The organism is Porphyromonas catoniae ATCC 51270 (assembly GCF_000565015.1).
GTDB lineage: Bacteria > Bacteroidota > Bacteroidia > Bacteroidales > Porphyromonadaceae > Porphyromonas > Porphyromonas catoniae.
This window is the reverse complement of the sequence record NZ_JDFF01000008.1, coordinates 114196-159724: the sequence shown is the minus strand read 5'-3', so window position 1 is coordinate 159724 and position 45529 is coordinate 114196. Positions and strand designations below refer to the sequence as shown.

38 protein-coding genes and 1 rRNA gene are annotated in these 45529 nt (G+C 52.5%); 24 read left to right on the top strand and 15 right to left on the bottom strand.

Annotated features, from left to right (window positions below):
- The 4 genes from HMPREF0636_RS01775 to pfkA form a co-directional block, all read right to left on the bottom strand.
- Nucleotides 1-298: ribosomal RNA gene (locus HMPREF0636_RS01775) — 23S ribosomal RNA — on the bottom strand; the annotation flags it as partial.
- A gap of 602 nt (nt 299-900) precedes the next feature.
- The gene (gene rpmH, locus HMPREF0636_RS01770) at nt 901-1047 is read right to left on the bottom strand and encodes a 50S ribosomal protein L34 (protein WP_005468272.1); all 147 of its coding nucleotides are present in this window, start codon (nt 1045-1047) and stop codon (nt 901-903) included.
- A 71-nt stretch (nt 1048-1118) separates the two neighbouring features.
- The gene (mutY, locus tag HMPREF0636_RS01765; protein ID WP_044168054.1) at nt 1119-2207 is read right to left on the bottom strand and encodes an A/G-specific adenine glycosylase; all 1089 of its coding nucleotides are present in this window, start codon (nt 2205-2207) and stop codon (nt 1119-1121) included.
- Nucleotides 2182-3162: a 6-phosphofructokinase gene (pfkA, locus tag HMPREF0636_RS01760; RefSeq protein ID WP_044168053.1), complete on the bottom strand. Its 981-nt coding sequence runs from the start codon at nt 3160-3162 to the stop codon at nt 2182-2184. Before pfkA ends, mutY begins: the two co-directional genes overlap by 26 nt.
- Nucleotides 3163-3834: 672 nt before the next feature.
- Here pfkA and HMPREF0636_RS01755 point away from each other — a divergent pair.
- The 13 genes from HMPREF0636_RS01755 (at nt 3835) to lptB (ending at nt 17734) form a co-directional block, all read left to right on the top strand.
- Nucleotides 3835-5187, top strand: coding sequence for a Na(+)-translocating NADH-quinone reductase subunit A (locus HMPREF0636_RS01755; RefSeq protein ID WP_044168051.1), 1353 nt, complete (start codon nt 3835-3837; stop codon nt 5185-5187).
- A 33-nt stretch (nt 5188-5220) separates the two neighbouring features.
- A complete protein-coding gene (locus HMPREF0636_RS01750; RefSeq protein WP_005468263.1) occupies nt 5221-6432 on the top strand; it encodes an NADH:ubiquinone reductase (Na(+)-transporting) subunit B in 1212 nt (403 codons plus the stop codon).
- Between the two features lie 16 nt (nt 6433-6448).
- The gene (gene nqrC, locus HMPREF0636_RS01745; protein ID WP_005468262.1) at nt 6449-7183 is read left to right on the top strand and encodes an NADH:ubiquinone reductase (Na(+)-transporting) subunit C; all 735 of its coding nucleotides are present in this window, start codon (nt 6449-6451) and stop codon (nt 7181-7183) included.
- A gap of 2 nt (nt 7184-7185) precedes the next feature.
- A complete protein-coding gene (gene nqrD / locus HMPREF0636_RS01740; RefSeq protein ID WP_005468261.1) occupies nt 7186-7827 on the top strand; it encodes an NADH:ubiquinone reductase (Na(+)-transporting) subunit D in 642 nt (213 codons plus the stop codon).
- 29 nt (nt 7828-7856) lie between these two features.
- Nucleotides 7857-8555: an NADH:ubiquinone reductase (Na(+)-transporting) subunit E gene (gene nqrE, locus HMPREF0636_RS01735; RefSeq protein WP_005468260.1), complete on the top strand. Its 699-nt coding sequence runs from the start codon at nt 7857-7859 to the stop codon at nt 8553-8555.
- A 24-nt stretch (nt 8556-8579) separates the two neighbouring features.
- On the top strand, nt 8580-9821 hold the full coding sequence (gene nqrF / locus HMPREF0636_RS01730) for an NADH:ubiquinone reductase (Na(+)-transporting) subunit F (protein WP_044168050.1): 1242 nt from the start codon (nt 8580-8582) through the stop codon (nt 9819-9821).
- A gap of 745 nt (nt 9822-10566) precedes the next feature.
- Entirely contained in the window at nt 10567-11712 is a 1146-nt protein-coding gene (locus tag HMPREF0636_RS01725) for a hypothetical protein (RefSeq protein WP_044168048.1), read from the top strand.
- Between the two features lie 28 nt (nt 11713-11740).
- A complete protein-coding gene (locus HMPREF0636_RS01720; protein ID WP_044168046.1) occupies nt 11741-12454 on the top strand; it encodes an SAM-dependent methyltransferase in 714 nt (237 codons plus the stop codon).
- Between the two features lie 17 nt (nt 12455-12471).
- Nucleotides 12472-13884: a methyltransferase RsmF C-terminal domain-like protein gene (locus tag HMPREF0636_RS01715; protein ID WP_044168045.1), complete on the top strand. Its 1413-nt coding sequence runs from the start codon at nt 12472-12474 to the stop codon at nt 13882-13884.
- Complete coding sequence (locus tag HMPREF0636_RS01710) at nt 13881-14690, top strand: tRNA1(Val) (adenine(37)-N6)-methyltransferase (protein WP_052328696.1); 810 nt, start codon at nt 13881-13883, stop codon at nt 14688-14690. The genes HMPREF0636_RS01715 and HMPREF0636_RS01710 overlap by 4 nt, the downstream gene beginning before the upstream one ends.
- A 47-nt stretch (nt 14691-14737) precedes the next feature.
- Complete coding sequence (locus tag HMPREF0636_RS01705) at nt 14738-15553, top strand: hypothetical protein (RefSeq protein ID WP_052328695.1); 816 nt, start codon at nt 14738-14740, stop codon at nt 15551-15553.
- Nucleotides 15554-16135: 582 nt separating this feature from the next.
- Nucleotides 16136-16963 (top strand): enoyl-ACP reductase FabI, encoded by an 828-nt coding sequence (locus HMPREF0636_RS01700; RefSeq protein WP_005468248.1) that lies wholly within the window; start codon nt 16136-16138, stop codon nt 16961-16963.
- A 27-nt stretch (nt 16964-16990) separates the two neighbouring features.
- On the top strand, nt 16991-17734 hold the full coding sequence (gene lptB / locus HMPREF0636_RS01695; RefSeq protein ID WP_005468246.1) for an LPS export ABC transporter ATP-binding protein: 744 nt from the start codon (nt 16991-16993) through the stop codon (nt 17732-17734).
- Between the two features lie 433 nt (nt 17735-18167).
- On the opposite strand, the gene HMPREF0636_RS01690 is transcribed toward lptB, so the two are convergent.
- The 6 genes from HMPREF0636_RS01690 to HMPREF0636_RS01665 all read right to left on the bottom strand — a co-directional run bounded on the left by HMPREF0636_RS01690 (nt 18168) and on the right by HMPREF0636_RS01665 (nt 25373).
- On the bottom strand, nt 18168-21278 hold the full coding sequence (locus HMPREF0636_RS01690) for a TonB-dependent receptor (protein WP_044168044.1): 3111 nt from the start codon (nt 21276-21278) through the stop codon (nt 18168-18170).
- A 264-nt stretch (nt 21279-21542) separates the two neighbouring features.
- On the bottom strand, nt 21543-22112 hold the full coding sequence (locus HMPREF0636_RS01685) for a 30S ribosomal protein S16 (RefSeq protein WP_005468242.1): 570 nt from the start codon (nt 22110-22112) through the stop codon (nt 21543-21545).
- 376 nt (nt 22113-22488) lie between these two features.
- Complete coding sequence (gene secG / locus HMPREF0636_RS01680; protein ID WP_005468238.1) at nt 22489-22881, bottom strand: preprotein translocase subunit SecG; 393 nt, start codon at nt 22879-22881, stop codon at nt 22489-22491.
- An 8-nt stretch (nt 22882-22889) separates the two neighbouring features.
- Complete coding sequence (locus HMPREF0636_RS01675) at nt 22890-23555, bottom strand: DUF8458 domain-containing protein (protein ID WP_044168041.1); 666 nt, start codon at nt 23553-23555, stop codon at nt 22890-22892.
- A 2-nt stretch (nt 23556-23557) separates the two neighbouring features.
- A complete protein-coding gene (gene lptE / locus HMPREF0636_RS01670) occupies nt 23558-24082 on the bottom strand; it encodes an LPS assembly lipoprotein LptE (protein WP_044168039.1) in 525 nt (174 codons plus the stop codon).
- Nucleotides 24063-25373, bottom strand: a complete 1311-nt coding sequence (locus HMPREF0636_RS01665; protein WP_044168038.1) for a sigma-54 interaction domain-containing protein — start codon at nt 25371-25373, stop codon at nt 24063-24065. Before HMPREF0636_RS01665 ends, lptE begins: the two co-directional genes overlap by 20 nt.
- 1097 nt (nt 25374-26470) lie before the next feature.
- Here HMPREF0636_RS01665 and dnaA point away from each other — a divergent pair.
- Nucleotides 26471-27850, top strand: a complete 1380-nt coding sequence (dnaA, locus tag HMPREF0636_RS01660) for a chromosomal replication initiator protein DnaA (protein WP_155807265.1) — start codon at nt 26471-26473, stop codon at nt 27848-27850.
- A gap of 275 nt (nt 27851-28125) precedes the next feature.
- Here the strand turns inward: dnaA and HMPREF0636_RS01655 are convergent, their stop codons facing one another.
- From HMPREF0636_RS01655 to HMPREF0636_RS01640, 4 genes are all read right to left on the bottom strand, one after another.
- A complete protein-coding gene (locus tag HMPREF0636_RS01655) occupies nt 28126-29268 on the bottom strand; it encodes a glycosyltransferase family 4 protein (RefSeq protein ID WP_005468229.1) in 1143 nt (380 codons plus the stop codon).
- Between the two features lie 35 nt (nt 29269-29303).
- Nucleotides 29304-30569: an MFS transporter gene (locus HMPREF0636_RS01650; protein WP_044168036.1), complete on the bottom strand. Its 1266-nt coding sequence runs from the start codon at nt 30567-30569 to the stop codon at nt 29304-29306.
- Between the two features lie 99 nt (nt 30570-30668).
- On the bottom strand, nt 30669-32084 hold the full coding sequence (locus HMPREF0636_RS01645; protein WP_044168035.1) for a DUF4270 family protein: 1416 nt from the start codon (nt 32082-32084) through the stop codon (nt 30669-30671).
- On the bottom strand, nt 32081-32887 hold the full coding sequence (locus HMPREF0636_RS01640; RefSeq protein ID WP_044168034.1) for a glycogen/starch synthase: 807 nt from the start codon (nt 32885-32887) through the stop codon (nt 32081-32083). The genes HMPREF0636_RS01645 and HMPREF0636_RS01640 overlap by 4 nt, the downstream gene beginning before the upstream one ends.
- A 164-nt stretch (nt 32888-33051) precedes the next feature.
- On the opposite strand from HMPREF0636_RS01640, the gene HMPREF0636_RS08415 reads away from it, so the two are divergent.
- From HMPREF0636_RS08415 to HMPREF0636_RS01620, 5 genes are all read left to right on the top strand, one after another.
- Nucleotides 33052-33249 carry a hypothetical protein gene (locus HMPREF0636_RS08415; protein WP_155807264.1) on the top strand — a complete coding sequence of 66 codons (198 nt, stop codon included), beginning with the start codon at nt 33052-33054 and terminating at the stop codon, nt 33247-33249.
- Between the two features lie 510 nt (nt 33250-33759).
- On the top strand, nt 33760-36168 hold the full coding sequence (locus tag HMPREF0636_RS01635) for a TonB-dependent receptor (RefSeq protein WP_044168032.1): 2409 nt from the start codon (nt 33760-33762) through the stop codon (nt 36166-36168).
- Between the two features lie 9 nt (nt 36169-36177).
- Nucleotides 36178-37638 carry a hypothetical protein gene (locus HMPREF0636_RS01630; RefSeq protein WP_044168029.1) on the top strand — a complete coding sequence of 487 codons (1461 nt, stop codon included), beginning with the start codon at nt 36178-36180 and terminating at the stop codon, nt 37636-37638.
- Nucleotides 37639-37665: 27 nt separating this feature from the next.
- Nucleotides 37666-39072: a hypothetical protein gene (locus tag HMPREF0636_RS01625; RefSeq protein ID WP_044168028.1), complete on the top strand. Its 1407-nt coding sequence runs from the start codon at nt 37666-37668 to the stop codon at nt 39070-39072.
- 43 nt (nt 39073-39115) lie between these two features.
- Nucleotides 39116-40222 (top strand): DUF4876 domain-containing protein, encoded by a 1107-nt coding sequence (locus HMPREF0636_RS01620; protein WP_044168026.1) that lies wholly within the window; start codon nt 39116-39118, stop codon nt 40220-40222.
- Between the two features lie 556 nt (nt 40223-40778).
- Here the strand turns inward: HMPREF0636_RS01620 and HMPREF0636_RS01615 are convergent.
- Entirely contained in the window at nt 40779-41654 is an 876-nt protein-coding gene (locus HMPREF0636_RS01615; RefSeq protein ID WP_044168023.1) for an NAD(+)/NADH kinase, read from the bottom strand.
- 115 nt (nt 41655-41769) lie between these two features.
- On the opposite strand from HMPREF0636_RS01615, the gene HMPREF0636_RS01610 reads away from it, so the two are divergent.
- From HMPREF0636_RS01610 to HMPREF0636_RS01590, 5 genes are all read left to right on the top strand, one after another.
- Nucleotides 41770-42492: a pyridoxine 5'-phosphate synthase gene (locus HMPREF0636_RS01610; RefSeq protein ID WP_044168096.1), complete on the top strand. Its 723-nt coding sequence runs from the start codon at nt 41770-41772 to the stop codon at nt 42490-42492.
- A 70-nt stretch (nt 42493-42562) separates the two neighbouring features.
- A complete protein-coding gene (locus HMPREF0636_RS01605) occupies nt 42563-43228 on the top strand; it encodes a MotA/TolQ/ExbB proton channel family protein (RefSeq protein WP_044168094.1) in 666 nt (221 codons plus the stop codon).
- Nucleotides 43229-43250: 22 nt separating this feature from the next.
- Nucleotides 43251-43691, top strand: a complete 441-nt coding sequence (locus tag HMPREF0636_RS01600; RefSeq protein WP_005468212.1) for an ExbD/TolR family protein — start codon at nt 43251-43253, stop codon at nt 43689-43691.
- Nucleotides 43688-44530, top strand: a complete 843-nt coding sequence (locus HMPREF0636_RS01595; protein WP_044168022.1) for an energy transducer TonB family protein — start codon at nt 43688-43690, stop codon at nt 44528-44530. Before HMPREF0636_RS01600 ends, HMPREF0636_RS01595 begins: the two co-directional genes overlap by 4 nt.
- 76 nt (nt 44531-44606) lie before the next feature.
- Nucleotides 44607-45164 carry a DJ-1 family glyoxalase III gene (locus HMPREF0636_RS01590; protein ID WP_044168019.1) on the top strand — a complete coding sequence of 186 codons (558 nt, stop codon included), beginning with the start codon at nt 44607-44609 and terminating at the stop codon, nt 45162-45164.
- The last annotated feature ends 365 nt before the right edge of the window (nt 45165-45529 follow it).

Sequence of the window (45529 nt, the reverse complement as noted above, 5' to 3'; positions counted from 1 at the left end):
GGAGTCCTACAACCCCTGCGTTGCCGAAACAATGCAGGTTTGGGCTAGTCCCCGTTCGCTCGCCACTACTAAGGGAATCACTTTTGTTTTCTTCTCCTATGGGTACTTAGATGTTTCAGTTCCCCACGTTCGCTCACTGCTCTGCAGTGTGACATGTCTTCAACATGCCGGGTTGCCCCATTCGGAAATCTACGGATCAATTTGTATGTGCCAATCCCCGTAGCTTATCGCAGCTTATCACGTCCTTCGTCGCCTCCGAGAGCCTAGGCATCCACCGTCTGCCCTTTCCTGTTTTTGCGCCTAACGTATATTAATATTGCTATCAACACACGCAGGTTGTATACTAACTTATTTTGTTTGCTCTACGTTGTTTTCTCGTTTGTTTTTATCAAGTATGTCAATGATCGCTTTAGCATAACCTCCCAGGTCTCCCCAGAAAGATACTTCACAAATCTAATTTATTCCCAAGAGGCGCTTCCCTCTTTTGCGGTTGCAAAGGTAATGCTTTTTATTCTTCAATTCCAAATATAATTCCAAATTTATACCCATCTATAAAACGAAACCCAATAACATCAGCCTTAAATTCAATGACTTACAAGAAGGAAAATTGGGCATAAAAAAGAACCTCCTTCACTCCTCAACAGCAAAGTCTCCATCAAGGTGATGACAACAAACAGAACCATTACCACCCAAAATTATCGAAAACACCGATGAGACTAGTAGAGCTTTCGCCCATTAACCGCCACATACTATATCTAGAACTCCCACACACTATAATATAGGTAGGAGGCAAAACTAAAGCCAATGGGAGAAGCTCGGCGAAGAAAAAGCGAATAGGTCGTCAGTCGGGATGCCGACTAACGACCTATTACGTTTTGGAGATATAGAAAGAGGGGAAGGCTAGTACTCGTCTGAGACACTGAGCTTAGCACGACCCTTGGCACGACGTGCAGCTAGCACACGGCGACCATTAGCAGAGGCCATACGAGCACGGAAACCATGCTTATTCTTTCTCTTTCTGTTCGATGGTTGGAACGTTCTTTTCATCTTTGCTATCTATCTATTTTTATTCGTACGATGCTTATGTAACGCAAATTGAGCCACAAAGGTAGCGAATTTTATCTAATCTTCTCCAGCAACCTTTGAATGAGGACAGGGAAGGCATAGGCAGACTGCTCCTCCTCGGGGATTACCTGATAGACAGGAGAGCCAATGAGACCTTCACACTCCAGCAGGAATAGCGAAGCATAAATCTGTCTATGGGAAAGGCGGTGCGCATGAGTAGCGAGAGGTATTGGGTGAAAGCGAGGAGAGCGAAGCGATGCCGTAAGCTGAGCAAAGCTCTCCGATTCCGTAAGACCCTCTATACTAAGTGGAGTCTCCCCCGACTCAATAAGTGGATACTCATACAGTCCATGCCAAATATCTCTACCCTCACGCCTACGGATCAAGCACTTTCGCCCTTCACCATCCTCTATCCGCACGAGGAAGTAGTACATATACCGAGGGAGTACCTTAATCTTACCCTGCTTGATCGGAAGTCGCTCCTCGAGACCTAGGCGGTGAGCTTCACAGTACTCCACGACGGGACACTCGGCACAGCGTGGTCGACGAGGCAGGCAGACGAGTGCGCCCAGCTCGATGAGAGCTTGGTTGTGACGGCTGGGGTGTTTGCGGTCAAGCAACGCCTCAGCTAGCTCCCAATACTTCTTTTGCCCCGATGTTGTATCAATCGGCTCTGTTAAGGCAAAGAGGCGACTAAGCACACGGTACACATTCCCATCCACAGTCGGATAAGGGAGATCATAGGCAAAGGAAAGGATGGCTCCACGGGTATAAGGGCCTACGCCCGGAAGCCTGCTTAGCCCCTCTGGTGTACGAGGCAATTCACCCCCGAACTCGGAGACAATAATCTGTGCCGCTCGTCTTAGGTTACGCCCTCGGGAATAATACCCTAGCCCCTGCCAGAGTAGTAGCACCTCATCCTCCGAAGCATTAGCCAAATCCTCTACCCTTGGGAAGGCCTCAGTGAAACGATGATAATAAGCAGTGCCCTGATCTACCCTCGTCTGCTGTAAGATAACCTCAGAGAGGAGGACATGATAGGCAGAGACCTCCTGTCGCCAAGGCAAAGGCCGCTGGTAAACGTCATACCACGCCCCAAGCCGTGTCTGGATGGCCTTATATAGAGAGGATACGGAGGGCATCTACTAGATCCTCATCGATGGGCTTATTCTTCTTGATCGCCTTAGAGAAGGGCACGTAGACGAGGGCGTCATTGACGATCCCAATCATCACATTTCGTTGCCCCTCGAGCAGGGCTTCTATTGCTGCCACCCCCATACGACTAGCAAGGATACGATCTTGCGCACTAGGAGAGCCCCCACGCTGTATGTGTCCTAGGATAACCACCCGCACGTCAAACTGCGGGTATTCCTTCTCCACACGTTCGGCGACCTTCATCGCGCCCCCGGTACTCTCACTCTCCGATACCAATACAATACTGCTGTTTTTTGTCTTACGGAAGCCATTCTCGATCGTTTCGGCAAGTTGATCCTTCTCAAAAGCATACTCAGGAATAATAGCTGCTTCGGCTCCAGAGGCTATCGCCCCATTAAGCGCAAGGAACCCCGCCTCACGACCCATTACTTCAACAAAGAAGAGGCGCTCATGCGAAGAGGCCGTATCTCGTATCTTATCCACTGCGGAGACAATGGTATTGAGGGCGGTATCGTAGCCAATGGTCAGATCTGTACCATAGAGGTCATTGTCAATTGTGCCAGGCAGGCCAACGATGGGGATGTCATACTCCTCTGCGAACTCCCTTGCTCCAGATAGCGACCCATCCCCTCCAATGACAACGAGGGCATCGATCCCATGGGCACGCATGGTCTCATGCGCTAATGCTCGCCCCTCCACCGTACAAAACTCTGGGCAACGAGCTGTCTTTAGGATTGTCCCTCCTCGCTGGATGATATTGCTCACATGCTGCGTCTCAAAGTCCTCAATCTCACCCGTAATCAGGCCCTTGTAGCCTCGGTAAATCCCCTTGACACGTATGCCGTGGTAGATCGCCGTGCGTGTGACGGATCGTATCGCAGCGTTCATCCCTGGGGCATCTCCACCTGAGGTCAATACCCCGATGCACTTTATTGTTGCCATATTTTCTTCTCTATTCTTGAAATCTATGCCATGTTTTATGCCTGCAAAGATAAGTTAATCCCTTCGGCTCATCTCTTACCACCGCTCTATCCCAAGCATCAGAATCCCCCTATAACCAAAGCCTCATTCGAAGAGAATAATCCGATGGATAACCGCCAGCTGTTCGCTCGCCGTGGAAGGAGCAGACAGCACCTTGCTAGGAACACAATCCTCCAATCCCCACATTGTTCACCCCACACTCTTGGGTGACACTCTGCCTACCCCCACGCCCCCCCCTTCACCAACGACTCCTCACACCCCTCATAGAGGTATCGGGGGAAACCCTCCTGAGGTATCCCCGTAACCTATCATGAGGTATCGAGGCTACCTCTTGGGAGGTTACGGGTGTACCTATCTGGTGGTAGCAAGAATGTGTTATCGAGGAGACCAAAGCACCTAAATCTATACATCAAGGAAAAGGCGAAAAGAGAGAAGCGAGATCCTTAACAGCACCTTCGCCCTTCTCCCCTCTGGACTCATCTTTAAAGCCAAACTTAGCCTCCTCCTTCTGACTACCACAACCCTCCCCCGAACACGACAGATTATATATACCTTATTATAGGTAGAGTATGGCAAAGATTATGTACTTTTGTACCCACATAATTTAAATAAACATATCATCAATCACGTGTTATGCCGAACATTATCACGATAAAGAAAGGACTGACGCTGAATCTGAAGGGAAAGGCTGAGGAGGTAGAGCTTGCAGCCGCTGCAAGAGGCACTTCCTATGCCCTCTCTCCTGATGATTACATCGGGTTCGTCCCTAAAGTGATCGTTCAGCCTGGAGATCGGGTACAGGCAGGGGATGCCCTCATGTACCACAAGCAGATCCCCGAGCTAAAATTAACCTCCCCCGTCAGTGGTGAGGTGGTCGCTGTCCACCGCGGTGCCAAGCGTAAGGTGCTTAGCGTAGAGGTGAAGCCTGATGCAACGATCGAATACAAGCACTTCGCTACCGAAGGGCTCAAGGGGATGGAGCGTGCTGAGGTACTTGCCCTCCTGCTGGAGAGCGGGATGTTCAGCTTCTTCAAGCAGCGCCCCTACGACCGTCTGGCCAACCCCAATGCCGAGCCTAGGGATATCTTCGTCACGGCGAACCTTACCGCCCCCCTAGCCCCCAAGTTCAGCTACCTAGTGCATGGCCGTGAGGATGAGCTACAGCTCGCCCTAGATGCCCTCACCAAGCTGACCTCAGGCAAGGTCTACGTGGGTGTAGGCGCAGGTGAGCTAACAGGTCTACAGGGTGTAGAGCGTGTCGAGGTACGTGGGCCACACCCCGCAGGCCTCGTCGGTGTACTGATCAACCACACCGCCCCCATCAACAAGGAAGAGACCGTCTGGACCCTCAAGGCTACCGACCTACTCGTCATCGGTCGCTTCCTCAAGACCGGTAAGGTAGACTACAGCCGTACGATCGCCCTCACGGGCTCGGAGGCCAAGGAAACAGGCTACGTAAAGGTCCTACCCGGAGCACGCTTCGAGGAGGCTCTAGCAGGTCGCCTAGGCAAGAAGGGTGCGCACGAACGCATCATCGAGGGCGACGTCTTCACGGGTGTCAAGGTCGATGAGGAGCACGAGCGCATGAGCCTCGGCATAGACCAGATCACCATCATCCCCGAGGGTGATGATGTCCACGAGCTCTTCGGCTGGGCACTGCCTCGCCTGAAGGAGTACAGCCGCAGCCGCAGCTACTTCTCCTGGCTCATGCCCAAGAAGGAGTATACACTGGATGCGCGTGTCAAGGGTGGTCGTCGTGCGATGATCATGAGTGGCGAGTACGACCGTGTATTTCCAATGGACATCTATCCAGAGTTCCTCCTCAAGAGCATCATCGCCTTTAACATCAACGATATGGAGGCACGTGGTATCTATGAGGTAGCCCCAGAAGACTTCTCCGTCTGCGAGTTCGTTGACACCTCTAAGATCCCCCTACAGCAGATCGTACGCCAGGGGCTGGATGAGCTGTATAAGGAGATGAACTAACACGAAAGGTTTCACAATAAACGGACAAAGACCTTGAACGCATTAAGAAAACAAATCGACAAGATAAAGCCCGCCTTCACTAAGGGGGGACGCTTCTCAGCGCTGGAGTCTGTATTCGACGGCTTTGAGACGTTCCTCTTCGTGCCCAATACGACCGCTAAGCGTCGTGGGGCGCATGTGCATGATGCGATCGACAGCAAGCGCACGATGAGCGTAGTGATCTTCGCTCTACTGCCTGCGCTGCTCTTCGGTATGTACAATGTAGGGCTTCAGCACAATACAGCCTTGGGTATAGAGGGTAGCTTCTGGAGCACCTTCTTCTATGGCTTCCTCTCTGTGCTTCCTCAGATCGTGGTCTCCTATGCTGTGGGACTAGGGATCGAGTTCATCATCGCCCAGATCAAGCACGAAGAGATCCAGGAGGGCTTCCTCGTGACGGGTATCCTGATCCCCATGATCATCCCCGTAGAGACACCGCTATGGATGATGGCTATCGCTACGGCCTTCGCTGTGATCTTCGCTAAGGAGGTCTTCGGCGGTACGGGCTACAACGTCTTCAACGTGGCTCTAGTCACACGTGCCTTCCTATTCTTCTCCTATCCCGCAGCTATGTCGGGTGATAAGGTCTGGGTACGCCTCAGCTCTACCTTCGGTCTCGGAGGAGAGGGCGCAGCCGTGGATGGCTTCTCCGGTGCTACACCACTAGGCCAGATCGCTGCTGCCAAGGGGATGCTCCCCGATGTACACAACACCCTAGGTCAGCCTCTGACGGATCTGGATGCCTTCTTCGGCTTCCTCCCAGGCTCTGTCGGAGAGGTCTCTACCCTAGCGATCCTGATCGGTGCCTTCATCCTCATCTTCACGGGGATAGCGAGCTACAAGATCATGGTATCTGGTGTCGTAGGTGCTATCGTGATGGCTCTTGGCTTCAACGCAATCGGTGCAACCGCAGCGATGCAGATCACCCCACTACAGCACCTGCTCTATGGGGGCTTCGCCTTCGGGATCGTCTTCATGGCTACTGACCCCGTCACAGCCGCTCGTACGGAGACAGGTAAGTGGATCTATGGGTTCCTCATCGGGATCATGGTCGTCTTCATCCGCGTACTCAACGCAGGTTACGCAGAGGGGATGATGCTAGCTATCCTACTGCTGAATACCTTCGCTCCGCTCATCGACTACATCGTGGTAGAGCGCAATACGCAGAAGCGTCTTGCCCGCCTAGCCTCCAAGGCAAAGAACTAATCACAACGCTACGAAGATGAATAGAGATAAGAATTCATACGTGATCATCTACGCAGCTGTGATGGTCATCCTGGCTGCCGTGCTACTGGCAGGTGCCAATATACTACTCAAGCCTTCACAGGAGGAGAATGCCAACATCGACAAGATGGAGCAGATCCTACGTGCACTAGGACAGACCCCCGATAAGGCTAACGTCATCCCGACCTACAAGAGCCTTATCAAGAAGGAGCTGATGGTCAATGCTGATGGGCAGGTCGTCTCCACAGCTGAGGGCGACCAGATCGGACAGAGCGAAGCCTTCAAGGCTAACACCGAGCTCGACTACAAGCTCATCGCCAAGGGCGAGAAGCGCCCCCTACCCGTCTACATAGCTGAGGTAAATGGCAAGACCATCTACGTACTGCCTATGAACGGGGCTGGTCTCTGGAATAAGATCTGGGGCTACATCGCCATCGATGCCGCAGACCACTCCAGCGTCGTAGGTGCAGACTTCGGTAACGCTGGGGAGACCCCAGGGCTAGGTGCTGAGATCTCCACCCCACACTTCGCCGATCAGTTCAAGGGCAAGCAGATCTTCCGTGAAGGTGTCTTCACAGGTATCGCTGTCGTCAAGAGTGGACAGGTCGCCGAGGACAAGGACTACGTCGATGGTATCTCTGGTGGTACCCTCACCAGCAACGGTGTCCACGATATGCTCGCCGCCTCGCTTGCACCCTTTCAGCAGTTTCTCCTAACCTATAACGCCCAGTAGCCATGTCACTCTGGAACAAGAAGAATAAAGAAACACTCGTAGGGCCACTGAGCAAGAACAACCCTATCATGGTGCAGATGCTCGGTATCTGCTCCGCACTAGCGGTCACCTCCAAGCTCGAGCCCTCGATCGTCATGGCTCTCTCCGTGACTGTCGTCGTAGCCTTCTCGAACGTCGTGATCTCGCTACTACGCAAGACGATCCCCAATCGTATCCGTATCATCGTACAGCTCGTCGTCGCCGCTACACTGGTGACCATCGTGAGCGAAGTGCTCAAGGCCTACGCCTATGACGTGAGCAAGCAGCTCTCCGTCTTCGTCGGTCTGATCATCACGAACTGTATCCTCATGGGACGCCTTGAGGCCTTCGCCCTTGGTAACGGCCCCTGGGAGTCCTTCCTCGACGGGATCGGTAATGGTCTAGGCTACGGTGCTGTGCTGGTGGCTGTCGGCTTCTTCCGTGAGCTCTTCGGCTCGGGTACGCTGCTTGGCTATCAGATCATCCCTCAGAGCTTCTACGCTACGGATGGTATCCACGGCTACGTAAACAACGGGCTTATGATCCTCCCCCCGATGGCTCTCATATCTGTCGCCGTACTGATATGGATACACCGCTCCTACAACAAGGAGCTACAGGAAAACTAATCTCCCACGACAAATAGAACTAAGAAAGAATGGATTCATTAGCCTTATTCTTTAGGTCGATCTTTATCGATAACATGATCTTCGCTTACTACCTAGGGATGTGCTCATTCCTAGCAGTATCGAAGAACGTTAAGACGTCATTTGGACTGGGGATAGCAGTAACCTTCATCCTCACCTGCACGCTACCGATCAACTACCTACTCGAGACCAAGGTCTTCAAGCAGGGCGCACTCGAGTGGCTACTAGGTGCGGAGGCTTCGGGGATCGACCTCTCGTTCCTCTCGTTCATCATCTTCATTGCGGTGATCGCTGCCTTCACGCAGCTCGTCGAGATGCTCGTTGAGCGATTCAGCCCCTCCCTCTACGCTTCACTCGGGATCTTCCTCCCACTGATCGCAGTGAACTGCGCCATCCTTGGGGGATCACTCTTCATGCAGCAGCGTGAGTTCCCCGGTATCGGTGAGGCCACAGTCTACGGCTTCGGGTCTGGGATCGGATGGATGCTTGCCATCGTCGGTATGGCCGCCATACGTGAGAAGATCCAGTACTCAGATATCCCCAAGCCCCTACGTGGCCTCGGGATCACCTTCATCATCACGGCGCTGATGGGTATCGCCTTCCTAAGCTTCTCTGGGGTTAAGCTCCAGGCTGCTGACGACAAGGCACAGCAGAGCCAGACAGAGCAAGTAGAGGCTACCCAAGCACCATCAGGGGTAGAGGCGAACTAACATAGATCAGGTATATAAGTCATAATGAACACAACCATTATACTGGTGAGTGTCGGGGTCTTCCTCCTGCTCACACTCCTTCTGGTGGTCATCCTGCTTGTCGCAAAGAGCAAGCTCGTACCCTCTGGAAACGTTAAGCTCACCGTCAATGGCGAGAAGGAACTAGAGGTACCCATCGGCGGTACTCTGCTCAATACCCTACAGGGTCAGAACATCTACCTCTCCTCTGCCTGCGGTGGTAGTGGCTCCTGCGGTCAGTGCCGTTGCCGTGTCGTAGAGGGTGGCGGTGAGATCCTACCTACCGAGACAGGCTTCTTCTCCCGCAAGGAGCAAAAGGAGCACTGGCGCCTCTCCTGTCAGACCAAGGTCAAGGAAGACATGCAGGTCATCGTACCTGAGTCTGTCTTTGGTGTGAAGGAATGGGAATGCGAGGTCATATCGAACCGCAACGTATCGACCTTCATCAAGGAGTTTGTCGTCAAGCTTCCTGAGGGTGAAGTGATGAACTTCAAGAGCGGTAGCTACGCACAGATTACCATCCCTCCCTACGACATCAAGTATGCCGACTACGACATCGACGAGAAGTTCCGTGGGGACTGGGATCACTTCGACATGTGGAGCCTAACCTGCCACAACGACACCGAGACGATCCGTGCCTACTCCATGGCCAACTACCCTGCTGAGGGGAACATCATCACGCTAAACGTACGTATCGCTACGCCTCCTATGGATCGCGCTACGCACAAGTGGCTCCCCGTATCGCCAGGTATCTCCTCCTCATACATCTTCTCCCTCAAGCCAGGTGACAAGGTGCGCATGAGCGGTCCTTACGGAGACTTCCACATTCAGGACACCGACGCTGAGATGCTCTACATCGGTGGTGGTGCTGGTATGGCTCCCCTACGTGCACAGATCCTGCACCTCTTCCGTACCCTACATACGGGTCGTAAGGTCTCCTACTGGTATGGTGCACGAAGCAAGAAGGAGATCTTCTACGAAGAAGACTTCCGCGAGATCGAGAAGCAGTTCCCCAACTTCTCCTTCCATATCGCCCTCTCCGATCCTCAGCCCGAGGACAACTGGACGGGCTACACAGGCTTCATCCATCAGGTCATCCTCGACAACTACCTCAAGGATCACGAAGCTCCCGAAGATATCGAATACTACATGTGCGGTCCTGGCCCTATGGCTAATGCCGTCAAGGTAATGCTCGAGAACCTCGGGGTAGAGCGCAGTCAGCTCTTCTTCGACGACTTCGGAGGCTAGTCCACGCTCCATACTATCAGTCTTACTGATTTTTCACACCAGCCGTGAGCCCTGCTTACGGCTGGTGTGTTTATATTCCCCTAAGCCCTCTCCTATATCTCTTCTTTAGCCTCTGATTCCCATAAGCAAAGGATCTCTCTAGGCGGAGATAGAATGCACCGCTCACTAACTGCACATATTCCTCTGGAGAAAATGGATATAACCTTGCCTCTGTCCGACCTGCTCCATCCCTAAAGCTCCCAAGTAAGGGCAAACCTCAGAGCAAAGGGCTTTTCTAGCTCCTTGCCCTTGTAAGTCCAATCCTTCGTCACAAGAGACAATACCAGCCTCTACCTTCACCCTTCCGACAGGCATCAGCAGAAATGCCGTAATATTCTGTGAAGAAAAGACGATGAGTTACTATAACTCATCCCTCAACGAGTTATGGTAACTCGCGAAGATAAGTTATGGCAACTTTTGGCGACGAGTTATGGTAAGTCGCTTTGGCGAGTTATGGTAAGTCGTTGAAGCAAGTTACCATAACTCTTAGGGACGATTTATAAAACTCTACTATACCACTATAAACAAGTGCATTACAAACACAACCGGAGGAGTGATTAAGGAAGCAAGCATGAAACGAAAATTAACATTCTGGGACAACGGAGACGGTCAGAAGGTCTAAGATTCCTCTCCACCCGCCTTATGTGCTGAGATGAAGATAAATAGAGTGTGAACCTCGTCCTCTAGGGGCATGTTGTATAGACGAATGAGCAAGAAGACAAAGACGTTGCAACAGACCCTACGTAGGCTGAGAGCCTTTCGACTACCCCTCCCTACCGAGCTTTTCACCTTCCCTCTGGGGTTAGCCTTGAGTTGTGTGTACCCACCCTTCGTGGCATGGGGTAGCGTGGTGGTGTGCTTCATTTTGTGTATCCTCCTCATCAGAGCCTTGGGCTGGCTCGCAGTGAATAGATCCGTAGTCGGGCAATCCGTCTTGGTGAGCTTGCTCTGGGGTCTATCCCTACTCGCCCTACCTAGACTATGCCAGCACCCTCTCGGAGTGCAGGGGCTTCTCCTAGTGAGCTACCTCATCAGTAGCCTTGTCCTACTCACCTACCGCTGGTACACACGTCCCAAGGATCTAAACCAGCAATGCTCGTGCATCCGTGGGAAGATACTCCGTGCTGAGCGACTTCGCTTTGAACGTATCCTCTCGGCTTTCTCTATACTTGCATTAGGCTTTATCCTCGTCAATCTAGAGATATGCCCCCTAGAGTGGGCAAGGCTTCGCTCCATCTCCTCGATGCTCATCGCTGCCTTCGCTGGTGGGATCTATACGCTGGAGAGCTTACACCTCATCTGGGTCAATAAACGTCTACAACATGAGGTGTGGATACCCGTAATGAACGACAAGCAACAGATCATCGGACGCGTGCCGATGACGACACCTCGCAGTGGACAGGGACGCCTCCCCGTAGTGCGACTCATCACCACGACCGAGCACATGGTCTATCTCGAGCAAGCAGAGCGCATCACGCTTCCCTCAACTTCGGGTTACGACACACCATTCATCGCCTGGCTCACAGAGGGCTGTCAGCCTGAGCAGGTTGCTCAGGAGTTGATTGACCTTCGCTTTTGTGGCATTCGTAGAGCGCACCCACGCTTTCTCTTGCATTATCACGAGACCTTGGACGGACAGCCCTTGAGCGTTTACCTCTTTAGTGTAGAGATCGAAGACCCAAGACTCTTGCTGATTGATTGCCTCCCTACCAAGGGGAAATGGTGGCCAATCGAACATGTGACCCCTCGGCTTAGCGAGCGTGACTTTGCTCCATACCTACGCTCAGAGCTCCCTTACCTAGAGCAGACAGTCCTTTTGGCTCACCGCCTGCGCTCAAGCAGTCAGCCCTAACCCTCTCTCCATACACGACCTAGACGCTATGGCACAGACCCTCGGCACGCTCTACCTCATCCCCGTACCACTAGCTGAAGTAGATCATTCAACCTGCCTACCTGCGTATAACGCAAGCCTCATCCCCACTATTCATCACTTCATCGTGGAGAATATCCGCTCCGCACGACGCTTCCTCAAGGCTATAGATCGGACGTTGGATATAGACCAGCTGACCTTATACGAACTGAATAAGCACACCGCTCCTGAGGCAATCGCTGACTACCTACTACCCGCACTGAATGGACAGCCTGTGGGGGTAATCTCTGAGGCTGGTTGCCCTGCGGTAGCCGATCCTGGTGCGGATGTCGTGGCACTGGCTCAACGTAAGGGAATCACAGTTATTCCTCTCGTTGGGCCCAGCTCCATACTTATGGCCCTCATGGGCTCGGGCTTTAATGGTCAGAGGTTTGCTTTCCGTGGGTATCTACCGATTGATGAGCGGGAGCGGACAGAGGCTCTACGAGAGATGGAGGGGCGCATCCGTAGCTGTGGAGAGACACAGATCTTCATCGAGACACCTTACCGCAACGTGCAACTCGTTGAGCAACTTATCCGCCACTGCTCGGGCAACACAATGCTATGTATTGCCTCTGCCCTTACGTCACCCGAGGCTGTCCTTCAGACCAAAAGCCTCTCGGCATGGCGAGGAAACATCCCCAACATCCATAAGATTCCGACGATCTTCCTACTGGGAAGGTAATAGGCTCGCTTACCACTATGCCTCAGCTTGACCCTATTAAACCTGCCTTCTGCAAATCGATTACATCGCTTCTGCCTGATGAAGCAGAGGCTCTCCTTGCCTCTCTAGAGACTGAGCCTATCGTCTCGGTACGCTTCAATCGTCGTAAGCCGTGTGAGACCTTTGTTCCTTTCCACTGTCGTGGGCTCGTCCCTTGGTCAAATGGACTGGGTCATTACCTCAGCGAGCGGCCAAGCTTCACGGCAGATCCTCTCTGGCACTCTGGGGGGTATTATGTACAGGAAGCCTCATCAATGCTCCTTAGCCATATCGCACCTTACCTCGGCGAGGAGCCACTCAAAGCCCTTGACCTCTGTGCTGCCCCTGGGGGGAAGAGTACCCTACTGCTGGATCTACTCCCGCCAGAGAGTGCGCTGGTGAGCAACGAAATCATTCGCTCACGAGCTCAGGTGCTGGCCGAAAATCTCCTGAAGTGGGGCGCAGCAACATTTCTTGTTACCTCGACAGAGCCACGTACGCTAGGTAAACTCAAGCAAACCTTCGACCTTATCCTCGTCGATGCACCATGCTCGGGCGAAGGGATGTTTCGTAAGGATAACGAGGCTCGCACCCAGTGGTCTGAGGAGCTGGTTAGGCAGTGTGCGGAGCGTCAGCGTAGCATCTTAGAGGATATTTGGCCTGCACTTCGCCCCGGAGGTCTACTCGTCTACAGCACCTGCACATTCAATAGGCTAGAGAACGAGGATATGGTACAATTCATCCTCGATGAGCTAGGTGCAGAGGCTCTTCCCTTGGGTGATTTACCACCAGCCGTTACCCCGTCGGCACTTGTGGACTTCCCTTGTTATCGAATGATGCCCCACCGTACGGAGGGAGAGGGACTTTTCCTAGCTCTACTGCGAAAGCGTGGAGAAAACGAACCCTCTATATACCGCAAAGCCTCCAAGGGAAAGCCCCAGACCCCCACTCAGCCACCACAAGAGGTCTCCGCATGGCTTTGCCCCGAGAAGCGAGAGCACCTTGTGTGGCAGCGCCCCAGCGAAGATTTAATCGTGGCAATGCCTCCTCGGGTAGCACAGCTAGCCGATGAACTAAAGAGCTACAAAATACCCATCCTCACAGCTGGCGTGCAGGTTGCCGAGGCGAAGGGGCGTGACTTCCTACCCCATCCAGCCCTCGCCCTCAGTGAATACCGATCACCTGATGCCTTCCCCTCGGTTGAACTCTCCCATGAGGAAGCGATCCGCTACCTCGCACGTGAGGCGATCTCCCTACCCGAAGCCACACCACGAGGGTGGGTACTCGTCCACTATAAAGGGCTAGCCCTTGGCTTCATGAAGCACCTAGGCACACGCTCAAATAATCTATATCCTCAGGCTTGGCGCATACGTCACCCAGAGCAGATACGCTCCCTGATCGAGGCGAAATGACCGACAATATCTTTCGGCTCAAACCCTTTACCATCCGCCACGGAGAGGCTGCACAGAAGGTAGGGACGGATGCCTTACTACTTGGGGCATGGCCTTTCGCTACACTTCCTTCACCTCCCTTGCATCTCCTAGATGTTGGTACAGGTACGGGGATTATCGCCCTTATGCTGGCCGAGCGTTTCCCCTCTGCAAACATTGAGGCATGGGAAGTAGATAATGCTGCCTGCCGTGATGCAGCGGCGAATATCGAGGCCTCACCCTACACAAATCGCCTTACCCTACACGAAGTGAACTACCTCGATGCCGTCAAAGCCTTTGCCTCGTCTGCGCACACGGGCTTCGACCTCATTGTATCCAATCCGCCCTACTTCATCGAGGACGTTCCCTCACCCCACGAACAGCGTCAGCTGGCTCGTCACACAGAGGCCGATGGGCTTTCCCCTGAGACGCTCCTACGTCATGCCTCTGGGCTGCTTAGTCCCTCTGGGTCACTGGCTCTCATTACTCCATCAGCTCTCCTACCCTCCATGCGCAGGATAGCTACGGAGTCTCTACTCAGGCTCTCGGAACTCGCCTACATCTACTCCTCTCCCAATCGCCTCATCCGGACGATTACCCTCTGGCGTAAGCTCTCGCTCTGCGAGCCCTATATCCCTACGCACACCTCACACTTCACGCTCCTCGATAGAAAGGGAAAGCCCTCCGAAGCCTATCGGTCACTCCTCTCAGCCTTCCTCTTAGACAGCGGAGAGGAAGCTGAGGCAGGGGGTAAAACACAGGGCACTACACACGAAGAAGCTCTTTGAGACAACAATTAATCAAGCAACAAAATAGAAGAAACAAACTACGACAAATGAAGCAAATACGCCTACTCTGTACCTTGCTACTACTTACTGTAGCACTTCCCCTCTCAGCACAAAAGCCACGCTTCGAGCCTACGCCCGAGAACTCCCTCCTTGACGGGAAGACAATCGTCAAGACCAACGTACTAGGCATTCTATTCGGTAGCTATTCGCTCGTGGGAGAGCGACTACTCACACCGGGGCTCAGTGCATCGCTAGACCTCAATGCACGCTTTGCTACTAACGGGTCTGACATCGTCACACCATCCAATAGTTACCGCTCTAGGATGGCATTCTGGAATGCTGGCTCAGGCTTCTCCTACTTTGCTGTTACCCCCGAGATTCGCTGGTACCTAAACGGTGGGATGGGACATGGCTTCTATCTGGCGCCCTACTATCGGTTCCAACGCTCGAAGTATACCGATATGTCAAGAGACTTTTTGCTCGAGGACAACACAGGAAAAATCGTGTACGGAGCAATTGCCTATACCGAATATGCCTCCTCTCACTCTGTGGGACTAGGTCTCGGAGCACAATGGCTACTCGGACGAAACAAAAACATCGTCCTTGACTGGTACATCGCAGGTCTTGGCCGAGGTGTTGCATACAATACGGTGGAGGGGAAGTTCCACTTCTCTGATGGGAAAGCCCATGTAACGAGCGTTAATGATGATGCTCTTCGGCAGAGCATTACCGAGAGCTCAGGTACAAACACAAAGGATGCGAAGGTTAGCTTTGATCGTGAGAAGCAGACCTTCCACATCTCAGGGCTTCGCACCAGAGCACTCTCTATTCGAGGAGGATTGTCTGTTGGCTTCCGTTTTTAATCCTCTGGGAAACAACACCTTCTAAGGTCACGAAACCCAACCCCAGCGACTTACCATAACTCGTCAAAGCGAGTTACTATAACTCTCTTCAGCGAGTTACCACAACTCTTCTCAACGACTTACCATAACTCGCTTTGACGAGTTATGGTAAGTCGTTATCTCTTATCCTCGCACCTTGCTCATCTAGCTCATTCATAGCTGCTTGGGGAAACCACCCAAGACTTCTTTTTCTCTCACCTCTTGCTCCCGTTAAGCACCTTTACAACGCACACAAAAGAGATCTAGCCACACAGCACGCCCTCTTCACCAAATCCATCAATAAAACGAAGTAGAGACGCAACGGCCACACCCCACAGCCAAAGGTGAGCCTATCCCTCAATCGGAGATTCAGAGTACTACACTTTAGGTGTCAAGAGAAACACAACATTTGTAAACGCCCCATAGAGCCTGACGCCTCAACTATATACCTCGCCTCTCGATATATTCCCCACGAAAAGCAAGGCAAAGATGAGGAAGCTTTGCACAAAAGCTGTATCTTTGTGCTTATAGTTTAATTTACTTAACAGAAAGAACATTTGCCTTATGAGCTATAATCTCTTAGCAGGAAAGAAGGGAATCATCTTCGGTGCCCTCAACGAACAGTCAATCGCGTGGCGTGTGGCAGAGCGTGCCGTAGAGGAAGGCGCCGAGATCATACTCACCAACACGGCTGTAGCCGTACGTATGGGTCAGCTAAACGAGCTAGGTGAAAAGCTCGGCGCAAAGGTCGTCCCTGCCGATGCTACCAAGGAGGAGGAACTCGAAGTAGTCTTCCAAGAAGCCATCAAGACCTTCGGCAAGGTAGACTTCGTACTGCACTCCATCGGTATGAGCCCCAACGTGCGCAAGGGTCGCTCCTACGATGACCTCGACTACAAGATGCTCCAAACAACGCTCGACATCTCCGCCGTCTCCTTCCACAAGATGCTCCAGGTCGCAAAGCGACTTGACGCCATCGCAGAGGGAGGCTCTGTGGTCGCCCTTACCTACATCGCAGCACAGCGCACCTTCGTGGGCTACGGCGACATGGCAGATGCCAAGAGCCTACTGGAGTCCATCGCTCGTAGCTTCGGCTATATCTATGGTCGTGAGAAGGGCGTACGTATCAATACCGTATCGCAGTCTCCCACAGTTACGACAGCAGGTAGTGGCGTGAAGGGTATGTCCGATCTACTGGACTTCGCAGAGGACCTCTCCCCACTCGGGAATGCCGATGCCAACGACTGCGCAGACTACTGCATCACGCTCTTCAGCGACCTGACACGCAAGATCACGATGCAGAACCTCTTCAACGACGGTGGCTTCAGCTCCATGGGTATGAGCCTCGATGCAATCGAGGTCTTCTCAAAGGGTCGCGACGCTCATAAGTAACCCCGCTCTATCTTCGCTCTCTCCAGCATGATACTTCGCACGGAGAACCTTGTTAAGCGTTACCGCTCCCGCACGGTCGTTAGTCACGTCTCAATCCATGTCGGACAAGGGGAGATCGTCGGCCTCCTTGGCCCTAACGGTGCAGGGAAGACAACCACCTTCTACATGACGGTGGGACTCGTAGTGCCGAACGAAGGACGTATCTTCCTCGATGATGAGGATATCACGAAATTCCCGGTCTACAAGCGTGCTCGTGCAGGCATTGGCTACCTCGCACAAGAGGCCTCCATCTACCGAAAGATGAGTGTGGAGGACAATATCCTCTCGGTGCTAGAGCTAACAAACCGCACAAAGGAGGAGCAAGAGGCTCGACTCGAAGAGCTCATCGGAGAGTTTCGCCTCGAGAAGGTAAGGACAAACCAAGGTAATCGGCTCTCCGGAGGCGAACGCCGTCGTGCTGAGATAGCTCGCTGTCTGGCCATCGACCCAAAGTTCATCATGCTCGATGAACCATTCGCTGGTGTAGACCCTATCGCCGTCCAAGATATCCAGGCGATCGTGGCACAGCTAAGGAAGAAGAACATCGGCATCCTCATCACTGACCACAACGTGTATGAGACGCTGAGCATCACCGACCGAGCCTACCTCCTCTTCGAGGGGAAGGTGCTCTTCGAAGGTACTGCTGAGCAGCTAGCGGAGAACGAAATCGTCCGTGAGAAGTACCTCGGTAAGGACTTCCAGCTCCGTCGCCGTAACTTCGATCACCTCTAGCTAGTACACTCCGACACCTCTAGCCAGGATACCCCAAAAGTAATGTCCCCACTTCCGCTCGCCCAGCGAGTAGAAGTGGGGACGTCTCATTTCTATAGCCTTTGATTTTTCTCCTCATAAAGCCTCTATATGCGATTGTAGCAAGCCTCAATACAGCATTCTACCAAAGCCTCAATACGACATTCGAGGATACACCTTCGTCAGTGCCGGTCAGCTCCTTCCTTCACGAATAGGTTTAACACCCACCTTTTCGCATGACAAAAGGCTCAGAAGGGGCAAAAAGCCCAGATAGGATTGTGGAAGGAAAGAGTCGTTGGGATAATAGCCTCTCGGGAAACAAGTAAATAAAGACAGCGGTACGGAGGTCAGGCAGACCTTCGTACCGCTGTTGTAAGAAATCATCTAACCTGCCTCAGGACAGGCTAGAGTGTGGCTAGAATGTGTACTTAATGCCCACCTGCGCTCTCCAGCGAGAGTTGATGTCGGAATAAGTCCAGGGGTGCTTGTTTGCCACTGAGAAGGTATGGGTACCATCGTTCTCACGCTTGAGAGGCGTGATGCTTGAGTACTCAACAGTTGGCACCATACCCCAACCACGATTCAGTAGGTTACCGACGTTGATGATATCGGCATTGAGCTGGAGCGTGTGACGGCGTCCCCCTACGTTGAGGAAGAAGTCCTGTGCGAAGTGGAGGTCAAACTTATGGAAGAAAGGAGCCATCAGTGCATTACGAGGAATTACCTTACCACGATAGGCTGCTAGATCCTTATGATCCTCGAGGAACTGCTCGTAAGTAACCTTAGAGTCTGGCTTGCTCGTTGCCGACTCGGGGAGATAGAGGAGGTCATTACGCTCGCCATCACCATTGACGTCGGAGGAGTAGAGGACAGAGTAGCGAGGACCAGACTGACCATTATAAACCAGACCAATCGTCGTAGCAAAGTTCTTGGCATACTCGACTCGGTAGTTCAGCTGTCCGACGATACGATGACGCATATCGAAGTTCGAGTAGTAAAGCTCATCCCCATTGATGTCGTAGGAGTAGTTATACTTCCAGTTTGACACAGCCTGTGAGGAAAGACCATCGTTAGCAGCCTTAGATTCGCCGAAGGTGTAAGCAATAGAAGCATCCAGACCAAAGCCGAAGTCCTTGCTCAGCGTACCGGTGATATTGTAGCTGTATCCCTTGCTTGAGTTGGACAGATAGATGAGGTTGGAGTACTTATTTTTCTCGAGACGACTGTAGACGGGGCGCTTGACACCATTACCATGGTCTAGCTCGCCAGTAGCTCTGAGGCCAATGTCCTCATAACGGACGTTGTTCAGCGTCTTCGTATACATAGCCTCAACAGAAGCCTTAATGCCCCAAGGTAGACGAGCTTCGAAGGCTAGGTTAGATCTCCACACCTGAGGATAGACAAAGTCCTTACCCACCATGTTGATCTCGCTCGAGCCTGGGTGCAGATTTGCCTGTCCTATTGCCGAGTTAGGATCGGAGGTAAAGCGAACGTTGTCCTGAGCATCCTTCTTGTTACGATAGGTACGTGCGTACTCGATACCGCTATTAGAGAAGCTATTGGAGATCCAGACAAAAGGCACACGTCCCGTGAAGATACCCGTACCCCCACGCACGACATAGAGGTTGTCGTCGTCAATGGTATAACGGAAGCCAAAGCGTGGAGAGAAGAGAGGCTTGAGGGGTGGGAGGTAATCATTCGTCACCCCACGTTCCTTAGCAATCGCAGAGTTATTAAACGCTGAATTAGCCGTAGGACGATCGATGAAGAAGGGCATATCTATGCGTAGCCCGTAGGTGAGGCGTAGCTTGCTACCCACCTTCCATTCATCCTGTGCATAGAAGCCTAGTTGACCTGCACGGAATGAAGGAGCCCAACGAGAATCGTTCGTCACAGCTGTGTTGACAGAGGAGATCTGGAAGACCTGTGGCCCCACCTCACCTGCTTCACCAATCGAGAGGAAGTCTTGCAGGCCAAGGAGGTTGTTCTTTTCATCTCTATTGCGGTAGTCGTAGTTACCATATAGGTTGGCGATGAATAGATTTCGCATGCGGAAGAGCTCATTGTGCGTACCAAAGGTGATTGTATGGTCACCGAGGCTCAAGCTCAGGTTGTTCGTCAGCGAATAAATATCCTGATCTAGCTCGTTGGCTGGCGTGTATTGGTCTACCCCTGCCTGTATCTGTCTGCTCTTACCTAGATCTATAGAGATGAATGGGAAAGGCTTTCCATTGAAGGAACGCTTGTCTCGAATACCGCTATAGCTCACACGTAGTTCGTTAGCAAGCGTCGAGGAGAGCTTTGAGTTTAGCTCAGCTACAATCGTATTGGTCACGCTACGCTTGAAGTGCCCAGTATTGTAGAACTTCAGCCTATTCGGTGTATTGCTGAAGATATAGGGCTTGTCATCAATATGGCTATAACGCAGAGTCAGGTGATGTGCTTGGCTGATATTCCAGTCCAGACGGATAAGCCCCTTGTAGGTATGGCTAGGTACGTCACGAGAAGTATATCCACCAGCATCGTAGCCAAGAGACTTGAGCTTCTGCTCTACCTGATCAGCCTCAGCCTTGGTGATATTGGAGTTGCTCTCCCCTGGGATGTAGTTCGATGGATACACTTGCTGGACATACTCCCCGTTGGCGAAGAGGAAGAGCTTATCCTTGATAATAGGGCCACCGAAGGTAAAGCCCACCGTATTCTCAAACTGCTTGTCGAGCTTCTTACGGTTCTTGACATCCTTACCTGGAGTCGTGCCGAAGAAGTCTTGGTTGTAGTAGTAATCGTAGACCGAGCCATGGAAGGTATTTGTCCCAGACTTCGTAATAGCGTTCATACCACCGCCCGTGAAGCCCGACTGACGGACATCAAAGGGGGCGATCACCACCTGGAGTGCATCGATTGCTTCGAGAGAGATAGCATTCTTCCCCGAGGTACCGAGACCAAAGACGTCGTTGTTCACTGCTCCATCAATCTGGAAGCTATTGAAACGGCTGTTGGCTCCTGCGAAAGAACCACTACCATTGGACTGGGGAGTGAGCTTGGCGATGTCATAGATACTACGAGACACGGTAGGCACACGCTCGATGTTGCGACGAGAGAAGCTCGAGCCGGCACCTGTCTTCTGAAGGTTAAAGTTACTTCCCTTTTGCCCCGTGATGACCACATCCTTGATTTGTGTAGCGCCGTCCTTCAGAGTGATCTTGAAGTTCTCCGTTTCACCGAGGGAGAGGTTAATATTGCTCAGGGTAAGGGATTCGTAGCCGACGTACGAGATCGTAAGGGTGTAAGGACCACCAGGTCGCATCCCAGTGATACTGAAGTTCCCCTTTGCATTCGTTACAGCCCCATAGGTCGTCCCTGAGGGGAGGTGCTTGGCAAGTACTGTCGCACCGATAAGGCTCTCTTTAGACGATTGGTCGGTAATCGTACCACTAACTGCTGAGGTAGTCACCTGCGCCCAAAGCGAAGGCGAAGCAAGGCCGATTAGGACAAAAGCGAAGAGACGGAGTAGATACGTCTTCATGTGTGTAAGTTGTGTTTGTATTATACTATCCAGATTTGTGTGGGAGGGAGAGACAGGCACATGCTAGGGCTGTGATGTGTTTGTTTGCCTACTTTGCCTGAGGGAATCCTGCTCATGGTCGCTGGGCGAGAGCAAGGGTTTTTACGTGTTTACATAAAGAGCAACGGGTACCTATACTTCACCTTCCCTAAGGGAAGCATGAAGGGACAGGTACCCGTTATGATTGATCGAAGACATCTCTATTATTTCAAGAGAAGAGATCGACTAAGCTTCTGCTGGGGTCTCTTCTTGTGCTGGAGTTTCTTCTACTTGTTCCGCAGGAGCAGCTTCTACTACTTCTTCAGGAGCTTCAGCAGCAGCCTTAGCTTCAGCTTCAGCCTGCTTCTTGGCAGCGACCTCTGCAGCCTTGGCCTTGTTAGCAGCCTGCTCAGCCTCGAGGGCAGCCTTAGCTTCGCTAGCCTTCTTCTTTGCCAGAGACTCTCTGAGGCTACCTAGCTCACCATCCTTCTTAGCCTTCCATGCCTCGAACTTGGCTTCAGCCGTAGCTTCATCAAAAGCCCCCTTCTTGACACCAGCCAGGAGGTGCTTCTTCAGCAGTACACCTTCGTGAGACAGGATGCTGCGAGCGGTATCGCTAGGCTGAGCACCCGTATTCAACCAATACAGCGCACGATCGAAGTCCAAGTCTACTGTGGCAGGGTCGGTATTGGGATTGTATGTACCGATCTTCTCAATAAACTTGCCATCTCGTGGCGCTCTACTGTCTGCGACTACGATCTTGTAGAAGGGATAAGCCTTCCGACCGTGACGCTGCAATCTAATCTTAGTTGCCATTAAACTTGTAATTAATATTTAGTTCCTTCTGCATCGTTGCATCAGTCGTGCACAAAGATAGCAAAATATACCAAGATAACCACCTATCCCCTCAAAGAGCAGGCACAAACAGGTACCGAGGAAAACCCAAGAGAGGTACTGAGGGAAACAGACAAGAGGTATCGGGGAAAACTCATGGATGGTTATGAGGGCACCTAATATCAACATAAATGGGCATTGATAACAAGGTCTAAACAGAGACAAAAAAGAAGCCCCCACAAGAGTCTAGAGAAACTCTTATGGGGGCTCATTATGAGCTTTACTAAGCCACCCAAAGGTCTTAGCCGAGGAAGGCTGTAAGATCAGCTAGCGGAAGGAGGCTCTTGGAATAAGGAACTTACTCAGCAGGTGTCGCAGGAGCCTGCGTAGCAGGAGTGGGCTCTGCGTTGGGGGCTTGCTGGGTAGGAGCAGGTGCACCTCCACCGAGATTAGGCAGTGCGGTAGGAGCAGAACTCTTGGTTGCATTCTCCTCTAGGGTCTGCTGTGTCCTAGATGCATCACTTGTACCTACACCAATGAATCGTGTAGAGATGATGCACAATACCGCTACGATACCAAAGAGCCACCACGTAGCCTTCTCTAGTACATCCGTCGTCTTACGTACGCCCATTATATTATTTGTGGAGGCGAAGGGAGAGGCTAGACCACCCCCCTTAGACTTCTGTACAATCACCAGTAGCACTAGCACAACGGAGGCTAGCAAAATAAGTGCGGTGAGAAAGTAAAACATATTCCTATTTATTTAGCTATTGTATTATTCTCTATAATGCGCTCTAAGAAGCGAATCTGGTCTGCAAAGAAACGACTTTTCTCTGGATAATTCAAACTAAGAGAGCGGATAATGCGCAGAGCCTTATCATAATGTCCTTGCTGGATATAGATTTTAGACAGTGTCTCCGAGAGCAGGCTATCCTCACCGACTTCCTCCGATTTAGTCGTCTGTGATGCTTCTTGCTCCTTGACCGATTTAGAGGAGAGAAGCTCCTCATCCTTCATATCCACCTGAGCAAAATCCTGCCCCGAAAAGTAATCCCCTACCTCAGCAGGCACCTCTAAGTGCAAGCTCTCAGGCAAATCCTCCCCCGTAGAGCGAACACCCTCTAGGAAGCTATCGATAAGGGAAAAAGTATCCTCCTCAGACTCCGCCTCCTCGCCAGGAGTAAAATGCTCTTTTTGTGCCTCAACAAGACGAAAGAGTCGTTCCCTATCCGGCAGGAGCACCGCCAAGCGACGTAGTTCGGAGGGGTAACGCACATCCTCGGCGAGAGCTAGGTTATAAAGGTATAGGAAGGCAAAGACTCCACAGTAGGGGTAAGACTCATAGAGCTGTCTCACGGCAGGTAGGGTCTCCGGGCTAAGCCGTGTGGGGTCTGCGAGGTAGCTATTCAGTTCGTTCAGTCGCATCCTTACCAGTTCTCTACCGTAGCGTTAAATATCTGCTTGATCAGATCCTCTGTGATCTCTCGGAGCAAGTCATCCTGCACAGCCACGAAGGGCTGTGAGCGAGGGAAGTCTCGATAGGCCTTGAAACTCCTATCAAAGCTCTCCTTCTCATTTGCTCGGTTTGTAAACTTCACTTGCACCGTCACAGTGAAGACAGTACGCTCAGCGAAGTTATCTTGCCCGATGGACATTGGTGCCAAATCATACCCCGTAATCGTACAGTTCAGCTCGAGGTCACCTGCCTGAGGAACGAGATCAAGGCGTGTACGACTCACATAACGATCCTTCAGTTGCTCTGTGAAGCTCGCTGCCAGAGGAGGGTAAACCACGGGAGCCTTATTAAAGACTTCACCGATAGAGATGGTCTTGATCTGGGTGTAGTCTATTGCTCCGCCATTGAACTTATAGCTCACACTGCACCCTAGCACAAGGAGGCACATCACCGCTGAGGCAACGAAGAGATAGAGTTTATTCCGCATCCAAGCCATATTCCTTAATCTTTCTATAGAGTGTACGCTCGGAGATCTTCAGATCCTCTGCAGCAGGTCGTCTGCGTCCACTATGGCGGGCCAGCGCAGCGATGATGACATTTCGCTCTATATCCTCCAGCGAGAGTGGTTGCTCCTCATACTCGAGTTCCTCTGCACGGGGGTGGTGTGGGCCAACATGCCGCTCTGGCGTATCTGTTATCTCCTCTGTATGCGTGTAGTCCTCTGCGATGGTCGGGACACTGGGGAAGCTCTCCTCCCGAGGGAGCACCGCAGCTGTGAGCGAAGGATGAAGCTCCCCTGGGGTATACTCGCCATGTGCAGATGTCGAAGGAATCTTGACCTCCCCACGCATGATCCCTGCCACGAGGCTCTTCATCTCCGCCATATCCTTCTTCATATCGAATAGGATCTGGTAAAGGATCTCACGCTCATTAGCAAACGAACTCCCCTCTCCTCCTGTTGCAGCAGAGGCTCTAAGAGCCGGATGGTAGTCTGCCGATGGGGTCTTAGGCAAATACTTGCGCACCATCTCAGCAGTCACGAGTCGCTCCTCCTCCAGTACGCTGATACGATCAGTGAAGTTACGAAGCTCACGTATATTCCCTGGCCAGCGATAGGCCTCCAGCAACTCTGTTGCCTCGGGGGTTAGGCGGAGCGAGGGCATGTTGTACCGCTCTGCGCTCATCGAGGCAAAGAGACGAAAGAGTAAGGGGATATCCTTAGCCCTACTGCGTAGTGGTGGGACTTCTATGGGTACGGTATTCAGACGAAAGAGCAAGTCCTCACGGAAACGCCCACGCTCTACCGCCTCGTGTAGATTCACGTTCGTTGCCGCCACGATACGCACATCGGTCTTCTGTGTTTGGCTCGCTCCAACGGGGATAAATTCACCTGTCTCCAGCACGCGTAAAAGGCGTGCCTGTGTGGCAAGGGGTAATTCCCCTACCTCATCAAGGAAGATCGTCCCCCCCGAAGCCTCTTGAAAGTATCCCTTCCTATCGGTAATGGCTCCCGTAAAAGATCCCTTCAGATGCCCAAAGAGCTCCGAGTCAATCGTTCCCTCGGGTATTGCTCCACAGTTCACAGCGATATAAGGGCCATGCTTGCGGACACTGTTTTGGTGGATAATCTTTGGGAAGCTCTCTTTCCCGACTCCACTCTCCCCGATAACGAGGACAGACATATCCGTAGGAGCCACCTGGACAGCCGTGCGAATGGCATGATCCAGAAGGGGACTATTACCTATAATGCCGAAGCGGTGCTTGATCTGCTGAATATCGATACTCATCTATAGCTTAAACCAGTTTGCACCACAAAGATACATAAGCCCCAGCACTTCGCCCCTGTCCGTACCCGCTGCTCGCCTCTTTATCCCTGGACCCATTATATATTTAGAAACCATTATATGCAGAGAGTTGCACCTCTCACAACGGAAACGAAGGGGAGCCATCATCATGAATGACCTCCGTAATAGGCGGTATAAGGTATCGTTTCCTCCCCCTCAGATGTATCTCCTCGGTAGCGTCACCTTCCTCCTCCCCTATCAGACCAATCTTTCCTCCCCCACAAATAAAAAGCATAACAAGCTCACTCAAAACAAGATAAAACACCCACCCAAAGCCACCTCAACGACTTACCATAACTCTCTGAAACGACTTACCATAACTCGCCCCAGCGACTTACCATAACTCTTCGTGACGAGTTACCATAACTCTTTCTGACGACTTATGGTAACTCGTCATCCCCCTTTTCAAAACCCTTTATTTAAGGCGTTTTATAGGGGCATAAAATACCTCACCCTTCCCTCGGAGTCAATTCCATGGTATCCCCCCTCTCAACCTCAGGGAAGAAACAATACCGACTCACCCCAACCAAAAAATTCATCCCACCACAGCTCAAATACCCACAAGAGGTCAAGTTGTGGAAATCTTTTCTTTGAGCAAACAAAAATCGCTTATAATTAACCGCTTACACTTATTCCATTATGTGTATAACTAGGTGTATAAGTCAGTGGTTATCCCTCCGATTGTTTGATTTATAAGACGTTAGAAACAGCACCCTGAGACAACCTACCTCAAGGTTATTTAAGGCTCTGAAAACAAAACCAATACTATTTCTACGAGAAAAGCAAACTTTCACTACGTTTTTTTTTCTCCGAATTATTGGCAAACTTTGCATTCGGAAAGTGGCTCACCTCTGACCCCTGATTCACATAATACACTTATGTACAATCATTTAGTCTGTGGATAACTCTTTCTCAACAGGTTAGCTGAGGTAGGTCACACCCCTCCCCACAAGCCCACCATAATCAGAGATAGCAATCGCCACAAGAATGCGACTATAAACTTTACACCCTTGGCAACGGACAACGGAACTACCCCTCTCATGCAAACGCCGATCTCTCCCTCGGGAGATACGCTCTGGCAGCGTTGTATGCTGCTGCTGGCTCAGGCCACCGATCCACAGACTCTTCAGACGTGGTTCACCCCCATCCGCTCGGTGGGTGTGGAGCAACGCGAAGATGAGAAGGGTGAGACCTTTGATGCACTCGTCCTATACGCACCCTCGGAGCAGTTCCTCAATACCCTGATGGAGCGGCACTTTGATCTGCTGAAGCAGGTCACCGACAGCGTACTAGGCGGAGAGATGGAGGTAGTCATTGATGTTGACCCAGAGATAGCAAGGCGACAAATAGCACGCCAAGCTCTCTCCCCCAAGGCTCAAGAGTACACGTCGCACCTGAGTGCTGATCTACGCTTTGAGACCTTCTATGAGAGCGCATGTAACAGGGAGGCTCTGAGGATCGCTGAGGCTACGGCCGCACGCCCAGGGCAAGCACCTCTGAACTTTCTATTCATCTATGGCCCTAGTGGTGTGGGTAAGACGCACCTCTCTCAGGCCATCGGACAGCGAGCTATGGAGCTACACCCTGAGCTGAGAGTAAGCTACGTGTCAAGCTCGAAGTTTGAGGCGCAGTTCATCCGCGACAGCCTAAACCGAGGCCCAGGGCGTGGCACCTTCATTGGCTTCTACCAGCAGATGGATCTCCTGATTATCGACGATATACAGGGACTCATCGGCAAGGTAAAGACACAACAGGCCTTCTTCGACATCTTCAACCACCTTTACCTACTAGGCAAGCAGATCATCGTGACTTGTGATGTGCCACCTATTGATCTCAAGGGGATGGAGACACGTATCATGACCCGCATCCAGAGCGCGATGATGCTGCGCATTGATCGCCCAGACCTCGAGCTAAGGCGTAAGATACTCCAGCATCGAGTTGCAGAGAGCGGAGTTGAGCTGGGTGAGGAATGTGTCGAGTTCATCGCTGAGAATATGCCCGACAATGTCCGTCAGCTTGAGGGAGCCATCCGTACACTCATCACACACTCCAAGTACTCAGATCAGGGTAAGGTCGATATGGCGATGACACGTCGTATCGTCGGGGGCTCCGTCTCAATCGACCAGCGTGAGATTACACCAAACACCATCCTAGAGGCCGTTTGCGAATCCTACGGTCTCCAGCCTGACCAGCTACGCACGTCCTCCCGACGTGCTGAGCTAGCCCTTCCGCGACAAGTGGTGATGTATCTCGTGAAGAAGCTCACCAATGTCTCCTACAAGGCCACAGCAAAGCTCCTCAACCGCAATGACCACACGACCGTCATGCACGGCGTGAAGTCCATCGAGGGACGTATCGAGCTCGAGCAAGACCTGAAGCAACGCATCACCGAAATCGAGCTCAAACTCAAGGGTCGCTAGCCTACCCTCTCTTCTGTAACCGAGCACTAGAGGAGGGCCTAACACGGCATAGAGGAGGGCACGAGCATAGCACGCTAGAGGACGCTCATCTCCCCACACACGAGGGAGCAAAACTTCTGCACAGCGCACACCCAGACCATCATCAGAGGGCAATTAAATCCCCACACAAAGCAAAAGCAAGTAGCCCATGCATCCGTCTTTCGACGTGGCGCATGGGCTACTTGCTTCTCCCTTTATATGTAAGCCTATCCCTTTTCAACAGGGCTTTACACTCATTATTCGTAGGTTAGTAGGACTTCTTCGTAGATTGCTGAGAGATCCTTGGCAATACGCTTCGGGGTAAACCTCTGTACATAGTGCAAACCATCCTCAATCATCTTCTTACGGAGCGATATATCAATCACCACTCGGTCGATTAGAGTAGCCAGCATCGAGGCATCCGTAGGATCAGTGTACAGACTACTCGGGCCTCCAGCCTCCTCTAGACAAGAGCCTGTAGCCCCAATCACAGGTACCCCTGCACTCAGAGCCTCAATAATAGGGATCCCGAAGCCCTCAAAACGAGAAGGGTAGACAAACACCTCCGCTCCAGCATAGATCCCCGGGAGGTTTCCCCCTGAGACACCGTGCAAGAGATGCAGACGAGACAGCACCCCGAGACGACGAGCACGCTCTAGGACGAGCTGGGTGTAGGGTGTCTTGCGCCCAACAGCCACGAGATGCAGCTCTTTATCTTGTAGTAAACTTAGAGCCTCGACTATGAGACCAAGATTCTTGCGCTCCTCAATACTTCCCACAAAGAGGATGTAGCGACGAGGAAGAGCAAAAAGACCACGTGAAGCCTGCGTCTCTTCAGGGGTAATGCGTGAGAATGCCTCAGAGCATCCCTGATAAACAGTGGTCACGCGCTCCTCCTCCACACCGAAGATATCAATCACATCCCTGCGAGTAGCTTCACTCACCGTAATGACACGATCGGCATGACGTGCCGAGGCTCCGTACTTCTTCCTATAGAGGAGACGATCAATCGCCTTATAGAACTGCGGGTAACGGATGAACGCCAAGTCATGGATCGTTACCACAGTCCCCACCCGACGAGCGTTATACAGTCCGACAGGTAGCTCGTTACTAAGTCCGTGGAAAAGGTCCACATGCTGCGTCCGAAGATGACGAGGGACAGAGAAGTTACGCCACAGGCTCCCACCCATCAATGCCAAGGCACGATGCGGCGTGAAGAGACGTACAGAGCGATGTGTGAGGAGCTGCCGGTAAAGCTCAGGATTTCCCACAGAGGGCGAGTAGAGCAGGTAGCGGTTCTCGGGCAGGAACTCCGTGAGCGTGCCGAGGACGAAGCGACTATAGTTGCCGAGCCCCGTAGCGTTGTGCGTGATGCGCTTTGCATCAAAGGCAATATTCATCAGTCAGGTAGTGGGTATGACCGAGCTGAGGAGATCTATCCCTCAGCCTGTCGCTTATATCGGAAGAGCACCGCAAAAAGCACTGCCACCACAGCAGCATAAGCCGCGAAGGTATACCAGCTCATACTCCAGCCAAGCATTCGGGCAGTGGTGTCCGTCTCACTGTTAACAAAGTGATTGATGACTGCTTGTGCCCCGAGCGAACCCAGTGTAGCACCTATACCATTGGTCATTATCATAAAAAGACCCTGCGCACTGGAGCGAATCGAGGGATCCGTCTCCCGATCCACAAAGAGCGAACCTGATACATTAAAGAAGTCAAAGGCTACGCCATAGACGAGCATGCTTAACACGAAGAGCCAAACACCCGCCCCTGGATCTCCCAGCCCCAAGAGCCCGAAGCGAAGCACCCAAGCGACCATAGAGATCAGCATCACGATCTTGATCCCGAAGCGACGAAGTGCAAAGGGAATAAGCAAGATACACAGTGTCTCGGAGGCCTGCGATAGGGCAATGAGGATGTTAGCATGCTGTACCCCGAAAGTATCTTTGTAGGCATCTATCTCTCCGAAGGCACTAATAAATGGATTGGCAAAGCCATTAGTTACCTGCAGGCTCACACCAAGGAGCATGGAGAAGATGAAGAAAAGTGCCATCTTCTTTTCCTTGAAAAGCACAAAGGCTCGTAGGCCAAGTGCCTCCACCAAGCTCTTGCTCTGACCTTTGGGTGCTGTGGAACAATGTGGAAGCGTCTGTGCGTAAAGAGCGAGCAAGATTCCTAGCCCTCCCGACACAGCGAACTGGCCACTCGTAGCCTCTACCCCTACAAGGCTCACCATCACCATCGTGCAAATGAAACCAACTGTTCCAAAGACTCGTATCGGAGGGAAGCTCTTGACGAGATCAAGCCCTGCCTGCTCTAGTGCGCTATAGGCTACGGAGTTGCTCAGCGCAATCGTGGGCATGTAGAAGGCTACACTCAACGAATAGAGCGTGAAGAGGATGGGATACTCGGGGGCAGCAGTCTGAGTGTAACCGAAGAGTGCAAGCATAAGCCCTCCAGCCAAGGCATGACACAGACCTAAGAGACGCTGTGCAGGTATCCATCGGTCTGCAACAATACCCATCAAGGCAGGCATGAATAGAGATACGAAGCCCTGCATTGCATAGAAGCCTCCAATCTGCTCGCCGAAACCTGCTGCACCCAAATACCGCCCCATTGATGTGAGGTATGCCCCCCAGATTGCGAACTGGAGGTAGTTCATCACCGTGAGGCGTAGCTTGATGTTTCTCGATTTCATGTGTGTATGTATTAAAGGAGAAGGGCAGCCCTTCGACAGCAACCAACCCTTAAACGAGGGGAGAGAGATTGCTATCGGAGGACTGCCCGAAGGGTTACATTACTGTTGTCTCTTGGCTACGATGAAGCCAAACCGAAGTGCTTGCGCATCCTTGGAGAGTCTCACGAAGTACGGGAAGAGATACTGCTGTAGGGTTAGAGTGACATTTTGGCTACTGTTGTACTCCACAGGCACGATCTTTAGCTTAATGGGCTGGGTAATCTGCCACCCACTCCCTGCGCTGTAGCTTGCATGCTTTATGAGATGCTGAGTGACCAGCTCGGCGATGTTACGGAAGTTATATACCAAAGCCGACGCCTGATACTGCTCGGAGAGATAGGTCTGAGCACGCTTGAGTGTCGGGCTAGAAGACTTAAAGAATTCTGCGGCATCCTCACTAGGAAGCAACAGCAAGAAGGGGGGAGGGTTGAGCAAGAGCTTACTAGGATTATCCACCTTGAGGGAGATATTCGCCGCTGAGAGTAGCCATGTACGGCTAAAGAACTCGTTCTTACTCTGCCCACTACCCAGCTGTGGTGCTGAGGCGAGTAGACGCTGCAACTCGTCTGCGGATAGCGTCAGCTCGGCAGTCACCCCCGCGGGCCCCTTGACATAGCAGTACTGGCTGTTTGTCGCTGTGAGCTTGGAGACCTCGCTGGAGCTAAGACCATTGAGTCGTGGCGTAAGCTCGGTGTTTACGAAGGACTGAGCATATCGCACCGTGCTATCAGTCTTCGTTGCATGGGGGCGGTGGTAGTGCAGGACTAGGCTCGTCTGGAGCACCTGAAGCATGTAACCTGCTCCCGTGGAAGGTGTGACAAGTAGTCCCCCGAGAACATTCTGACTAAATGCCGTCTGTGATGCGAAGTACTCAGGGTTACTCTTGGAGAGGTTGTAGATACGCTGTCCAAGCTCGTCACTGAGACGCACAGAGACAAAGTAGGCAGAGTCTCGCTGACTGATCTTCTGCTTGAAGGCGTCCCGATCAGGCGTAATGATCTGACTCCCTACAAGTGCCCCTGCCTGACGATAGGCCTCTAGATCCTTAGATGATAGGTTATTCCCTGTGAAGCCCTTCGCCACTTCGTAGACCTCCATCTTAATAGAGGAGCTAAGATTGCCCGTGCGGTTCACGTAGTAGAGGCGCAGGGTCACTGAGTCCAGCTTGTTGTTCAGTGGCTCAGGATCGAGCTTAAACCCGGGAGCCGTACGCACCTGTGTGATGTATTCACCACGCTCGGTACCATACTCAGGATCGGTGATGACACCGAAGAGGGCGTTATTCGTACTAGAATAGACCTGCTCATCTGCTATTGTAGCAGCAGTCATCTGCAGGTAGGTCATCTGACCTTCAATCTTGTCGCCCGAGGGCTGCACGCTCTCTCCAATCTCAGATAGGCTATCTGAGCAAGAGGGGAGGAGGGTGAGACCAAGAGAAAGACTGAGTACTCTTAGGATAGACTTATGCTGGATCATGGGAGGATCTGTTTGTAGAACTCGTTGTACACCGCTGCGTCAAACTCCAGCCCTGGGAAGGGGAGGAAATTCACGCCCGTCTCCTCGATGTAGCTCTTGAGCTCAGGGGCAAGCTCGGGACTCCCCTGCACCACACCATGAGCATAGTGTATCGCGAGTTTACTAAGGGCGGTATAGTCGGCCTTACCCTGCATGACCGAGGTCGCTGCGGGCTTGAACTTATCGAACTTTAGTGATTCAAAGAGGTGCTCAGTCATCTCCACGGGCTGTGCCTCGTTGTAGAGAGAGAACACCAGCTTGGCCTTCTTCAGACAAGGATCATCGTTGTAGAACTTCCGAAGGTATAGCATCCCCAGAGCCGTGAAGGTACCATGGCAGTGTATGATGTCGGGGATCCAACGGAGCTTCTTCACAGTCTCGAGCGCACCTCGCACGAAGAAGATTGATCGTTCGTCATTGTCATTCTGTCCCTTAGGCTCAGGATCAAAAAGACTCTTGCGCTGGAAGAAGTCATCGTTGTCGATGAAATATACCTGCAGTCGTGCCGTTGGCAGGGAGGCCACCTTGATGATGAGGGGATGATCGTTGTTGTTGATGATCATATTGATCCCCGAGAGACGAATGACCTCGTGTAGCTGATTGCGTCGCTCATTGATCATTCCGAAGCGAGGCATGAAGATGCGGATGTCATTCCCTAGCTCCTGAATACCTTGAGGGAGCCGACGCGCAGTAAGTGAGATATCCGATTCGGGCAGATAGGGATTGATCTCCTGCGAGATGTACAATATACGTCTTGATTTCATTCGTCACTTTTTAACCCAAGGATCACGCTCTAGATGCCGTAGCTACGTGAGAGGGAGCACCTCCCTTCCCCAAACTACATCACGGCCTCCATCGGAGATCATAGCCAGCTGACAGCCTATGCACCATGACCTAACGAGCCACTTGGGCGTACCATACTTATACTATGCAAAGATACGGAAATCCGCCACAACAACTCTCCCTATCCATCGTCCCCACTCACCAGCACCTGTACCTACACCAACCAAGCCTCTTCACCTACACTTCTTCACCACTCTCCACCCAAGGCTTCTGTCCGCTAAGCCAGCGAGTTATCCCAGACCACATCAGCGGTCCAACAGCCCCATGCTCACCACCCCACTGAGAGGCTGTGACACAGTGCATTACAGAGAGACGAGACGAGTTACCATAAGTCGTCGCAACGAGTTACCATAACTCTCTTTAACGACTTACCATAACTCTTTGGAGCGAGTTACCACAACTCTTTGCAACGACTTATGGTAACTCGCAGGAGACCGCTCAGAAGCCTCGTAAACAAGGGGCTTTCGCAGGCTCTAATGAGAGAGCGGGGAGGCCCCCTCCCTTTCCTCAAGGAACGCAGTCGTCGTATATATAATTGTAATCATACGAGGCACAGGGAACTCCCTAGGTATATTCACGAGGAATCTGGGGGAAAAATACACATAACTAGGTATTTATTTACCACAAAAAAGGCTCGACCTTTGCACCCGAAGTGACACCCCATACCTGGGGGCTTCCGCATGAGCCACGTTCACTTCGTCTCCCACCCTCTCTCAGCGTTGTTTCAGCTAAGTCAAGGGGGAGACTCTCTAGCATTGTAAAGTAACCCTATGGAAATATGTCAATACTATGCATGCGATCACACGAGGCACGGACATACCGCCGTCTCTGGTCGCAACTTCTTCTCCTCGCTGGGGTAATCTTCACCTCAGCCTCCACACTCCTAGCCACAACCTCTCCCTCAGATCTCTCCTCAGAGCCCGAAGACCCTCGGCGTGTAACCATCGTTGTCCTCAACGCTGCCAGCCGTGAGCCAATCATCGGGGCTGTGGTACGCTGTACAGGTGCGATTAGCCCAGACGTCACAGACCAAAGCGGTAGATGTGTCCTTCGCTTCAAGCAACCGGTGCGAGAGGTACAGGTACAGATCACGTACATCGGCTACAAGACCATCCGAAGCACCTCCACCGTCACCCCCGGGAAACCACTTACATTCCGGATGCAGGAGGATGTCAAACAGTTCCGCGAAGTCCTAATCTCAGGGCAGCGACGCCAGACCAATAAGCTCCAGCAGACCGCTCGTATTAGCTCCGAGGTGCTAGATAAAGGAGGTGCTACCTCGCTGGCTAAGATGCTCGAGACCATCCCTGGCGTCAGCTCCATTAGCTCAGGTAGCACAGTGGCCAAACCCGTAATCCAGGGCATGCACAGCAGTCGTATCCTACTGATGAATAATGGCGTTCGTCTAGAGAGCCAGAGCTGGGGCGCAGACCATGCCCCCGAGATCGACTACACAGGGGCAAGCATGGTCGAGGTCGTCAAGGGTGCCGAGTGTGTGCGCTATGGCTTCGGTGCTATGGGAGGTGTCGTCCTACTCAACGAGGCACCCCTACCCTACGGGAACGATAAGCTCCAAGTACATGGCAAGGCTAACCTCGGCTACGACACCAATGCCCGAGGAGGCAGTGGCTCGGGAAGCCTCGAGCTTGGCTACCGCAATGTCGGGCTACGCCTACACGGCATGTACACCAAGGGCGGTGACTACCGCACGGCTGAGTATATCCTCAACAACACGGGCTACAACACCATCAGCCTCTCAGGCGTCCTCGGCTACAAGAGTCGGCGGATAGAGGTAGACCTCTCCTCTAGCCTCTACTACCAGCGCAGTGGTATCTACTACGCCAGCAAGATCTCTGACCTCGACCAGCTCATCAAGAGATTTGAGTACGGTCGACCAGATCCCAGCACCATCCATCCCTTCTCCTACAGCATCAAGCCCCCCTTCCAGCAGTCACAGCATTTCACCCTCAAGGGAGAGCTCAAATGGAACATCAACGACAACCACAAGCTCACCCTCACGGCTTCCTTCCAGGAGAACCTCCGACAGGAGTTTGAGAACCGCAAGAAGGTAGAGTGGAGCTGGGTGCCTATGCAGGACCTTATCCTCAAGACCTACAAGGTGGACGCCCAGTGGAATGCCAAGTGGAAGCTATGGAACATGTCCACCGACGTAGGTACGGCCAATACCTACCAGACCAACTATAACTACCCGGGTACGAAGCAGCCTGCCTTCGTCCCCAACTTCGCTGCCCTAACGATGGGAGGCTATTTCCTACATCGGGCACAGTTCGATCGGTTACAATGTGCCATCGGGATGCGCTATGACTTCCGTGTAATGTCGGTCAATGGCTATACGAGCCTCAGCAACTATACCTACTACGACGACTTTAAGCTCTACAGCAACTTCACCTCGAGCTTTGCCACACACTACACCATTAACGATCACTGGGATGTACGTGCCAATATCGGCTGGTCTTGGCGTCCACCCGACATCAATGAGCTGTACGCCATCGGGCTACAGGACGGCTCCTACTGGGTCGTGGGCAACAGCAAGCTCGAGAGTGAGCGCGGGTACAAGTCCGTCCTCGGTGGCCGCTACCGTGACACATGGTTCTCCATCGAGCCCAGTCTCTTCTATCAGCGCATCAATAGCTACATCTATGACCACATAGGTACAGGGAAAGACCGATTCCACAACCATCCCAGCGGGAAGTACCCAAAGTTCATATATGACCAAGATGACGTGAAGCTCTACGGAGGTGACCTTGAGGCTACTATTACGCCCCTCAAGGGGCTCTCCATAGTCGGTAAAGGCGAATGGATGTTCGCTCGCAATGTCACTCGTGGAGACTGGCTTCCCTTCATGCCCTCAGACCGATACGGGCTCTCAGGGACATACGAACGAAGCCTTGGGGCAAAAGAGAAGTATCACGCCTCAATCTCGCTCTCAGGACTCTATGTAACCAAGCAACGGCGTTTCGACCCAGACAAAGATCTCGTCTCCGACTCTCCCGATGCCTACTTCTTACTTAATGGCACAGCTGAGTTTGCCATTCGCCTACCTCAGCGTAGGGAGGTACGATTCATGATCGTAGGGGAGAATATCCTCAATAATCTCTACAAGGAGTACACCGACCGCTTCAGATACTACGCTCACGAGCGTGGGGTGAACGTATCCCTACGCACCCTCATCAAATTCTAGCAAAGCACTATGAACCGCTTATATACGAGTCTCCGACTCTCCGCCATGATGCTGTGCACCCTACTCAGTAGCTGCTCAGCGGACCGAGTAGACGAGTTCTTCAAGAAGATTGTCCAGGCTCCCCCCTCCTCCATCGAGCGCGATGTCAAGGGACATGAGCAGATCTATGCTGTACATGTCATCCTCCGTATGGGACACAAAGGAGGGATGATGGGTGTAGGTCCCGATGGCAACGAACAGGTAGAGACCTACCTGACTTACCACACCGTAGGAGACCCAGCAATGATACCCATTACCCAAGAGATCGATATCGCCAAGGATGATGATGGGCAGATGACAGTCACGACCGAGCGTGACCACTTCGATGTCATTGCCTCAGATGACATCTACTATGGCCTAGAGTTAAAGTATTACGATCAGAATGGAATGCTCATCAACCACCAGTTCTCGGGCTATCCATTTAAGAAGAACGGTGAGGGCATTAGCGTGCCTGATGAAGCAAACTCCACCCTACTGGTACACCAGCACTTCTTTGGAGTCGGTAACACCTCCCTCAACAAGGACGTAAAGACCAATACAAGTGGAGGTAAACGATCTCTCCAGCGTGGTCTCCAGCTCGCCTACCCAAGGTCACTTGCCACCCCCGCCACATTCTACGACAAGTACACCTTCAGGCTAAAGGATGGAGCTCCTGAGCCTGCCTCGAAGTATTCCCTATCCAACATCTTCGCTCCCGATGGCTTCACCTTTGGCTCCAACCAAGTAGCCTACGACACTGAGCTAGCATGGAAAGCAATCGAACGCTCGGGTAAGCCTGAGGCAACAGAGCCCCTACAGTGGAAAGACGGACGTAGCTACCGCCTCTACAAGGTTATAGACATGATGCACCTCAACAAGCTAACCCCAGAGATCTTCACCTACGAGTACCGAGATACAGATCCTGTGGAGGAGGAGCTGGGCAAACTCTTCACCGACTCGTACAACGATGACTTCATCGATCCCGACACCGATGCCCCACGTCAACGCTACGGAGAGACGGTCGGCTTCCTACGACAGAATAGAAGTCTCGATAGTGGCACACCAAGGGATAGGCTCGGCTTCAAGGGCATCCTACAGTTCAAGAAGGCGAACCTCGCCTTTCAGCTTCAGGTGAAGATCTGCAATATCCTCAACAAGGTACAGCAGCACGTAGGTGAGACCGAGAAGCCAGCCAAGTATGGCAATGCCAACAACGAAGCTAACGGATACCTTTGGGACTTCAACCAGATACAACCAGGTTGGGATAGCTTCGACATCGACTACCCCATCCCCGTACGTGTCCTCACTAGTCCCAAGGAAGGCATAGAGAAGTGCTACGAGGACGTCAAGCGGTTCTATCCCGAGGTGGACAAGGCTCAGCTCTGGCAGCTCCTCTCGAACCCTAGAGGCTACCTACAGCAGCACCACAGACGTAGTGTTGTCGTAATGTAACCCCAACCTAATTAACCGAGCAATAAGATGAATAAGATACTCAGGCTCACACTTCTCTTGACCACTTTCACCACACTCACCTCTTCGTGTGATAAGTTCGTCTTCGGGAACGTGAACGTAGACTATAACGAGAATCCACTACTAGCCAAGCCCGTCCCCCGCAGTGGGGCTGACCACTACGTCGATAGCCTCAAGAAGATTAAGGTAACAGAAAGTGGTCTCTCGAACCCCGATGCCGAGGGAGCCTTCAATGACTGGGCGACCTGCCTCGTGATGTTCAAGGAGGGGCACTCCCATGGCGATGGGATGATGCATGGGAACTTCGTCTATCAGAATGCCCCTTGGCGGCAGGAGCAGTTCGCCATCATCCACAACACCTCGGGCCCTTGGCCTCGGGTGGAGATCCAACGGAACAGCACCGTCACTCACCTTGAGCAGGGAGAGGGCAAGCAAGGTCCTAACTACATCCGCATCATCGGTGGTCGACTGAAGCGATGGGGACTGTGCCTCTATTTCTTTGACAAGGCGGGCAACCTCATCAACGACCGTATACTCAACCAGTCCGACCAATACCAGATCTTCTTCACCGTGAGTGATGTGGATGACAAGGGTACTCCCTATGAGGTCATGGATTGCCGTGGCACATGGCGTGCCAAGCATGATCGGTACGGACAATGGATGAAGGGTGGTACGGTTGACCCAACACCTGTTCCATCTCCATTCTTTGCAGACAAGACTACGTGGAAAGCACGTGCCGATGTCTCCGACAAGGTCTTCAAGTACACCTACCGAGACACCTGGATACATGATGCTATGGGCGATGGCGCACGTGAGCTCTTCAACCAACGTCTCCTTCCTCCTCTTACGCGCCACGATGCGGACTGGGCTGTTGCGCCCTATGACCAAGATCGTGTCGGGCTGAAGGGACACTTCAACTTCGACATCGAGGCTGATGAAAGTGATGACCAACGTGAGTGGCCTCTAGAGATCACCCAGCGTGTAGATCCTACGACGGGCAAGAGCGGGAAGTATACCCGTCCGACCTACCTGCTCCCAAAGTTTTACCTATCGGTGCGAGTCATGAAGTGTCCTAAGGGCAAGAAGGCCCTGATCCCCCGTGACGAATATCTCAGCAGGCACTCCACCTACCAGTTCATCAGCAAGTTCATCTGTGCCGAGGCACACCTACCCGATGAGGCAAAGGAGTATGGTAAGGACTCCGAGTGGAGAGAAGTCTTCCGCTTTAACCTCCCCATCAAGGTGTACTGCAGTAGCTTCGACACCGATCCTACTGCTGTCGATCCTAATGACCCTTATTACTACTTCCTAGGGCAGGAGATTGGTCTTCCTTCGGCAGATGCCCTCGAGGCTTCACAGAACCTCCAGACCCACGGTGTAGGCGGTGGCTCAGGTCTCGGTAACTGGTTCCTCTAGCACACCCTGCTCTCTTCTCTCATGATTCAAACTAGACCTAGCAATGAACCGATATAAATCACCTTGGCTACTCATCGCCCTAGTCCTCATCGCCCTCTCGGCCAGCTGTACACGCAACGGCATGCCCAAGAAGCAGTCGACCTCCAAGAGCAAAGTCGACCACCTCATCATCAAGGAGGTCTTCTACTCTGGTCACTACTGGCGACGTGAGTTCAAGGGCTATAACTTCCCAGCCCGCAATCAGATGGTCAGCGATGACCAGTACATCATCATCTATAATCCCACCAACGAAGTCAAGTACCTTGATGGGCTCGCTCTCTGTATCCACGCCATAGACCCAACGATCTCGATCACCTTCGCCCCGGGGGACAACTTCGTCAATCGCTACTACGGCGTCAGCTCCATCTCCTACTTCCCTGGCACAGGGCATGACCACCCAATCCAGCCCAAGCAGTCCATCACCATAGCTCAGTATGCGATCGACTATAAGGAGGACTTCATCCGCAGTATCAAGGAGGCAGCAAAGGAGGAAGGCGAAGCCGAACCAGACCTCACCGAGTACAAGGGGCTAGATGCCCTACTAGACCTCTCCAAGGCAGACTTCGAGTGGAGCAACATCAAGTACGGCGGAGCAAGTAAGAACAACCCTAATGTCCCTGACCTCGAGCCTATTCTTGTCGAGCCTGATGCCAAGGGGCGCATGACGCCTTACTTCGAGCTGAAATACCTCCTGCAAGCCAACGGCATCGCTCTCGTACGCCTGCCCTGGACGCTGGACGACTTCAAGAACAACTATCAGGAGACCAAGCAAAAGAAGGGCTACCGCCACTACATCAACGTCACCAGCAGTGCCTTCGCAGACTTCTATGCCATCGAGATACCTTTCTCGCACGTGATTGACTGCATGACGGTCTGTCCCAAGCGACGTTTCCAGATGCGCCCCAGCAAGCTAGATCGTGGCTACAATGCCGTGTCCGACGTCCCATTCTCTGAGGTTAATCACAGCGACTACCCGAAGTACTCAGGCCTAGCCTTGACCCGCAGGTGGGATGGACGGAAGTTCGTCGATGACGACAATTCCACCTCAGACTTTGAGGTGAAGACCGCCTCACTCTCGCGCAAGGACGCCAACGGCAACACCATCAAGTAGCTGTAAGCCCCTCTCCTCGGCGCACCACTCTGTGCGCCACTCATACAATTAGGGCATCACTCCCTTTCCTCTATGCGAAGGCTCAGGAAGTGATGCCCTAATTATATCCTACCCCTTCTCCTTACCTCCACAAAGCTCTCCCCTCAGCCTCACCTTCCTACTCCCCATTCATCGTCTTCGACCCTTGGGCCCCTTATGCTCGGCATATACACGGAGGTATATCTCCTGCCATGAAGGAGCTATTTCAGGCATTTCAAGAGGAAAGGATAACCCACTTGACATCAACACCTTACATACATCAAAAAGGAAGGAACAACGAGTTACCATAAGTCGCGACAACGAGTTATGGTAACTCATTCAAAAGAGTTGTGGTAAGTCGTCGAAGCGAGTTATGGTAAGTCTTATCTACGAGTTACCACAACTCGTAAAGAAGGCTTTCCGACCCTCCCATTTCAGCCTAACCCACAGCGAGTTAGAGAGGGTATAACATACTCCTCCCTAACTATTTCGGTACGAAAAAAATCGGATTATACGAAGGTATTAGCTCTACCCTGCCCTACTCCCTCACGGGAGCTCCCCAGAGCAGCTTACGCCGAAGTGTATCGGCGAAGCAATAGGGACGTAGGTGCAAGACACGTAGTTGGTTGGGTGACTTCGTCACACGCACCTTCACACCTGTGGGGAAAATCTTGGTTTGCCCATCGAGGACAAGCAGGAAGGTATTATTTCGTGCCGTGACCGTCATCTCGACGGCGAGATCCTCTGGGAGCACAAGGGGACGCATCGTGAGCGAATGGGGAGCAATAGGGGTAAGGAGCATATTACGACACTGGGGCATCATCAGCGGTCCATAGGCACTGAGAGAGTAGGCTGTCGAGCCGGAGGGCGTGGAGACAATCAGCCCATCGCATTCATAGTTCGCCAGATGGTCCCCTTCTCCAAGTAAGGTACGGATGGCAATCATTGACCCTGTTTCACGCTTGAGTAGAGCCACATCATTCAGTATCTCTCCCTGGTGTACACCATCGACATCTACCGAGAGAAGCATCCGTCGCTCCGTGGTATATTCGCCACTGAAGAGACGAGGCAAGAGAGGCAAGGCTTCCTCGATACCCATGTCTGTAAGGAAGCCAAGTCGCCCCATATTGAGCCCAAGGACGGGGATCTCACTTGCGAAGACCCTCCGTGCAGCTCTGAGGAACGTCCCATCCCCCCCTAGACTGAGGACGAAGTCTACATCTAGGGGACTCATATCTGAGGGAAGTGCGCCAGCAAAACGTGGAGTAAGATGGAATTCCTCGGCAAGCTCTGCCTGGAAGGCGTGATCACAGTAAAGGGCTACATCCGGACGATCCAGCGCAGAGAGTAGCTCTCTGAGATGCTCAGCGTGTGCCGTGAGGTACTGGGAGGCAATGAGGGCAATTCGATACATCGGGCGATGGTCTCTAGCGTTATAATATCGTAGGTAGGTCAAATAACGTTACCTTTGTATGTGTAAGAGAGCTAGTTCTCCCTTCAATACAAATGTATATAAAGATAATGGGATAATGACTCGGCTAAGCGTCAATATCAATAAGATAGCTACACTGCGTAATGCCCGCGGGGGGAACATACCCGATCTGCTGCAAGTCGCTAGAGACTGCGAACGCTTTGGCGCAGAGGGCATCACAGTACATCCTCGTCCCGATGAACGGCATATTCGCTACAGGGATGTTTATGACCTCAAGGAAGTCATCACTACAGAGTTCAATATAGAGGGGAACCCCACCCCCGCACTGATGAAGCTCATCGATGAGGTACGCCCCACGCAGGCTACCCTCGTCCCAGATGCACCTAGTGTACTGACGAGCAATGCAGGATGGGATATAGTCTCTAATCGATCCTTCCTCACAGAGATTATAGCACAGCTCAAGGCTTGGGGTATCCGACCTTCGATCTTCATCGGGACGGATCTCCGTCAGATCGAAGCAGCCGCCTCAGTAGGTACTACCCGTATAGAGCTCTACACCGAGCCCTTCGCCTCTGGGTATCACGCAGGCAAGCCTCACGAGGCTGTCGCCCCCTTCGTCACCGCAGCCGAGCATGCCCTCTCCCTGGGGCTAGAGCTGAATGCTGGCCATGACCTCAGCCTGGAGAACCTCGCTTTCTTCTCCGCCTCCATCCCCCAGCTCTCCGAAGTCTCAATTGGACACGCCCTCATCTCCGATGCCCTATACCTCGGGCTCGAGGAAACAATACACCGCTACCTCGCTTGCCTCAAGCATAAATAAGGCAAGCATAACATTGATCATAAACAACTAAAATAGAACGCGACACGTGGATACATTAGCAACTGCCTCACTGGCACAAACCCTCGCCGAAGGAACCAACGCCACTCCCGAAGCCCTCTCTATCCTAGATCTTGCCACAAAGGGCGGATGGATTATGATTGTCCTCCTACTGCTCTCGCTCTTGGCTGTCTATATATTCGTCACCAAGTACCTGCAGATGCGCTCTGCTGGACAGGAAGACAAGTACTTTGTACAGCGTATTAAGGACTACGTCACCGAGGGTAAGACAAGCTCCGCCATAAAGCTCTGTGAAGAGACCAACACCCCCTACGCACGTATGATACATAAGGGCCTCTCTCGTATCGGGCGACCTATGGCAGACATCCTAGTCATCGTAGAGAACGTTGGGAATATCGAAGTGGGAAGACTCGAGAAAGGCCTTCCACTACTAGCCACTGTCGCTGCTGGTGCACCGATGATAGGCTTCCTTGGTACCGTCACAGGGATGGTACGGGCCTTTTTCGACATGGCTAATGCCGGCTCAGGAGGTGTCGATGTGGCACTGCTCTCTAATGGTATCTACGAAGCTCTAGTGACCACTGTCGGTGGACTCGTAGTGGGAATTATCGCACTCTTTGCCTACAACTACCTCGTAGCTGAGCTAGACAAGGTCGTAGGGAAGATGGAGGCCAAGACCGTAGAGTTCATGGACCTGCTCAACAAAGTCGGTCACTAACCCTCTAGGAAGACCTTACCCTATGGCACTCAAGCGCAAAAGCAGGGTTTCTGACACCTATAGCATGGCTTCGATGACGGATGTCATCTTCCTGCTACTGATCTTCTTCCTCGTCACCAGCACGATTATTGTGCCAAACACCATTAAGGTGACCCTCCCCACTTCCTCGCCACAGAGTTCTCCTGAGCAACCTGCTGCTCGCATCACCCTTACCCCAGACCTCCGCTACTACCTCGGGATCGAGCGTGCTGTACCAGTGGAGCTAACCAAGGAAGCCCTACGCGAGCAGCTGGCAATCTTTGCCGCAGAGCATCCTGAAGCCTACGTATCCATTCAGGCAGATGAGACCGTACCCTATAAGGAAGTGGTGTCGGTCATCAACGCTGCCTCTGGCTCATCCCTCAAAGTCGTCCTCGCCACACGTGCCGAGACCGACCAGCCCACTACCCCGACCACGAGATGAGACTATCCGAAGCCTCCCTCTACCAGAGGCGTGCTTTAGCTCTCGCTATTGCCCTCACCCTGCACATAGCACTACTTCTCCTGCTATGGGGCTTGTACCTGCGTGCACCACATCCTCAGTCGAAGCCCGTCGAGGTACTCGTAGCGGTCAACGTGGGGAACGTAGAGCAAGCCTCAGGAGCTATTGAACCAGGTGGCACGCAGAGCGAAGACCCTCAGTCCACTCGTGTCGAGGCTCCTCACCCTACACCTCCCGTACCTCCTACCCCCATCCCTACCCCACGTCCTAAGGCTCCCTCCCGCACCTCCAGCCAGCCCCTGCAGACACAGAATACAGAGCAGAGCATGCGTATCGAAGAGACTCGTCGTGCGGAGGCTGAAGCCAAAGCTCGTGCAGAGGCAGAACGCAGGGCTCGTGAGGAAGCTGCACGCCGAGAAGCACAGCGTCAAGAGATCGGTCACTCAGTGGCTGGAGCCTTCGGAAGGCAAAGTGGTGCAGCAGGCTCACAAGGCACAGCAAGCTCTGGCACAGGGAACCAAGGCAACCCCAATGGTAGTGCAGGGAGCTACGCTCTGACAGGTCGCACGATTGTCAGCAATGGAGGCGTCCTCGCCCGTCCCTCAACCAACCGTGCCATCGATGGTATCGTCCGTGTACGCATCATCGTAGATGGCTCGGGGCGAGTCATCCAAGCAACGGTTGCTCAAGGCACCAACATCGCAGACACCTCCGTCCGTAATGCTGCCCTCTCTGCTGCCCGTGCCACACGCTTCAACGCCGTAGCAGGGGCTGACGACCAAGAGGGGCTCATCACCTACCGCTTTAAGATACAATCTTAACCACCTCTCTTCCTACTAGGACTTGACACACCTAGTAGCACTGCTATACCCCTACCCTCAACAATCCTAATTTATTATGCCAAAGAACATCTACGTCTTCCTCGCCGAAGGCTTTGAGGAAACAGAGGCAATCGGCACCATTGACCTCCTACGTCGTGCAGGTTTGCCCACCCATATTGTTACAATTGAGGACGTACCACATGTCACGGGAGCTCATGGGATAGCCGTACAGGCGGACCTCTCGATCCGTGAGGTCTATAGTGCTGATGTCCGGGCCCTAGTCCTACCGGGTGGACTACCCGGTGTAACGAACCTCGACTCCTCCCCCCGCCTACACGAGCTGATCCACGATGCAGTCGGTGATGGCAAGCTCCTTGCCGCTATCTGTGCTGCCCCCTCTATCTATGGTCGCCTCGGCCTACTTCAGGGGAAGGAGGCGACCGCCTACCCAGGCTTTGAGACTCAACTACAGGGAGCGAAGCCCACAGCAAGTCCCGTTGTCCGCTCAGGCAACTTCATCACAGCCAAGAGCGCAGCCTATACATTCGACTTCGCTCTTGCCATCATCGAAGCCCTTGAGGGCAAGGCAAAGGCTGATGAAGTAGCCTCGGCCATTATCTATCAGCGTCACTAGGCTGTAGATTTCCTCTGCCTAGCAACCCCAACTCCTCGATAGGATGCAGAGGTGGCAGCGATTGACCGCTTGCCACCTCTGCCTTTTTATTTCCTTTTCCTCTAGCTTTTCTTTGCCCTACCTTCAGCCCTGCTCCACTTCTTGCCTTCCACCTCCGAGACACCCACGACAAACACCTATAAATCAAATTAATAAACACAGAGCCAAACAACCCCTCAGCGACTTACCATAACTCATCACAACGACTTACCACAACTCGCTACAACGAATTGCCATAACTCTATGAAACGAGTTACCATAACTCTCTGCAACGACTTATGGCAACTCATCCAGCCCCTTTCCTAACCATCTGAAAGAAAGAAGCA

Excerpts from the sequence above, each read along its gene's own strand:
- HMPREF0636_RS01590 (WP_044168019.1), top strand. The coding sequence starts at position 44,607 with ATGCCAAAGAACATCTACGTCTTCCTCGCCGAAGGCTTTGAGGAAACA.
- mutY (WP_044168054.1), bottom strand. The coding sequence starts at position 2,207 with ATGCCCTCCGTATCCTCTCTATATAAGGCCATCCAGACACGGCTTGGG.
- nqrC (WP_005468262.1), top strand. The coding sequence starts at position 6,449 with ATGAATAGAGATAAGAATTCATACGTGATCATCTACGCAGCTGTGATG.
- HMPREF0636_RS01710 (WP_052328696.1), top strand. The coding sequence starts at position 13,881 with ATGACCGACAATATCTTTCGGCTCAAACCCTTTACCATCCGCCACGGA.
- rpmH (WP_005468272.1), bottom strand. The coding sequence starts at position 1,047 with ATGAAAAGAACGTTCCAACCATCGAACAGAAAGAGAAAGAATAAGCAT.
- HMPREF0636_RS01650 (WP_044168036.1), bottom strand. The coding sequence starts at position 30,569 with ATGAAATCGAGAAACATCAAGCTACGCCTCACGGTGATGAACTACCTC.
- HMPREF0636_RS01675 (WP_044168041.1), bottom strand. The coding sequence starts at position 23,555 with ATGCGACTGAACGAACTGAATAGCTACCTCGCAGACCCCACACGGCTT.
- nqrE (WP_005468260.1), top strand. The coding sequence starts at position 7,857 with ATGGATTCATTAGCCTTATTCTTTAGGTCGATCTTTATCGATAACATG.
- HMPREF0636_RS01755 (WP_044168051.1), top strand. The coding sequence starts at position 3,835 with ATGCCGAACATTATCACGATAAAGAAAGGACTGACGCTGAATCTGAAG.
- dnaA (WP_155807265.1), top strand. The coding sequence starts at position 26,471 with ATGCAAACGCCGATCTCTCCCTCGGGAGATACGCTCTGGCAGCGTTGT.
- nqrD (WP_005468261.1), top strand. The coding sequence starts at position 7,186 with ATGTCACTCTGGAACAAGAAGAATAAAGAAACACTCGTAGGGCCACTG.
- HMPREF0636_RS01595 (WP_044168022.1), top strand. The coding sequence starts at position 43,688 with ATGAGACTATCCGAAGCCTCCCTCTACCAGAGGCGTGCTTTAGCTCTC.
- HMPREF0636_RS01715 (WP_044168045.1), top strand. The coding sequence starts at position 12,472 with ATGCCTCAGCTTGACCCTATTAAACCTGCCTTCTGCAAATCGATTACA.
- HMPREF0636_RS01685 (WP_005468242.1), bottom strand. The coding sequence starts at position 22,112 with ATGGCAACTAAGATTAGATTGCAGCGTCACGGTCGGAAGGCTTATCCC.
- HMPREF0636_RS01655 (WP_005468229.1), bottom strand. The coding sequence starts at position 29,268 with ATGAATATTGCCTTTGATGCAAAGCGCATCACGCACAACGCTACGGGG.
- HMPREF0636_RS01615 (WP_044168023.1), bottom strand. The coding sequence starts at position 41,654 with ATGTATCGAATTGCCCTCATTGCCTCCCAGTACCTCACGGCACACGCT.
- HMPREF0636_RS01645 (WP_044168035.1), bottom strand. The coding sequence starts at position 32,084 with ATGATCCAGCATAAGTCTATCCTAAGAGTACTCAGTCTTTCTCTTGGT.
- HMPREF0636_RS01625 (WP_044168028.1), top strand. The coding sequence starts at position 37,666 with ATGAATAAGATACTCAGGCTCACACTTCTCTTGACCACTTTCACCACA.
- HMPREF0636_RS01720 (WP_044168046.1), top strand. The coding sequence starts at position 11,741 with ATGGCACAGACCCTCGGCACGCTCTACCTCATCCCCGTACCACTAGCT.
- lptB (WP_005468246.1), top strand. The coding sequence starts at position 16,991 with ATGATACTTCGCACGGAGAACCTTGTTAAGCGTTACCGCTCCCGCACG.
- HMPREF0636_RS08415 (WP_155807264.1), top strand. The coding sequence starts at position 33,052 with ATGCAAAGATACGGAAATCCGCCACAACAACTCTCCCTATCCATCGTC.
- HMPREF0636_RS01640 (WP_044168034.1), bottom strand. The coding sequence starts at position 32,887 with ATGAAATCAAGACGTATATTGTACATCTCGCAGGAGATCAATCCCTAT.
- HMPREF0636_RS01690 (WP_044168044.1), bottom strand. The coding sequence starts at position 21,278 with ATGAAGACGTATCTACTCCGTCTCTTCGCTTTTGTCCTAATCGGCCTT.
- HMPREF0636_RS01700 (WP_005468248.1), top strand. The coding sequence starts at position 16,136 with ATGAGCTATAATCTCTTAGCAGGAAAGAAGGGAATCATCTTCGGTGCC.
- HMPREF0636_RS01610 (WP_044168096.1), top strand. The coding sequence starts at position 41,770 with ATGACTCGGCTAAGCGTCAATATCAATAAGATAGCTACACTGCGTAAT.
- HMPREF0636_RS01665 (WP_044168038.1), bottom strand. The coding sequence starts at position 25,373 with ATGAGTATCGATATTCAGCAGATCAAGCACCGCTTCGGCATTATAGGT.
- HMPREF0636_RS01600 (WP_005468212.1), top strand. The coding sequence starts at position 43,251 with ATGGCACTCAAGCGCAAAAGCAGGGTTTCTGACACCTATAGCATGGCT.
- nqrF (WP_044168050.1), top strand. The coding sequence starts at position 8,580 with ATGAACACAACCATTATACTGGTGAGTGTCGGGGTCTTCCTCCTGCTC.
- secG (WP_005468238.1), bottom strand. The coding sequence starts at position 22,881 with ATGTTTTACTTTCTCACCGCACTTATTTTGCTAGCCTCCGTTGTGCTA.
- HMPREF0636_RS01635 (WP_044168032.1), top strand. The coding sequence starts at position 33,760 with ATGCGATCACACGAGGCACGGACATACCGCCGTCTCTGGTCGCAACTT.
- HMPREF0636_RS01620 (WP_044168026.1), top strand. The coding sequence starts at position 39,116 with ATGAACCGATATAAATCACCTTGGCTACTCATCGCCCTAGTCCTCATC.
- lptE (WP_044168039.1), bottom strand. The coding sequence starts at position 24,082 with ATGGCTTGGATGCGGAATAAACTCTATCTCTTCGTTGCCTCAGCGGTG.
- HMPREF0636_RS01725 (WP_044168048.1), top strand. The coding sequence starts at position 10,567 with ATGAGCAAGAAGACAAAGACGTTGCAACAGACCCTACGTAGGCTGAGA.
- HMPREF0636_RS01705 (WP_052328695.1), top strand. The coding sequence starts at position 14,738 with ATGAAGCAAATACGCCTACTCTGTACCTTGCTACTACTTACTGTAGCA.
- pfkA (WP_044168053.1), bottom strand. The coding sequence starts at position 3,162 with ATGGCAACAATAAAGTGCATCGGGGTATTGACCTCAGGTGGAGATGCC.
- HMPREF0636_RS01630 (WP_044168029.1), top strand. The coding sequence starts at position 36,178 with ATGAACCGCTTATATACGAGTCTCCGACTCTCCGCCATGATGCTGTGC.